48 protein-coding genes (1 of these 48 running past the window's edge) are annotated in these 57,671 nt (G+C 65.0%); 20 read left to right on the top strand and 28 right to left on the bottom strand.

Features of this window, described 5'->3' with window-relative positions:
• A protein-coding gene (locus A9975_RS05090; RefSeq protein WP_183031665.1) for a GNAT family N-acetyltransferase crosses the window boundary here: on the top strand, window positions 1-402 show its 3' portion. Its footprint begins 180 nt before the window's first position; 402 of the gene's 582 nt are visible here — the last part of the coding sequence; the start codon falls outside the window, past its left edge; the stop codon is at window positions 400-402.
• Between the two features lie 24 nt (window positions 403-426).
• Here the strand turns inward: A9975_RS05090 and ispF are convergent, their stop codons facing one another.
• Complete coding sequence (gene ispF, locus A9975_RS05085; protein WP_150987634.1) at window positions 427-936, bottom strand: 2-C-methyl-D-erythritol 2,4-cyclodiphosphate synthase; 510 nt, start codon at window positions 934-936, stop codon at window positions 427-429.
• A 79-nt stretch (window positions 937-1,015) separates the two neighbouring features.
• A complete protein-coding gene (gene ispD, locus A9975_RS05080) occupies window positions 1,016-1,816 on the bottom strand; it encodes a 2-C-methyl-D-erythritol 4-phosphate cytidylyltransferase (RefSeq protein ID WP_220810632.1) in 801 nt (266 codons plus the stop codon).
• A 265-nt stretch (window positions 1,817-2,081) separates the two neighbouring features.
• On the opposite strand from ispD, the gene mfd reads away from it, so the two are divergent.
• The 4 genes from mfd to A9975_RS05060 all read left to right on the top strand — a co-directional run bounded on the left by mfd (window position 2,082) and on the right by A9975_RS05060 (window position 9,736).
• Window positions 2,082-5,543, top strand: a complete 3,462-nt coding sequence (gene mfd / locus A9975_RS05075) for a transcription-repair coupling factor (RefSeq protein WP_183031664.1) — start codon at window positions 2,082-2,084, stop codon at window positions 5,541-5,543.
• Between the two features lie 145 nt (window positions 5,544-5,688).
• Entirely contained in the window at window positions 5,689-6,894 is a 1,206-nt protein-coding gene (gene argE, locus A9975_RS05070) for an acetylornithine deacetylase (protein WP_174424473.1), read from the top strand.
• Between the two features lie 99 nt (window positions 6,895-6,993).
• Window positions 6,994-8,298, top strand: coding sequence for an MFS transporter (locus tag A9975_RS05065; RefSeq protein WP_183031663.1), 1,305 nt, complete (start codon window positions 6,994-6,996; stop codon window positions 8,296-8,298).
• Window positions 8,299-8,359: 61 nt separating this feature from the next.
• A complete protein-coding gene (locus A9975_RS05060) occupies window positions 8,360-9,736 on the top strand; it encodes an amidohydrolase (protein WP_183031662.1) in 1,377 nt (458 codons plus the stop codon).
• A 22-nt stretch (window positions 9,737-9,758) separates the two neighbouring features.
• On the opposite strand, the gene A9975_RS05055 is transcribed toward A9975_RS05060, so the two are convergent.
• Window positions 9,759-10,667: a LysR family transcriptional regulator gene (locus A9975_RS05055; protein ID WP_183031759.1), complete on the bottom strand. Its 909-nt coding sequence runs from the start codon at window positions 10,665-10,667 to the stop codon at window positions 9,759-9,761.
• Window positions 10,668-10,806: 139 nt separating this feature from the next.
• On the opposite strand from A9975_RS05055, the gene A9975_RS05050 reads away from it, so the two are divergent.
• Both A9975_RS05050 and A9975_RS05045 read left to right on the top strand, forming a co-directional pair.
• Window positions 10,807-11,997: a M20 aminoacylase family protein gene (locus A9975_RS05050; protein WP_183031661.1), complete on the top strand. Its 1,191-nt coding sequence runs from the start codon at window positions 10,807-10,809 to the stop codon at window positions 11,995-11,997.
• 24 nt (window positions 11,998-12,021) lie between these two features.
• Entirely contained in the window at window positions 12,022-13,029 is a 1,008-nt protein-coding gene (locus A9975_RS05045) for a tripartite tricarboxylate transporter substrate binding protein (RefSeq protein WP_183031660.1), read from the top strand.
• A gap of 241 nt (window positions 13,030-13,270) precedes the next feature.
• On the opposite strand, the gene A9975_RS05040 is transcribed toward A9975_RS05045, so the two are convergent.
• From A9975_RS05040 to A9975_RS05010, 7 genes are all read right to left on the bottom strand, one after another.
• Entirely contained in the window at window positions 13,271-13,873 is a 603-nt protein-coding gene (locus A9975_RS05040; protein WP_220810630.1) for an antibiotic biosynthesis monooxygenase, read from the bottom strand.
• Window positions 13,870-14,496 carry a hydrolase gene (locus A9975_RS05035; protein WP_150987658.1) on the bottom strand — a complete coding sequence of 209 codons (627 nt, stop codon included), beginning with the start codon at window positions 14,494-14,496 and terminating at the stop codon, window positions 13,870-13,872. The genes A9975_RS05040 and A9975_RS05035 overlap by 4 nt, the downstream gene beginning before the upstream one ends.
• A gap of 46 nt (window positions 14,497-14,542) precedes the next feature.
• Complete coding sequence (locus tag A9975_RS05030) at window positions 14,543-14,845, bottom strand: UBP-type zinc finger domain-containing protein (RefSeq protein ID WP_183031659.1); 303 nt, start codon at window positions 14,843-14,845, stop codon at window positions 14,543-14,545.
• On the bottom strand, window positions 14,842-16,494 hold the full coding sequence (locus A9975_RS05025; RefSeq protein WP_183031658.1) for an FAD-dependent oxidoreductase: 1,653 nt from the start codon (window positions 16,492-16,494) through the stop codon (window positions 14,842-14,844). Before A9975_RS05025 ends, A9975_RS05030 begins: the two co-directional genes overlap by 4 nt.
• 79 nt (window positions 16,495-16,573) lie before the next feature.
• Entirely contained in the window at window positions 16,574-16,954 is a 381-nt protein-coding gene (locus tag A9975_RS05020; protein ID WP_183031657.1) for an OsmC family protein, read from the bottom strand.
• 871 nt (window positions 16,955-17,825) lie between these two features.
• Window positions 17,826-18,425 carry an NADPH-dependent F420 reductase gene (locus A9975_RS05015; protein ID WP_183031656.1) on the bottom strand — a complete coding sequence of 200 codons (600 nt, stop codon included), beginning with the start codon at window positions 18,423-18,425 and terminating at the stop codon, window positions 17,826-17,828.
• 70 nt (window positions 18,426-18,495) lie between these two features.
• On the bottom strand, window positions 18,496-19,230 hold the full coding sequence (locus A9975_RS05010; RefSeq protein ID WP_183031655.1) for an SDR family NAD(P)-dependent oxidoreductase: 735 nt from the start codon (window positions 19,228-19,230) through the stop codon (window positions 18,496-18,498).
• A 110-nt stretch (window positions 19,231-19,340) separates the two neighbouring features.
• Here A9975_RS05010 and A9975_RS05005 point away from each other — a divergent pair, with 110 nt between their 5' ends.
• A complete protein-coding gene (locus tag A9975_RS05005) occupies window positions 19,341-19,709 on the top strand; it encodes a helix-turn-helix domain-containing protein (protein ID WP_183031654.1) in 369 nt (122 codons plus the stop codon).
• A 699-nt stretch (window positions 19,710-20,408) separates the two neighbouring features.
• Here A9975_RS05005 and A9975_RS05000 read toward each other — a convergent pair.
• Window positions 20,409-20,978, bottom strand: a complete 570-nt coding sequence (locus tag A9975_RS05000) for a YdeI family protein (RefSeq protein WP_183031653.1) — start codon at window positions 20,976-20,978, stop codon at window positions 20,409-20,411.
• 222 nt (window positions 20,979-21,200) lie between these two features.
• On the opposite strand from A9975_RS05000, the gene A9975_RS04995 reads away from it, so the two are divergent.
• Entirely contained in the window at window positions 21,201-21,635 is a 435-nt protein-coding gene (locus A9975_RS04995) for an SgcJ/EcaC family oxidoreductase (protein ID WP_183031652.1), read from the top strand.
• 577 nt (window positions 21,636-22,212) lie between these two features.
• Window positions 22,213-23,067: a phosphoserine phosphatase SerB gene (gene serB, locus A9975_RS04990; protein WP_183031651.1), complete on the top strand. Its 855-nt coding sequence runs from the start codon at window positions 22,213-22,215 to the stop codon at window positions 23,065-23,067.
• Between the two features lie 90 nt (window positions 23,068-23,157).
• Here serB and A9975_RS04985 read toward each other — a convergent pair whose 3' ends face one another.
• The 5 genes from A9975_RS04985 to A9975_RS04965 form a co-directional block, all read right to left on the bottom strand.
• Entirely contained in the window at window positions 23,158-24,384 is a 1,227-nt protein-coding gene (locus A9975_RS04985) for a cystathionine beta-lyase (protein WP_183031650.1), read from the bottom strand.
• A gap of 106 nt (window positions 24,385-24,490) precedes the next feature.
• Window positions 24,491-25,138: a hypothetical protein gene (locus A9975_RS04980; protein WP_183031649.1), complete on the bottom strand. Its 648-nt coding sequence runs from the start codon at window positions 25,136-25,138 to the stop codon at window positions 24,491-24,493.
• 49 nt (window positions 25,139-25,187) lie between these two features.
• Window positions 25,188-26,372 carry a beta-ketothiolase BktB gene (bktB, locus tag A9975_RS04975; RefSeq protein ID WP_183031648.1) on the bottom strand — a complete coding sequence of 395 codons (1,185 nt, stop codon included), beginning with the start codon at window positions 26,370-26,372 and terminating at the stop codon, window positions 25,188-25,190.
• A 103-nt stretch (window positions 26,373-26,475) separates the two neighbouring features.
• Window positions 26,476-27,834, bottom strand: a complete 1,359-nt coding sequence (gene rimO, locus A9975_RS04970; protein WP_183031647.1) for a 30S ribosomal protein S12 methylthiotransferase RimO — start codon at window positions 27,832-27,834, stop codon at window positions 26,476-26,478.
• A 255-nt stretch (window positions 27,835-28,089) separates the two neighbouring features.
• Entirely contained in the window at window positions 28,090-28,764 is a 675-nt protein-coding gene (locus A9975_RS04965; RefSeq protein ID WP_255503062.1) for a TetR/AcrR family transcriptional regulator, read from the bottom strand.
• A gap of 242 nt (window positions 28,765-29,006) precedes the next feature.
• On the opposite strand from A9975_RS04965, the gene A9975_RS04960 reads away from it, so the two are divergent.
• From A9975_RS04960 to A9975_RS04930, 7 genes are all read left to right on the top strand, one after another.
• Window positions 29,007-30,812: an ABC transporter ATP-binding protein gene (locus tag A9975_RS04960; protein WP_183031646.1), complete on the top strand. Its 1,806-nt coding sequence runs from the start codon at window positions 29,007-29,009 to the stop codon at window positions 30,810-30,812.
• A complete protein-coding gene (locus tag A9975_RS04955; protein WP_183031645.1) occupies window positions 30,806-32,572 on the top strand; it encodes an ABC transporter ATP-binding protein in 1,767 nt (588 codons plus the stop codon). The genes A9975_RS04960 and A9975_RS04955 overlap by 7 nt, the downstream gene beginning before the upstream one ends.
• Window positions 32,572-33,513: an ABC transporter permease gene (locus A9975_RS04950; RefSeq protein WP_183031644.1), complete on the top strand. Its 942-nt coding sequence runs from the start codon at window positions 32,572-32,574 to the stop codon at window positions 33,511-33,513. The genes A9975_RS04955 and A9975_RS04950 overlap by 1 nt, the downstream gene beginning before the upstream one ends.
• Window positions 33,510-34,460 (top strand): iron chelate uptake ABC transporter family permease subunit, encoded by a 951-nt coding sequence (locus A9975_RS04945; protein WP_183031643.1) that lies wholly within the window; start codon window positions 33,510-33,512, stop codon window positions 34,458-34,460. The genes A9975_RS04950 and A9975_RS04945 overlap by 4 nt, the downstream gene beginning before the upstream one ends.
• On the top strand, window positions 34,457-35,233 hold the full coding sequence (locus tag A9975_RS04940) for an ABC transporter ATP-binding protein (RefSeq protein WP_183031642.1): 777 nt from the start codon (window positions 34,457-34,459) through the stop codon (window positions 35,231-35,233). Before A9975_RS04945 ends, A9975_RS04940 begins: the two co-directional genes overlap by 4 nt.
• A complete protein-coding gene (locus A9975_RS04935; RefSeq protein WP_183031641.1) occupies window positions 35,230-36,237 on the top strand; it encodes a siderophore ABC transporter substrate-binding protein in 1,008 nt (335 codons plus the stop codon). The genes A9975_RS04940 and A9975_RS04935 overlap by 4 nt, the downstream gene beginning before the upstream one ends.
• Window positions 36,238-36,357: 120 nt before the next feature.
• Window positions 36,358-38,688 carry a TonB-dependent siderophore receptor gene (locus A9975_RS04930; protein WP_183031640.1) on the top strand — a complete coding sequence of 777 codons (2,331 nt, stop codon included), beginning with the start codon at window positions 36,358-36,360 and terminating at the stop codon, window positions 38,686-38,688.
• A gap of 46 nt (window positions 38,689-38,734) precedes the next feature.
• Here A9975_RS04930 and A9975_RS04925 read toward each other — a convergent pair whose 3' ends face one another.
• From A9975_RS04925 to phaC, 5 genes are all read right to left on the bottom strand, one after another.
• On the bottom strand, window positions 38,735-39,715 hold the full coding sequence (locus A9975_RS04925) for a tRNA-dihydrouridine synthase (RefSeq protein ID WP_183031639.1): 981 nt from the start codon (window positions 39,713-39,715) through the stop codon (window positions 38,735-38,737).
• Between the two features lie 360 nt (window positions 39,716-40,075).
• Window positions 40,076-40,627, bottom strand: a complete 552-nt coding sequence (gene phaR / locus A9975_RS04920; protein ID WP_006155938.1) for a polyhydroxyalkanoate synthesis repressor PhaR — start codon at window positions 40,625-40,627, stop codon at window positions 40,076-40,078.
• Between the two features lie 396 nt (window positions 40,628-41,023).
• Window positions 41,024-41,764 (bottom strand): 3-ketoacyl-ACP reductase, encoded by a 741-nt coding sequence (locus tag A9975_RS04915; RefSeq protein ID WP_183031638.1) that lies wholly within the window; start codon window positions 41,762-41,764, stop codon window positions 41,024-41,026.
• A gap of 134 nt (window positions 41,765-41,898) precedes the next feature.
• Window positions 41,899-43,080, bottom strand: a complete 1,182-nt coding sequence (locus tag A9975_RS04910; protein WP_183031637.1) for an acetyl-CoA C-acetyltransferase — start codon at window positions 43,078-43,080, stop codon at window positions 41,899-41,901.
• 76 nt (window positions 43,081-43,156) lie between these two features.
• The gene (gene phaC, locus A9975_RS04905) at window positions 43,157-44,950 is read right to left on the bottom strand and encodes a class I poly(R)-hydroxyalkanoic acid synthase (protein ID WP_183031636.1); all 1,794 of its coding nucleotides are present in this window, start codon (window positions 44,948-44,950) and stop codon (window positions 43,157-43,159) included.
• 372 nt (window positions 44,951-45,322) lie between these two features.
• Here phaC and A9975_RS04900 point away from each other — a divergent pair, with 372 nt between their 5' ends.
• Window positions 45,323-45,583, top strand: a complete 261-nt coding sequence (locus A9975_RS04900; RefSeq protein WP_183031635.1) for a hypothetical protein — start codon at window positions 45,323-45,325, stop codon at window positions 45,581-45,583.
• Window positions 45,584-45,596: 13 nt separating this feature from the next.
• Here A9975_RS04900 and pgeF read toward each other — a convergent pair whose 3' ends face one another.
• Both pgeF and A9975_RS04890 read right to left on the bottom strand, forming a co-directional pair.
• The gene (gene pgeF, locus A9975_RS04895) at window positions 45,597-46,400 is read right to left on the bottom strand and encodes a peptidoglycan editing factor PgeF (protein WP_183031634.1); all 804 of its coding nucleotides are present in this window, start codon (window positions 46,398-46,400) and stop codon (window positions 45,597-45,599) included.
• A complete protein-coding gene (locus tag A9975_RS04890) occupies window positions 46,390-47,700 on the bottom strand; it encodes an RluA family pseudouridine synthase (protein WP_370563911.1) in 1,311 nt (436 codons plus the stop codon). Before A9975_RS04890 ends, pgeF begins: the two co-directional genes overlap by 11 nt.
• Between A9975_RS04890 and A9975_RS04885 the strand changes: the two genes are divergently transcribed.
• Complete coding sequence (locus tag A9975_RS04885) at window positions 47,624-48,454, top strand: outer membrane protein assembly factor BamD (protein WP_183031633.1); 831 nt, start codon at window positions 47,624-47,626, stop codon at window positions 48,452-48,454. The genes A9975_RS04890 and A9975_RS04885 overlap by 77 nt on opposite strands.
• Before the next feature lie 92 nt (window positions 48,455-48,546).
• Here A9975_RS04885 and A9975_RS04880 read toward each other — a convergent pair whose 3' ends face one another.
• The 3 genes from A9975_RS04880 to A9975_RS04870 form a co-directional block, all read right to left on the bottom strand.
• Window positions 48,547-50,742 carry an ATP-dependent DNA helicase gene (locus A9975_RS04880; protein ID WP_255503061.1) on the bottom strand — a complete coding sequence of 732 codons (2,196 nt, stop codon included), beginning with the start codon at window positions 50,740-50,742 and terminating at the stop codon, window positions 48,547-48,549.
• A gap of 58 nt (window positions 50,743-50,800) precedes the next feature.
• Complete coding sequence (locus tag A9975_RS04875) at window positions 50,801-51,004, bottom strand: DUF465 domain-containing protein (protein ID WP_150987726.1); 204 nt, start codon at window positions 51,002-51,004, stop codon at window positions 50,801-50,803.
• 145 nt (window positions 51,005-51,149) lie between these two features.
• Entirely contained in the window at window positions 51,150-51,962 is an 813-nt protein-coding gene (locus tag A9975_RS04870; RefSeq protein WP_183031632.1) for a hypothetical protein, read from the bottom strand.
• Between the two features lie 199 nt (window positions 51,963-52,161).
• Between A9975_RS04870 and A9975_RS04865 the strand changes: the two genes are divergently transcribed.
• The gene (locus A9975_RS04865) at window positions 52,162-54,531 is read left to right on the top strand and encodes a Tex family protein (protein WP_183031631.1); all 2,370 of its coding nucleotides are present in this window, start codon (window positions 52,162-52,164) and stop codon (window positions 54,529-54,531) included.
• Window positions 54,532-54,650: 119 nt separating this feature from the next.
• On the opposite strand, the gene A9975_RS04860 is transcribed toward A9975_RS04865, so the two are convergent.
• Together A9975_RS04860 and A9975_RS04855 are read right to left on the bottom strand one after the other, a co-directional pair.
• Window positions 54,651-56,549 carry a potassium transporter Kup gene (locus A9975_RS04860; RefSeq protein ID WP_183031630.1) on the bottom strand — a complete coding sequence of 633 codons (1,899 nt, stop codon included), beginning with the start codon at window positions 56,547-56,549 and terminating at the stop codon, window positions 54,651-54,653.
• 330 nt (window positions 56,550-56,879) lie between these two features.
• The gene (locus tag A9975_RS04855) at window positions 56,880-57,599 is read right to left on the bottom strand and encodes an ABC transporter ATP-binding protein (RefSeq protein WP_183031629.1); all 720 of its coding nucleotides are present in this window, start codon (window positions 57,597-57,599) and stop codon (window positions 56,880-56,882) included.
• Window positions 57,600-57,671 lie beyond the last annotated feature (72 nt).

Genomic DNA, 57,671 nt, shown 5'->3' with positions numbered 1-57,671 from the left:
TCGGAAATGGAGTGGTGGGTGGCGGAAACCGATCACGGCATCAGCGGCGCGGTGCTGTTCTGCCATCCCGGCGCCACGTTGCAGGCGCTGGACGGCAGCACCATCACGCTCGCCTTGCCGGAAGCCCGGCTGTTGGCGGTCAGTCCGCAGGCACGCGGGCTGGGGCTTGGCCGCACGCTGATGCAGGTCTGCATCCAGCGCGCGCGCGATATCGGCGCCAGCGCGCTGCTGGTGCGCACCATGCCGGAAATGAAATCCGCCAACCAGCTGTGCCAGCAGATGGGTTTTGTCAAACGCACCGAAGCCGGTGCGCGCTCGGGCCCGATGGCCCGGCTGATCGACTACCTCTACGCGCTCCCGCCCGAACACGCTGGCGCAACCGGAACGGCCGCCAGAATCTGAGCGCCTGCTGCGCTCAGCCCCGCATCAATCCTGCGGGGAGACGATCGTGCCGCGCCAGATCAGCACCACGGCTTGCGCAACGATACCTTCCTGACGCCCCTCGAAGCCCAGCTTCTCATTGGTCTTGGCCTTGACGTTGCAACTGGCGGCGGCCAAGCCCAGGTCCTCCGCCAGGTTCGCCACCATGGCGCCGATATGCGGCGCCAGCTTCGGCGCCTGCGCGATCACCGTCGCATCCACGTTACCGATTTCATAGCCTGCCTCGCGCACGCGCCGCGCGGCCTCGCGCAGCAGGACACGGCTGTCCGCGCCGGCAAAGCGCGGATCGGTGTCGGGAAAGTGACGGCCAATGTCGCCCAGGCCGGCCGCGCCGAACAGCGCATCGGTGATGGCGTGGAGCAGCGCGTCCGCATCGGAGTGGCCCAGCAGGCCGCGGTCGTGGGGAATGTCCACGCCGCCCAGGATGAGCTTGCGGCCCGGCACCAGCGCGTGCACGTCATAGCCTTGGCCGACGCGGATATCGAATGGGGTCATGGGAGCAGTTCTCCTTCAGGATCGGAACGGGGATGGATAGGAATGGGCGGGGATGGCCGGTCATGCACGAGGATGACGCTCAGGGCTTGCCAGCACCCTCGCCCAGCAGCAATTCGGCCAGCGCGAAATCCTCGGGGTAGGTCACTTTGAAATTGCGCAGCGAGCCATTGACCAGGCGCGGATGCAGGCCCAGCCGCTCGATCGCGCTGGCCTCGTCGGTCACCACGGCGCCCGCGGCGAGCGCTTCCTGCAGCGCCTGGCGCAAAACACCCAGGCGGAACATCTGCGGGGTCTGCGCCTGCCACAAGCCCTCGCGCGAGACCGTGGCACCGATGCGCACTACCGCCGCCGACTGCCCGCCGGGAGGCGCATCGGCGCGCTTGAGCGTATCGGGCACCGGCACCGCCAGGATGCCGCCGATGGCTGCGTCGGGACCGTCTTCGTCCGCGCCGTCGCCCTCCACCGCGCGCACCAGCGCGTGGATCATGGCGGGCGTCAGGCCCGGGCGGGCCGCATCATGCACCAGCACCCAGTCACGGTCCGTCGCGCCAAGTTGCGCCAGGTGATGCAGGCCAGCCAGCACCGAGGCATGGCGCGTATCGCCGCCCACGAAGGCAGTGTCAAAACGCAGGCCGGCGAATGCCGCCGCGCCGAAGCGGGACTCCAGCGGCATATCGTCGGGCGCCAGCACCAGCGCGGTGGCGCTGATGGCATCGCAGGCGGCAAAAGCGGCGAGCGCGTACCAGATCATCGGCCGGCCGGCCACGGTCTGGTATTGCTTGGGCAGGCTGCCGCCCGCGCGGCTGCCGGTACCGGCACAGGGAATCAGGGCAAATCGGCGAGCAGACACGGATAGCGTGAGGGACAAGGTGAGCACCATGCCAAGAGCACGGCGCAAGGCTTCGGGGCCCCAGCCATAGGCAGGGGAGCGGGAAGCGCGGCATTGAAAACGCGGATTCGGAGCGCATTCTATAATACGGCCTTCGCTCGCGGACATGCGGGCGTCGATCAGCGCGAGCGCCCACCGGGCGCCGCATGCTTCGCCCACTCCCCGCCCGCTATGCCGGCGGGGTGTCGCTGTTGCATCGCCGCGCTCTTTTTGCCCCGCAACGCCTGAAAGCCGTCAACAAGCCAGCCCGTACCCGATGCCTGAAGCCAATCGCCCCGCCCCCTTCGCCAACCTCCCCTTGGTCAAGGCCGGCCAGCGCTATACCGTGTCCGGCCTGCCCGGCTCCGCCGACGCCCTGGCGCTGGCCGCCTACGCCAGCCAGCACCGCGAGCGTGTACCGATGCTGGCAGTGGTGTGCGCCAACGCGGTCGACGCGCAGCGGCTGGCCGAGGAAATCCCCTGGTTCGCGCCGGGCCTGCGGGTGCGCCTGCTGCCCGACTGGGAGACCTTGCCCTACGACAGCTTCTCGCCGCACCAGGACCTGGTCTCGGAGCGGCTCGCCACGCTGCACGACATCCAGGGCGGCCAATGCGACATCATGCTGGTGCCGGCGCAGACCGCGCTCTACCGGCTGGCGCCGCCCGCCTTCCTGGCGGCCTACACCTTCTTCTTCAAGCAGGGCGAGAAGCTGGACGAAGCCGCGCTCAAGGCGCAGTTCACGCTGGCCGGCTATGAGCATGTCAGCGCCGTGATGCGGCCCGGCGAGTACAGCGTGCGTGGCGGCCTGATCGACCTGTTCCCGATGGGCTCGCCGCTGCCGTACCGGATCGACCTGTTCGGCAACGAGATCGAAACCATCCGCGCCTTCGATCCCGACACGCAGCGCAGCCTGTACCCCGTGAAGGAAGTGCGTTTGCTGCCGGGCCGCGAGTTTCCGCTCGACGATGCCGCGCGCACCGCGTTTCGCGGCCGCTGGCGCGAACTGTTCGAAGGCGATCCGAGCAAGTCGACGATCTACAAGGACATTGGCAATGGCGTGCCGTCGGCCGGCATCGAGTACTACCTGCCGTTGTTCTTTGAAAGCTCGGCCACCGTCTTCGACTACCTGCCCGCCAACAGCCAGCTCGCCTTTGCCGGCGATGTGCCTGACGCCATCCGCCGCTTCTGGGCCGACACCACGCAGCGCTACAACTTCATGCGCCATGACCGCGAGCGGCCGCTGCTGCCGCCCGCCGCGCTGTTCCTGTCGGAAGAGCAGTTCTTCACAGGCGCAAAGCCGCTGGCGCGGCTCGTGCTGCAAGGCACCGCTACCGGCGACACCGTGCCGCTGGCTGAGTCCCTGCCCGATGTCTCGGTCAACCGGCGCGCGGAAGATCCGCTAGTCAACCTGGAAGCGTTGCTGCTGAAAAAAGACCGGCGCGTGTTGATGTGCGCGGATTCCGCCGGGCGGCGCGAAACGCTGCTGCAACTGTTCGGCGAAAGCGGGCTGCGCCCGCAGCCAACCGATGACTACGCCGCCTTCCTGGCGGGAGATTCGCATTTCTCCATCGTGGTGGCGCCGCTGCAAAGCGGCTTTGCCGTGCCCGGCGCGCAAGGGATCGAGCCGCTGGCCTTTGTCACCGAGGCCGAGCTGTATGCCGGCACCGCGCGCCGCACGGGCCGGCGCAAGCAGGAACAGGCCAGCGCCGTGGACTCGATGGTGCGCGACCTGGCCGAGCTCAAGATCGGCGATCCCGTCGTGCACAGCGAGCACGGCATTGGCCGCTACCAAGGCCTGGTCTCGCTGGACCTGGGCCAGGGCGAGGAGGAATTCCTGCACCTGGACTACGAGAAAGGCAGCAAGCTGTATGTGCCGGTGCACCAGTTGCACGTGATCTCGCGCTACTCCGGCGCCGATCCGGACACCGCGCCGCTGCACTCGTTGGGCTCCGGCCAATGGGACCGCGCGAAACGCAAAGCTGCGCAGCAAATCCGCGATACGGCCGCCGAACTGCTCAACCTGTACGCGCGCCGCGCCTTGCGCCAGGGCCATGCTTTCGAGCTGACGCCCAAGGACTATGAGAAGTTTGCCGAGAGCTTCGGCTTCGAGGAAACGCCGGACCAGGCCGCGGCCATCGCCGCGGTGATCGCCGACATGACCTCGGGCAAGCCGATGGACCGGCTGGTGTGCGGCGACGTGGGCTTCGGCAAGACGGAAGTCGCGTTGCGCGCCGCCTTCGTCGCAGTCATGGGCGGCAAGCAGGTCGCCATCCTGGCGCCCACCACGCTGCTGGCCGAGCAGCATTTCCAGAACCTGTCCGACCGCTTCGCCGAATGGCCGGTGCGCATCGTGGAGCTGTCGCGCTTCAAGACCAAGAAGGAGATCGACGGCGCCATCAAGCAGATCAACGACGGCACCGCCGACATCGTGATCGGCACCCACAAGATGCTGTCGGACGACGTCAAGTTCCAGCGCCTGGGGCTGGTCGTCATCGATGAGGAACACCGCTTTGGCGTGCGCCAGAAGGAAATGCTCAAGACCCTGCGCGCCGAGGTCGACGTGCTCACGCTGACCGCCACGCCGATTCCCCGCACGCTGGGCATGGCGCTCGAAGGCCTGCGCGACTTCTCCGTGATTGCCACCGCGCCGCAAAAGCGCCTGGCCATCAAGACCTTCGTGCGCCGCGAGGAAGACGGCGTGGTGCGCGAGGCCATCCTGCGCGAGCTCAAGCGCGGCGGACAGGTCTACTTCCTGCACAACGAGGTCGACACCATCGAGAACAAACGCGCCAAGCTCGCCGAGCTGGTGCCGGAAGCGCGCATCGTGGTGGCGCACGGGCAGATGCACGAGCGAGAGCTGGAGCGCGTGATGCGTGACTTCGTGGCACGCCGCGACAACATCCTGCTGTGCACCACCATCATCGAGACCGGCATCGACGTGCCGACCGCCAACACCATCCTGATCCACCGCTCCGACAAATTCGGCCTGGCGCAGCTGCACCAGCTGCGCGGCCGCGTCGGGCGCTCGCACCACCAGGCCTATGCCTACATGCTGGTGCACGATGTCGAAGGCCTGAGCAAGCTGGCGCAGCGCCGGCTCGAAGCCATCCAGCAGATGGAGGAACTGGGCTCGGGCTTCTACCTGGCCATGCACGACCTGGAAATCCGCGGCGCGGGCGAAGTGCTGGGCGACAAGCAATCGGGCGAGATCCACGAGATCGGCTTCCAGCTCTACACCGACATGCTCAACGCCGCCGTCAAGTCGCTCAAGGCCGGCAAGGAACCGGACCTGATGGCGCCGCTGGCCGTGACCACCGAAATCAACCTGGGCACCCCGGCCCTGCTGCCCAGCGACTATTGCACCGACGTGCACGAGCGCCTCTCGCTGTACAAGCGCCTGGCCAATTGCGAGACGGCCGAGCGCGTGGACGATATCCAGGAAGAGCTGATCGACCGCTTCGGCCGCCTGCCGCCGCAGGCGCAAGCGCTGATCGAAACGCACCGCCTGCGCATTGCCGCGGTGCCGCTGGGCGTGCGCAAGATCGACGCCAGCGACGCAGCCATCAGCATGCAGTTCCTGCCCAACCCGCCGATCGACGCCATGAAGATCATCGAGCTGGTGCAGAAGAACCGCCATATCAAGCTGGCGGGACAGGACAAGCTGCGCATCGAGGCCAAGATGCCGGATGTGGCAGTGCGCGCGCAGACCATCAAGCACACCCTGCGCCAACTAGCCTGATTGGCCTGCCTGGCCTGATCATTGCTCCACAGTACCCGTTTGCGGCGCGCCGCCGCGGCGGGCCACGATGGTGCACCGTGCATGGACCGACGGGCCAGCACGGTGTAGCATCATTTGCTTAACACGTTACCCAAAGCCAACCGCCATGCAAGCCGATACCCTCAGCAAGCCTGCCGATGCCGCAACCCGCGGCAGCGCGCTCGACTGGACCCAGCGCCTTGTCAGCTACGACACCACCAGCCGCCACTCCAACCTCGGCCTGATCGAAGCCGTGCGCGATCATTTCCTGGCCAAGGGCCTGCGCCCCCACCTGAGCTACAACCCGCAGGGCGACAAGGCCAACCTGTTCGTCACCGTGCCCGCCGCCGATGGCAGCACCGATGGCGGCATCGTGCTGTCGGGCCATACCGACGTGGTGCCGGTGGACGGCCAGAACTGGACCACCGACCCGTTCAAGCCAGTGATCCGCGATGGCCGCCTGTACGGGCGCGGCACCTGCGACATGAAGGGCTTCATCGGCACCAGCCTGGCGCTGCTGCCCACGCTGCTTGAGGCCCGGCTGCGTGAGCCGGTGCACTATGCGCTGTCCTTCGACGAAGAGATCGGCTGCATGGGCGCCCCCTACCTGCTGGCGGAACTGCGCGAACGCGGCGTGACCCCGGGCGGGTGCATCGTCGGCGAGCCCACCAGCATGCGCGTGATCGTCGCGCACAAGGGCATCAACGCCTACCGCTGCTGCGTCAAGGGCCAGGCCGCGCATTCGTCGCTCACGCCCAAGGGCGTCAACGCCATCGAGTACGCCGCCCGCCTGATCTGCCATATCCGCGACATCGCCGACGAGTTCAAGGCCAACGGCCCTTACGACCGCGACTTCGACGTGCCCTTCACCACGGCCCAGACCGGCACCATCCACGGTGGCATCGCGCTCAACACCATTCCAGCGCTGTGCGAGTTCGTATTCGAATTCCGCAACCTGCCGGGCGTCGATCCGGAGGCCATCTTTGCCCGCATCCAGGGCTACGCCAACGACGTGCTGCTGCCGAAGATGCGCGCCGAGCATGCCGACGCGGGCCTGACCATCAACAAGATCGCCGCCGCGCCCTCGCTGGACGTGGCCGAGCAGGCCGCCATCACGCAACTGGTGCGCGCGCTGACCGCCGATCGCGACGTCAACAAGGTCGCCTATGGCACCGAAGCCGGCCTGTTCCAGCGCGCCGGCATCCCGGCCGTGGTGTGCGGCCCCGGCGATATCGAGCAGGCCCACAAGCCCGACGAGTTCGTCGCGCTGGACCAGCTCGCCGCCTGCGAGGCCTTCCTGCACAAGGTGGTCGACAGCCTGCGCGTGAACTAAGCCGTTTTTCTCGTTTTTCTCGTTTTCCGTTGTAGCCGGCCCGCTAAAGCTGCGGGCCGGTGGTTGCGTCGTGTCCAAAAAAAATAACCCGGAGACACCATGACAGCAGTATCGGCAAGCGGTAGCAGCGACAGCAGTGCGGCAGCATCGGCCGCGCCCGCCTCGCGCCATCCCTGGCGCGCGGTGATCTCAGCCTCGATCGGCAATGCGCTGGAGTGGTTCGACCTGGTCGTCTACGGCTTTTTTGCCGTCACCATCTCCGCGCTGTTCTTTCCCAACCACGATGAAAACACCTCGCTGCTGCTGACGCTCGGCACCTTCGGTGTGTCGTTCTTCATGCGGCCGCTGGGCGCGGTCGTGATCGGCGTCTATGCCGACCGCAAAGGCCGGCGCGCCGCACTGACGCTCTCCATCCTGCTGATGATGGTGGGCACGCTGATCATCGCGCTGCTGCCCACCTATGCCGCGATCGGCGTCATGGCACCCATCGGCATCGTGGCAGCGCGCATGATCCAGGGCTTCTCGGCTGGCGGCGAATTCGGCAGCGCCACCGCCTTCCTGGCCGAGCACGCGCCCAGCCGGCGCGGTTTCTACTCCAGCTTCCAGGTCGCCAGCCAGGGCCTCACCACCTTGCTTGCCGCGGGCTTTGGCGCGGTGCTCACCACCACGCTCACGCCCGACCAGATGCAATCCTGGGGCTGGCGCGTGCCCTTCCTCTTTGGCCTGCTGATCGGCCCGGTGGCGTACTACATCCGCCGCCACGTCGATGAAACCCCTGAATTCCTCCAGGCCGAGACCACCGAGACGCCGCTGCGCGACACGCTCAGCCACCAGAAGGAGCGCCTGCTGCTGGCCATGGGCGTGGTCATCGTCGCAACAGTATCGACCTACCTGGTGCTGTACATGCCCACCTATGCGGTCAAGCAGCTCGGCCTGCCGCCCTCGGCGGCGTTTGCCGCCACGCTGGCCACGGGCGTGGTGCAGATGCTGTTTGCCCCGCTGGTCGGGCACTGGTCGGATCGCTATGGCCGCATCCCGCCCATGCGCCTAGCCGCGCTGCTGTTGCTGCTGTCGATCTGGCCGCTGTTCTGGCTGCTCAGCCACTATCCCGGCTTCGGCGTGATGCTGGCGGTGCAGGTGGTGCTGGGTCTGATGATGACGTTGTACTTCGGCGCGCTGCCCGCGCTGGCGTCGGAGATCTTCCCGGTCAAGACGCGCACCACGGGACTCTCGCTCTCGTACAACATCGCGGTGACGCTGTTCGGCGGGTTCGCGCCCTTCATCCTGACCTGGCTGATCGGTGCCACCGGCAGCAAGCTGGCGCCGAGCTTCTACCTGATGGCCTGCGCGGCGATCAGTCTGGTGGCGCTGGCCCAGACGCGCACGCGCCTGGGCATCCGCTAGCCGCGTAAGCGTTCGTTCCTGCATCCTGTTCCATCACGAAGAAATAAAAAAAGGAGTCTTCATGGCAGCACGCCAAGCCCATTCCCCTGCCGCGCTGCGCGCCGGCGTTTCCGCCCTCGCACTCACCGCCGGCCTGCTGTGCCTGGCACCCGCCGCCGCGCAGGCGCAAGCCACCGGCAGCGAGAGCCTGCAGGCGCAGATCGAGACGCGCGCCAAGGCCGTCGAAGCCCAGCTGATCGCCTGGCGCCGCGACATCCACCAGCATCCCGAACTTGGCAACTATGAAGTCCGTACCTCCAGGCTGGTGGCGGACCATCTGCGCAAGCTCGGCATGGAAGTAACGACGGGGGTCGCCAAGACCGGCGTGGTGGGTGTGCTCAAGGGCGGCAAGCCGGGCCCCGTGGTGGCGCTGCGCGCGGACATGGATGCGCTGCCGGTGAAGGAGCGCGTGGACGTGCCCTTCGCCTCCAAGGCCAAGGGGCAGTACCTGGGCAAGGAAGTGGACGTGATGCATGCCTGCGGGCACGACACCCACGTCGCCATCCTGATGGCCACGGCCGAGGTGCTGGCCGGCATGAAGGACCAGTTGCCCGGCACGGTCAAGTTCATCTTCCAGCCGGCCGAGGAAAGCCCGGCGGATTTCGAGCCCAATGGCAGCAATATGTGGGGCGCCAAGCAGATGGTGGCTGAGGGCGTGCTGGACAATCCCAAGGTGGACGCCATCTTCGGCCTGCACGTGAGCAGTGGCATCGAGTCGGGCAAGCTGGCCTGGCGCAGCGGCCCGTCGATGGCCGCCGCCGACCAGTTCTGGATCGACGTCAAGGGCCGCCAGACCCATGGCGCGCGCCCCTGGGGCGGCATCGACCCGATCGTGGTGGCCTCGCAGATCGTCATGGGCCTGCAGACCATCCAGAGCCGCCAGGTCAATGCCATGCTGGAGCCTTCGGTGATCACGGTCGGCACCATCCACGGGGGCAACCGCATGAACATCGTGCCGGAGAAAGTCGAGATGATGGGCACGGTGCGCACCTATGACGAAGGCATGAAAAAGGACATCCATGCCCGCATGAAGCGCACCACCGAAGCCATCGCCAGCAGCGCCGGCGCCGAGGCCACCTTCAAGGTCGTGGAGCTTTACAACGCCACCGTCAACCAGCCCGCGCTGACCGACAAGATGGCGCCCACCCTCAAGCGCGTGGCCGGCGACGGCAACTGGATGATCGCGCCCAAGGCCACGGCGTCGGAGGATTTCTCCTTCTATCAGGAGAAGGTGCCGGGGTTGTTCTTCAACCTGGGCGTCACGCCCAAGGGCGTGGACGTGGCCAAGGCGGCATCCAACCACTCGCCGGAGTTCTATGTGGATGAGGCCGCATTGGTGAATGGGGTCAGGGCGCTAGCTGGCCTGACGGTCGACTATATGACGATGGCGCAGCGATAAGGGCGATTGCCGGACACGTTGTTCAGAGCTTCGGAAACGCCTTGACCACGTGCCGCAGCAGACTGTTGGCGACCGGGGAAAGCGGCCGTCCGGCTCGCGTGACGACGTGGATCCGGCTGTTGTTCAGGATGGGATTGGCAAGCGGCAGCGATACCAGGTCGGCGAACTGTGCGCCCTTTAGCGGAATCGAGCGCGGCGTCATGATGTAGCCGAGCCCCATCGCTGCAAATTCCCACAGCACCTTGAACGAGTTGGTGACGAGCATCGGCTTCAGGGTGATGTGCTCGTCCAGTTCCGCCGCCTGCACGTGCTTGCGCACGCCGAACGACTCGACCAGCGCCGCGCCCTGGTGCGGCGCCAGTTCCGCCAAGGTCAGCGCACTGCGGTGGTGCGCCAGGGGGTGGTCCTTGCTCACGTGAACGCGGATCGGGGCCAGCCGCGAATAGTGCGAGCGCAGGCGCGCGTCGTTGGGCGGCTGGAACACCAGGCCAATGTGCGCCATGTCTTCCACGATGCAGCGGACCGTTTCCTCGGTCCCGGCCACCCGGACGTTGTAGGTCACATCGGGATGCCCGACCAGGAAGTCGCGCAGCACCGGCTCGAGCACCATGTCGATGAAGCCCTCGCCGAATATCAGCTCGATGTGCCCGCGCTTGGCGTTCTTCAGGCTGTTGACCTCGGCGAGGAATGTGTCGTGCAGGTCCTGCTGGCGGCGGGCGAACAGGGCGAGCATGCGCCCGGCGTCGGTGACGACGACGCCCCGCCCGCGCCGCTCCAGCAGCGTCAGGCCCGTGTCCTGCTCCAGTTTGGCCACGGCGCGACTCACCATCGACGGGTCCACCGAGAGCACATCCGCCGCGCCACGCACCGACCCCGTCTCGATGATCTGGAGCAGGCACAGCGCCCGCTTCCGATCCAGCACGTCTCCCATCCGTTCTTCCATTGCGCCGACATCTCAAAGTGGTGGTTCGAATGTTGTCATTTATACAACAATTCGTCCCCTCAGCTGTCATGGATGCGACGGACACATCTGCAGATAATGGCGTGAATCATCTTGATCGACGACAACCATGACCGAATCCGCCCGCGCCCACCTGAGACGATCCATCGAGGCCATCGAGGCCATCGCGCCAGAGTTCGTCGCGATCCGCCGCCAGATCCACGCGCATCCCGAGCTGGCGTTCGAAGAGCGACGCACCAGTGACCTCGTCGCGGAACTGTTGGCAGCCTGGGGCTACGAGGTCCATCGCGGCCTGGGCACGACCGGCGTGGTCGGCAGGCTAAGCAAGGGCCAGGGAACGCGGACGTTGGGCATCCGCGCCGATATGGATGCGCTGCCTATCCAGGAGAAGACGGGGCTGGACTATGCCAGCACCCTGCCCGGAAAAATGCACGCCTGCGGGCACGACGGCCACACGGCCATCCTCCTGTGCGCCGCGCGGTATCTGGCCGAGTCCGTCGACTTCAACGGGACGCTGAACCTGATCTTCCAGCCTGCCGAGGAAAACGAAGGCGGCGCGCTGCGCATGCTGGAGGACGGTCTGTTCGAGCGCTTCCCCTGCGATGAGATCTACGCCCTGCACAATGCCCCCGGCCTGCCGGTCGGTCAGATCGGCCTCATCGCCGGTCCGGCCATGGCCTCGTTCGACCGTGCCACGGTGACGCTGACCGGCCGCTCTGCCCATGGTGCCATGCCACACCATGGCATCGACGTGATGCAGGGCGCGGCCAGCATGGTGCTCGGGCTGCAGTCCATCGTCAGCCGCGAGATCGACGCGCTGAAGTCGGCGGTCATCACCGTGGGCTCCATCCAGGCGGGCGCAACCTACAACGTGGTGCCCGAGAGCGCGACGATCAAGATCGGGGTGAGAGCGCTCGACCCCAAGGTGCGCACTCACCTCGAAACGCGCCTGCGGGACTTCGTGGCGGCTCAGGCGCAGAGCTTCCAGCTTCAGGCCGACGTTGTCTATGAGCGCAAGTATCCGGTGCTGGTCAATCACGACCGCCAGACGGAGCGCGCGCGGGAAGTGGCGGTCCGGCTGCTGGGCGAGGGCAACGTCGTGTCCCGCGGACCCGTGATGGGCAGCGAGGATTTCGCCTACATGCTGGAGCATCGCCCCGGCGCCTACATCCGGCTCGGCAATGGCCTCGGCCAGGACGGCGGATGCATGGTCCACAACCCCCTGTACGACTTCAACGACAGGGCCCTGCCGGTAGGCGCAGCGTTCTGGGCCAGCCTGACGCAAAGCTACCTCGCCTGACACATTCAATAACGGGAGACAACCATGACCACACAGACGCGCCGCCGCTTCCTACAATACGCTGGCCTGACCGCAGGCTCGACGGTACTCGCCGGCCTGCCCGCCTTTGCGGAGCAGACCTTCCCCAGCCGGCCGCTGTCGCTGGTGGTTCCCTACCCCGCTGGCGGTGCCAGCGATACGTCCGCGCGTATCTTCGGGGAATCCATCAGCAAGAGCGTGAAGCAGCAGGTAGTCGTCGAGAATTACGGAGGCGGCACCGGGCTGATCGGCGCCAATAAGGTGCTGGGCGCGCCGGCTGACGGGTACACCTTCTTTCACGGCTCGATCAATGAAGTGTTCCTTTCCCCGCTGCTGAATCCGGCGGCCCGCTACAAGCCTCAGGACTTCATGCTTGCCGCCCCGATTAGCGACGCCAGCATCGTGCTCCTCATCCGCAACGGCATCCCGGCCGACTCGCTGGACAAATTCCTGGACGTGGCAAGACAAAACAAGAGCAAGCCGCTGACCTACGCGACCGTCGGCATCGACTCGATCTATCACCTGATGGGCGACGCACTTGGCGCCCGCATCGGCGCGCCCTTCCTGCACGTGCCCTACAAGGGCGCGGCCCCAGCGCTGCAGGGCCTTGCTGGCGGGGAGGTGGATTTTGCCATCCTGCCCTACCAATCGAGCTTCGACAGCATGCAGGAACAGGGCCGGCTCAAGGTGCTGACAAGCTTCTCCAGGTCGCTGCCCGCGCCGCTCAAGCATATTCCGCTGATCTCGCAAAGCCGGCAGGTCCCCGACTTCGAGTACGCGATCAGCGGGGGCTACTTCGTCAAGCAGGGCACACCTGCCGACCGGGTCGCCGTACTGCGCAAAGCGATCGGCGAAGCGCTGGCGAAGCCTGAGATCCGGTCCAAGCTGGAAGCCGAGGGCCGCACCGTCGCGCAGCCCATCGACAATCAGGCGCAGGCGAACCAGCTCTTCGACCAGTACATGGGTCGTGTTTCGCAGCTCATCCGCAACGTGGGGCGCAAGACTGCCGCCTGACTTCCGCCCGAGTGGCACCGGCGCTCGTGCCGCACATGTGGCAGTCCATCGACGGCCTTACCAGCTGAGGGGAAAGCCCTGAGCGATGCGAAGGCCGGTGGTCGGTTGTGCACCAAACAACGAACAGATGCAGGCCGGCGATGCGGATGCAACCCGGCCATGTTCGGCGCACGCATGACCACACGCGCAGACGCGCGATGCGCGGCCTGAGCGCCGCTGCTGCGCGCCAAGTACGCACCGATCATTTGAACAGCCAGCGCGCAACGAGCCGTGTGTAGCGCGGCATCACCACGTAGACCATCAGGAACACCATTGCCGCCGTCACGGCTGCCTTGTCGATCAACGAGTCATGGGCGAAGCCGAGGCGCGCAAGCACCGGCACGACGCCCCACGGCACGACGATGCTGAGCGGCAGGATGGCGCTCCATGTGATGAGCCACTGCTTCCACGCGGTTGGGATCTTGACCCCTGCGTTCTTTGGCGTGAACCAGAAATCGAGACCAGTCCTGATCTCGTATCGGTCGCCTTGCCGCAGCGATGACCGCATTCTCTCAATATGCTGGCGGCGTACATCGGACTCCATCCAGGCGTTGAGGCTTTTGAAGTCGGCGAAGCGGACGATGGTCGCATACTCGCGGCTCGTGCCGACCGGACGTATCACATCGGTGCTTAGGTAGCCGGAAAACCTGGAGCAGGCGGCTCGGATGTCCGCGAGCCACGTTTCGTACTGCTCGGCGGCGCCAGGCTCGACCTCGTGGACAATGATGCTCGTCACGATTTCCTGCGGATTGAGGGTAGTCGGGTTTATCGCGCTCCCCGTGGCGCCTGCATCGAGGACATTCATGTCGGTTTGATCATGTCACGTGCATATGCGAGCCCCGTGCCATACCCGCCACCATGCTCGACCACGATCGAGCGAGCCTTCTCATAGGTGTCATGACGGGTCCAATCTCTCTGGAATTCGAGAAGGACCTGGAGCCAGGAAGTCATGACTGCGCCAGCGCAAGCCATCCGTCGCAACGCAAGATCATGGCTTGTTGGTGTCAGCCCGCCACAAGCATCGGCTGCGACGTAGACCTGATATCCCTCGGACAGCGCTGAAAGCACCGGGAAGCTCACGCAGGCCTCCGTCAGCATGCCCGCGATGATCAGCGTACGCTTTCCGGTAGCCGTAATCGCGCCGCGCACTGCATCGTCTTCCCAGAGGTTCATGTTGCGGCGTTCAATCGGCGTGACGTTTGGCAGCACGTCTCTAAACGCCGGCATCAATGGGCCGCTGTACACCTTCGAGGCTGAAGTGGAGACCACAACCGGCAAGTCAAAGGCGACCGCCGTCTTCGCGAGCGCAAGGCCATTGCTGCGCAGAATCTGGGGGTCTTGAGAACCCGCAGCAAACGCAAGGCCGGCCTGTTCATCAACAAGGATCAATGCGCAATCGGCGGGGTCGAGCAACGGTAGTTTGGACATGGGAGTTTTCCTTTTCATTCAAGAGCCCGATTGGATTGGCACTCCGTCAGACGAACCGTGGGATGGGTCCTCGCTGCGGCGTCTGGTCCGGGAGCGCAACCTCTTCACGATCGATGTAGCACCACCCCCATCCCTCAGGGGGGTCATATCCTTCAATGATGGGATGCCCGGTCTTCTCGAAATGCGCGCGGGCATGCTTGAGCGGAGAGTCATCACAGCAGCCAACATGACCGCAGGTCCGGCACAGCCGAAGATGCACCCACGGGCTGCCCACCTTGAGGCACTCTTCGCAACCCAGAGCGCTTGGGACGACATCACGGATCGTGTCCGTATGGTCACAGGTCTTCATGCCACTTCCTTTGACAGTCTGCTGAGGTAACTGTGGATTTGAGAGATGGCAGCGGCGCCATCGCCGACTGCAGCGGCAACTCGCTTGGTCGAGCCCGCGCGGACATCGCCGATTGCAAAGACGCCAGGCATGCTGGTCTCGAGCGATGAGTCCGATGCGCCAGTGAGAATGAAACCCTTGTCATCCGTCGCGACCGAACCATTGAGCCAGCGGGTATGCGGCGTCGCGCCGATGAACAGGAACAGGTGGCAGATCTCATAGCGTGTCGACGTGCCGCTGGCGCGATCGCGAACGGTAGCGCTGGCGAGCCTGTCGCCACTGGGGGCAAGTTCGGTCAGATCCGTACCGACATGAATCTCCACGTTGGACAGTGCCGAGATGCGGTCGATGAGGTAGCGGGACATGGTCGCCGACAGGTCTCGCCGGACGAACACGTGAAGTCGCCTCACGTGGGGCGCGAGAAACACGATTGCCTGGCCCGCCGAGTTACCGCCGCCGACAAGAGCGATTTCCTTGCCGGCACACAGGCGGGCTTCGATTGGCGACGCCCAGTAGGAAACGCCGGAGCCCTCGAAATGCGCGAGACCGCCAATGTCGGGATGCCGGTAGGCGGCGCCTGAGGCAATCACGACAGTACGCGCTGCCACTGCCGAGTCGTCGGAGAGCTTGAGCGTCAGCCGATCCTCGTTGCGATCGAGCCGCACCACGCTCACTGGGATGGCCACCTCGGCGCCGAATTTGAGGGCCTGGGTGAATGCCCGGCCAGCGAGCGCCTGCCCTGAGATGCCGGTAGGAAAGCCAAGATAGTTTTCGATTCGCGCCGACGCGCCTGCCTGGCCGCCCATGGCGCGCTCGTCCAGAACGACCACCGAGAGGCCTTCCGATGCACCATAGACCGCTGCGGCCAGCCCGGCCGGTCCCGCGCCGACAATGGCGACGTCGTAGGTCTTCTGCTGCTCGATCTTGGGCATGATGCCGAGACAGGCTGCCAGCTCCCGCTCATCGGGCCGCTTCAGCACGCTGCCGCCGGGGCAGACCACCAGCGGCAGGTCGCTGGGGAGAAGCGCCATCCGCTCAATAAAGCTGCGGCCCCCACCATCGACCTTGGGATCCATGACGTGGTTGGGATAGCCGCTGCGGGTCAGGAAGCCCTGGAGGCGCAGAAGATGCGCATCGTCCGGCGCACCAATCAGGATCGTGCCCGAGCCGCCGTGTTCGATCAGCCTGACACGACGCAAGATCAGCGCGCGCATGATGATCTCACCGACCTCCGCCGATCCGATCATCAGCGCTCGCAAATACGGCGGATCGAACGGAAGCAGGGTAGCGCCGTCACGCCCGGCTCGCGCCGAGGCGAGCGACGCACGGCCGTCAATCTGGCTGACTTCCCCGGTGAACTGCCCTGCGCGATGGGTGGTGATTGGCGCTTCCTCGTCAAGGCCATCCCGGCGCAGAACGTCGATCGAGCCATCCAGCACGAGCCAGACGGGCACATTCCTGTCCGCCGTGGCGAAGACCATCTCACCCGCCGCAAAATACCGCGGCGGACCGCTTGCGAACCGGCGTGCCGCCTCAACCTGGCTCGGCGTCAGGACGGGGAATATCTGGTGCCTGCGCTCTCCGACACCGTCTGCGTGCTGCTCGATCATACGAGCGTTCTCCTCTCCAGAGCGGCGTCCGGTGGATTCATTGCCAAGCGCCGTCGTCTTCGTGTGAACCGGATCAGCGTCACGCTAGGCGAGTTTCGATCGGCAACCCGGGGCTCAACGTTTTCGTTACGGGCGTGCGCTCGGCAATTTCCGCCAGACGCGCTTTCTGGCTATCCTCCAGGCCCTTGATCACAAGCGTCCGCTCGATGCGCCACTCGTCCGTCCCGACTAGCCGCAGCGAGACATCGAGCGACTCAAGGGCCCAGCCTTTGCGTTCGGCATACATTTTGAGCGTGATGGCGGTGCACGCTCCCAGGCTAGCAAGCAATAAATCGTAAGGGGCCGGTCCAGCCCCTTTCCCGCCGCGAGCGCGGGGTTCATCGGCCGTGAATACGTGGCCGGATACGACGATGCTCGTGCGATAGGGCGTCGAGCCAATCCGGGCGGTGCCGTGTGTCATGGTTCCTGCCTCCACTGCACGATGTGGGATGTTGGATGAGCTGGCTTTGCTGGAGTATCTTCGCAAAGCGTCTGATATACCAATCATCCTTTGGTATGGTCGATCGGCTCGGCGGCACGCCGTCCACATGGCCGAAAACGGATGCCGACGTGATCTGGCTCGATAGGCGAGGTTCGTTCGGCATGACCCGAGCGACTTTTGCGCACGACCGAATTCTCTTCTGCAGCCGATCCACTTTTTACCCGGGAAGGCGCGCCGTACAGTGACTCCGCTGTCTCATCACCACAGATCGGAGATCGGAGTTCAAATGAAAGCGGTACAAATCCAGAAGCATGGCCCTGCAGAATCTCTTGCCATCGTCGATGTCGACATGCCGCCCCGGGGCCGCATGACCTCATCATTCGGGTCCACGCGGTCGGCCTCAATCGCCTCCAAGCCGAAGTCGGCAAGGTGAAGGCCGAGGCCGCACCGCAGGCGTGGGGGCAAGCTTGTTGCCGCCGTTCAAGACGGAGGAGCCCGGTAGCGATTGGAACGATTTCGCGGCCAGCAGGGACAGCGAGACTTTCGTGCGTGACCTGTGCAGCGGCTTCGCCATCGCACAGCGCCAGGCACTCACAAAGAGGCCAAGCCCGAACGCCTCGCCCCGCAGCGCACCCAAGCATCCGCGTCGTAGACCGCCGGGGGCAGCTTGGAAACTCTCTCGCTGCATAGAGCTAGTTCTCCATGGGTCGGGCCCTGGAGCTCGCGTCGATTTCCGAGGCCCGCGCCAGTGCTTGCGTGTCGATATACTCCCTGATCATTCTCTTCGATGTTCATCGAATCTCTCCGTTTTCGTTACATCGGATCGTGTGATGTCTGCAATCACGATTCATCAGTCAAATTTAACCAAGTCCTTAAAGATCAGCTGACCCCAGCTATTGCCGCGCGCCTGCACAAGCAGTCCACCTTCGGAAAGGCCGCCAAGTTTGATCGGCGAGAAACCGAGATTTTCCGCAAGCGCACCAATCTCCTCTGCTGCGCCGTCATCGTCGCTCGCTAGAAACACGACTCTCCTGCCACCATGTACGGCCGGATCCTGGTCAAGGACGGCAGCGCCCAAATGATTGAAGCCCCTGACCAGTCTTGCCCCAGCGAAGGCCTGCGCGACGACCTTGGAAGAAGGCTGTCCTCCCAGTTCCTCAGGAGGCACGCCGTAGGCATTGGTTACATCGATGATGGTCTTGCCCTGCCAGGTGGGCAGCGCCTTCGCGACATCCGGGTGCGACTCGAAACGGACAGCCAAAAAGATGATGTCCGCCTTGACGGCTTCCGCCAGTTTTTTGGGAATGATCGTGGGTCCGATCGCGGCCGCAGCAGATGCAAAGCTCTCCGGGTCGCGGGTGGTTGCAACGGATACTTCGATGCCGTTTCGGGCAAACGCCTTGGCCAGGGCCTGGCCGATCTTGCCGAAGCCGATAATTGCGTAGCTCATATATTTTCCTTCAGTTTGCCGAGCCTTACGGCGCTCCGAATAATCGAATGGAGCGCCATAGGGCGTAGCGTCAGAGTTGCGCCAGGCCGCCGTCGACGGCGACCTCGCTGGCGGTCATGAAGCTGCTGTCCGACGACGCGAGAAAGGCGGCCACGGCCCCGATCTCCGCCGGATCGGCCATGCGCTGGAGCGGAGTCATAGCGGCGTAGACCTTCTGGCCCTCCTCGCCGAGCGCTGCCTTCGCGAGTTCGGTCGCCGTCGCCCCGGGCGACAACACGTTCACCCGGATGCCGGTGCCCTTCAGATCCTCCGCCCAGGTCCGTGCGAGGTTGCGCACTGCCGCCTTGCTCGCGCCATAGGCACTCATTCCCGGGGCGCCCGTGGTGCCGGCGCTCGATCCGGTCAGGATGATCGAACCGCCTTTGCCCATCAGCGGCAGCGCCTTCTGGACCGTGAAGATCGTACCCTTCACATTGGTGTCGAAGGTTTCGTCAATGTGCCCGGCGGTGATCTTGCCGAGCGCAAGCGGGCTTCCCGCCCCCGCATTGGCGAAGACGATGTCGAGGGTTCCGCGTTCGGCCTTCACCGCTGCGTAGAGTCGGTCGAGGTCGGCCTCATCCGCGACCGAGCCCTTCACCGCGCGAGCATTGGGCCCGAGCTCAGCCACAGCGGCGTCGAGCGCTTCCTGCCTGCGGCCGAAGATGAAGACGAAGGCGCCCTCTTCGATGAAGCGCTTTGCCGCGGCGCGGCCTATGCCGGTAGCGCCACCGGTGATCACAGCGGTCTTTCCATTCAGTCTGGTCATGTCGTGCATCCTTCCTTGGAGTTGTACAGAAGCAGGAAACTGCTTACTTGAGACAAGCATGCACCTCTGATAACCTAAAGAAAAGTATGCACCTTTAGGTAACTACCGAAATGACTGACTGCTCTCAAAATTGCGGTGGCCGCTACTCCTACGGGCTCGCCGCCACGCTCAGCATCATCTCGGGCAAGTGGAAGCCGCTGATCCTGTACTTCCTGCTCGACGGCCCGAAGCGCTACGGCGAGCTCAAGCGCAACGTCCATGGCGTCAGCGCCAAGGTGCTGATTCAGCAACTGAAAGAACTGGAGGCCGATCGCGTGCTGGTGAGGACCGACTACAAAGAGGTGCCGCCGCGCGTGGACTACGCGCTGACCCCGCTTGGCCGCAGTCTGGCCGACAAGATTGTCCCGCTGTGCACTTGGGGAACAGAGAACATGGCAGAAATGGTGAGCATTCTCGCCAAGCGCGACACTTTGCCCTAGCAGGATGCGGAAGAACCGCTGAGTCGGACGATCCTCCGTATTCGTGGCAGGGCGGCGGGTCGAATTCTTCCGATCAGACTGTCAGGATGCGCGGTCTGGACGCTCTGGCCCATGTTTTGTGTTAGCGATCTCTCGCCGCCGAATCTATCGTGACGGCGGACACCGCGGCCGCGCCGGGTGGCACGCCACCGGCATCGAACGGCAGGCACGCGTGTCTTGGAGCTGGCCGACAGTTGCTCGCAATAGCGAGCAACTCACTTCCCCAGAAGCCGTCTGAACACCAGCGAGCATTGCAGGAACGTCCCGAACGACTCCGTGCAGCGCTTCACGATGGCTACGGATAGATCGATCCCGTCGCCTTGCAAGCAGGGGCTGATTGCATGCTATCCATTATGCGCACTTGGATAGCAGGTCTCCCACGCCATAACGTGCGCCTTCGGTAAAAACGTCCGGTCGCCGGATGGCGCCATCGGCGAAGACGTCCCGGGTGCCGATTCTGGCGCCATCTCTTGCCTCATCTCTTGCCTCAGCTCGTGCGCCATCGAGGAATGGGTCACTCCTTTTGTCAGTCGCAGCAAGCGCTGGGGGCGTGACGGTGGAAAAGTCCGCGCCTTTATCGACTTTCTTCTGGAAGCACTGTGATTAGGGGTTTATATGCCATACCCCCGTTTGGCAAATTCTCCGTCAGAAGCGCAAGATCTATGGATAGAAGGTTTCGCCACGGTTCAGCATGTTGACGAATTCCTCGATTTTACGCGCCCTTGTTTCCGGTTTTTTGGCATTCTGTACCCGAAACAGGATGGCATAGCGGTTACGGCTGTTCAGTGTTGCAAAAAACTTCTTGGCCTTCGGATTTGCGTCCAAAGCCACCTGCAGGTCGTCCGGCACGATCGAGTGACTGGCCGACGTATAGGCAGCCTTCCAGCGGCCGTCCTTCCTAGCTTTCTCGATTTCGCACAGGCCGGGCGGGCGCATTCTGCCTGCGGCGATCAGCGCCTCAGCCCTGTCTTTGTTAAGTTTGGACCAGATGCTTTTTGCGGAGCGTGGGGTGAAGCGTTGTAACCAGTATTTCTCGCTCTCAGCCTGCTTTTGACCATCAATCCAGCCATAGCAGAGGGCGCTTTCCAACGCCTGTTCGTAGGTTACGGTTCGCTGCTCGGTGCCTTTTTTCGCTAGACGCAGCCATGCTCCCGTCGAAGTGCCGCCGTTTTGCCCTAACCAACTTTCCCACTCGGCCTGACTGGTAAATGTTAGAGCGCATTCGGTCATGTCACTAGCCTGAATGGTTGTGTGCATGTGCGGAGAAGGTGTCCGCGCAAGACGCTGAACTTCGATACACCGGCTGAACGATTCCATCAAACCGTTGCATCGACCAGTTGAATCCGCAGCCATGAGCGGACATTCCGCGGTAATGGCAGAATTTGCTTTGACCGCTCGACAAGTCCGATGCGAACGTCGGGCGTCGCAACGTAGACACTTGCGAGAATCCACATGATTCAAATGAGTCAACCCGAAGACGTGCTCCACGCGTTTCAGACCGCTTGGAACAGCCATGACATGCAGTCCCTCGGCGCATTGTTCCATGAGAATGCGACATTTGTGAATCGGTTCGGGCACTACGTACGGGGCGTCGAGGCGATCATCAAGCTGCATGCGCCCATCCACGCAACCATCTACAGCGATTCCACGCTGGATAACGAGCTGATCGACGTGATCCCCATCGGCAGCGATGCGGCGGTCATTCACTTCTGGAGCCGCCTCACGGTCGGTGCTGCTCATCCGGCGGGCCCGCACGCTGTCGACACGCTAATCCTTGCCGTGCTGACGCGACAGGTTGGCGAGTGGCGAATCAAGGCGCTCGAGAATGTCACGCTGACGAATCCCCGCACGGGAGAAGCTGTCTTGAGAGACGACCGGAGTCCTTGATCGAGCAGCAAGATGACTTCCACGACATACGGGGTTGTCTGCTTGCTGGCGGATCGCGCGTCCGCCGTGGGTTGGAAGCGGCATATCAAGCAGCGATGACGTTCAGCCGCTTCTTGACTCATTGGCTCACGCGGCTTGGCGCGAATGAACTACCGACCTATCTGAGAGCAGTTACCGAGCGCCCCTACACAAAGTTCCACTCGACCATCTCCCGCTATACCCTCAGTCTTCGGCGACCTGAACCCGGAGATTCAGAACCGGGTGCTGTCGCTGGCCGCCGGGCTGGCGCATGAGACGCTGGTGTTGAGCGAACTGGCTGTGCAGTGCGAGGCTAACGCGCAAGTAGCGTAGTGCGATGTGGTGCGATGAGGGCTGGTCTGCGGGCCGGCCCCATACCTCGACGAGCACGATAGAACACAACCGCCCACACGAATTCCGCCATGCATCAGCTAGCGCTATCGGGCGGCGGCTGCGCCGCATGCGCGCGGGCATATACAATAGCGGTCTTCGCCGCCGCTGCGGCTCGCATCCCGCATTTACCGCCATCGGCCGCCCGGCCAGGCCCTGCATTCGCGCCATGTCCCTGATTCTGCAAAGTCCCGCCCCGCTGTCCGCCAACGATATCGACGCCATCCGCGCCATCGCCCAGGCTCCCACGCTCGCGCAGCGCGCCGAGACCGTGGCAGCCGCCGATGCCAGCGCCGCGCTGACGCCCGCCCTGCGCGAGGCGCTGGATGCCTACTGCGGCCCGCGCAGCATCGACTGGGCCATCGTGCCTGCCGGCCGCAAGCTGTCGGATTTCAAGCTGGTGGCGATGGATATGGACTCCACGCTGATCACCATCGAGTGCATCGACGAGATCGCCGATTTCTGCGGCCTCAAGGCGGAGGTCTCGGCGATTACCGAGGCCGCCATGCGTGGCGAAATCACCGACTTCAATGAGAGCCTGCGCCGCCGTGTGGCCCTGCTCAAGGGGCTGGATGCCAGTGTGCTGGACCGCGTGTATGAAGAGCGCCTGCGCCTGTCGCCCGGCGCGGAGAACATGCTGCAGACCGTGCAGGCCCTGGGCATGCGCACCCTGCTGGTCTCAGGCGGTTTTGTGCATTTCACCGATAAACTCAAGCCCCGCCTGAAGCTCGACGTGACCCGCGCCAATACGCTGGAGATCGTCGATGGCAAGCTCACCGGCCAGGTCGTTGGCGAGATCGTCAATGCCGACGTCAAGGCCCGCACGGTGCAGGAAGTGTGTGCGCAGGTCGGCGCGGACCCGTCCCAGGCCATCGTCATGGGCGATGGCTCCAACGACCTGAAGATGATGGCCGTGGCCGGCCTGTCGGTGGCGTTCCGGGCCAAGCCGGTGGTGCGTGCGCAGGCCAGCGTGGCGTTCAACCACGTCGGGTTGGACGGTTTGCTGCAGTTGTTCCCGCATTAAGCGCCTGGCGGCCGGAAGCCGCGCGAGCGGAGCGCCGCATGGTGCCCCAACGGGCCGCGCCGGATCCTGTCCGGCGCGGCCCGTTTCATTTCAAGCGGTCAGTTTTGCTTCCATCGCGCCGCGCAGGTCGGCGATCAGGTCGCGGGTGTCTTCCAGCCCGATATAGAGGCGCACCAGCTCGCCAGCGTTCTCCCAGCCAACGGGCGGCCAGCTGCCTTGGGGCCGCATGGTCTGGACGTGGTACGGCAACGCCAGGCTATGCGCGCCACCCCAGGACCAGCCGATCGCGAACAGGCGCAGGGCCTCGACAAAGGCATCGACCTGGGCGCGCGTGTAGCGTGCATGCAGCACGATCGAGAACAGGCCGGTGGCGCCGCTGAAATCACGCCGCCAGAAGTCGTGGCCGGGGCAGTCCGGCAGCGCCGGGTGCAAGACCTTGACCACTTCCGGGCGCTGGGTCAGCCATTCGGCCACCTCGCGCGCGGCGCGGTCGTGCGCCGCCAGCCTGACCGGCATGCTGGGCAGCGAACGCAGCACCAGGTAGCAATCGTCGGCCGACACGCCCCAGCCCATCAGCATGCGGGCGCGCTTGATGCGGTCATGGAGTTTGTCGTCGGTGGTCAGCACGGCGCCCATCAGTACGTCGCTGCCGCCCGACTGGTATTTGGTGAGCGCCTGCACCGAGATGTCGATGCCCTTGTCGAACGGCCGGAAATACACGCCGGCCGACCACGTATTGTCGATCGCCGTGAGCACGCCGCGCGCTTTGGCCGCGGCCACTATGGCCATGGCGTCGGGCACTTCCATGGTCACCGAGCCCGGCGACTCCATCCAGATCAGGCGGGTATTGGGTCGGATCAGCCCGGCAATGCCCGCGCCGATCATGGGGTCGTAATAACGGACGGAGACGCCGAAATCCCGTGCCAGCCATTCGCCGTGCTCGCGGTTGGGGCCGTAGACGTTATCCGGGACGAGCACGTCGTCGCCCGACTTGACCAAGGCGAAGTAGACCTGCGAGATCGCGGCCAGCCCTGACGGCAGCAGCAGCGTATGGCGCGCGCCTTCGATCAGCGCGAGGTGCTGGCACAGCGCCTCGCTGGTCGGCGTGGCATGCAGGCCATAGCGCCAGTAGGTAGTGGCACCGTCGCCATGCGCGCGCAGCTCCGCCAGGTTGCGGAACACCACGGTGGAGCCACGATGGGTAGCTTGGGAAAACGAGGCGAAGCCCGGCGCGATATCCAGCTCTGGCTGGACGGCCACGGTCGCCAGGTAGGCGGGTTGGGAAGCGGGCTGCTCGGGTGGCTGGCGGTCGGACACGGCGATTCCTTGTCTGGCGATAACTCGATGAACGTTCGAGCTTACCAGCATTCGGGTGCGCGTTGGCCTACCTGGCGGGCCTGCCCCCGTCCACCCCGGCTTGACGCTACCGGCCGGAAATCGAGGACTTCGGCGCGGGCGGGGCGTAGGTAATGCCGCTGCTGGGGGTCATGTCGAAGGGCGGGATCACCAGCACGCCCAGTGGCCGGATCATGAAGGGGAGCACGATGGCCGGGTTGACCGGGTCGGTCCAGTTGCCGTGCACGATGCCAGCACCGTCGATGGTGCCTTCCCAGTTGCCCGTGACATGCGTGCCGTCATTGGACTCCTCCATCAGGAAAGCGCCATTCTCGAATTCACCGGCCAGCAACCGCACGCCGCCAGCACGGCCAACACTGTACTCACCGTGCACGCTGTCGCGCTCGTCGGGCTTGGGGCCCAGGCGCAGGCGCACCGGCTGGTCGCCGAGCGTGCCCACGTAGACCGGCAGCGAAGCGTACTCCGGCCGCGGCGCGAGCGCCTTGGGCGCGGGCCCGGTTGAAAGCTGCGCACCGCGCCGCGCCTCGCCCTCGCGGATGGCCTGGTTGATCCCGAAACCTTGTACCTGGCCCTGGCTGGCATCGCTGGCGGCATTGGCGGTGCCGGGCGTGCCCGTGGACAGCTCGGTGGCGCCGGCGGCCAGCGCGGCGCCGGCCAGCATTGCCGCGGCCAGCCCGGCTGCCAGAGACAGGGAGACGGGAAGTGACAAGGACATGGACAAAGGCAAAGACAGAGTCGCTACGCGCCGCAAGGCAGCCTCAGGTTCAGAGTCGTTCGAAAATCGCCGCGATGCCCTGGCCACCGCCAATGCACATGGTCACCAGTGCATAGCGGCCTTGCACGCGTTGCAGCTCGTACAGGGCCTTGACGGTGATCAGCGCACCGGTGGCGCCGATCGGGTGGCCCAGGGAGATGCCCGAGCCGTTCGGGTTGACCTTGGCCGGATCAAGACCAAGCGCCTTGGTGACCGCGCAGGCTTGCGCGGCAAAGGCTTCATTGGCTTCGATCACGTCGAGGTCGGCCACGGTCAGGCCAGCGCGTTCCAGCGCCTTCTTGGTGGCCGGCACGGGGCCGATGCCCATGGTCTTGGGATCGACGCCGGCATGCGCATAGGAGACCAGGCGCGCCATCGGCTTGAGGCCGCGCTTCTCAGCCTCGGCACGCTCCATCAGCACCACTGCGGCGGCGGCATCGTTCAGGCCCGAGGCGTTGCCCGCGGTTACCGTGCCGTTTTCCTTGACGAAAACCGGCTTGAGCTTGGTCATGTCTTCCATGACCGCGTCGTGGCGCACGTGCTCGTCGGTGTCGAAGGTCATGTCGCCCTTGCGGCCCTTCAGCGTGACCGGCAGGATCTGGTCCTTGAAGTGGCCGGCGCGGATCGCCGCCGATGCGCGACGGTGCGACTCCAGCGCGGCTTCGTCCTGCTGGACGCGCGAGATGTCGTATTCCTTGGCCACATTCTCGGCGGTGACGCCCATGTGGATGCCGTGGAACGGGTCGTGCAGCGCACCCAGCATCATGTCGATCATCTTGGCGTCGCCCATGCGTGCGCCCCAGCGGGCCGACTGCGCCAGGTACGGTGCGCGGCTCATGCTCTCCGCGCCGCCGCCGATGGCCACGTCGGCATCGCCCAGCAGGATGCTTTGCGCGGCGCTGACGATGGCCTGCAGGCCCGAGCCGCACAGGCGGTTGACGGTCAGGGCCGGCGCGTCGATGGTAACGCCGCCCTCCACTGCCGCCACCCGGCCAAGGTACATGTCCCGGGGCTCAGTCTGGATGACGTTGCCGAACACCACATGGCCAACGTCGTCGCCGCTGACCTGCGCGCGGGCCAGCGCTTCGCGCACGACCATGGCGCCCATCTGGGTCGGGGAAAGATCCTTCAGGCTGCCGCCAAAGGTACCGATCGCGGTCCGAACGCCGCTCACCACCACCACTTCACGTGTCATTTTGTGTCTCCTGAGCTGATGTTGCAGCGCACAGTATAGCGGCGCGCACGCCAAAACGAACGATCGTACTTTTACCTATCCGGACCTATGGCGGCTACCAGCCTCAGACTTCGCCCCACAAATCGTGGCCATCCGCGCCGGTGATCTTCACCGAGACGAATTCGCCGACCTTGTAGCGCGGCGCGCCCTGCGCCGGCGGGTCGATATAGACCAGGCCGTCGATCTCCGGCGCATCGGCCGACGAGCGGCCAATGCCGCCGTCCTGGTTGATCTCGTCGACCAGCACGCGCAGGGTCTGGCCGACCTTGCGCTGCAGGCGCCGGGCGGATACTTCTTCGGCCACTTCCATGAAGCGGGCGCGGCGCTCTTCGCGGACTTCGTCGGGCAACGCGCCCGGCAGGTCGTTGGCCGTGGCACCGTCCACCGGCGAATAGGCGAAGCAGCCCACGCGGTCCAGTTCCGCTTCGGCGATGAAGTCCAGCAGGGTCTGGAACTCTTCCTCGGTCTCGCCGGGGAAGCCCGCGATAAAGGTGCTGCGGATGGTCAGCTCGGGGCAGATCTTGCGCCAGGCCCGGATGCGGTCCATGGTCTTCTCGGCGTTGGCCGGGCGCTTCATGCGCTTGAGCACGTCCGGGTGGGCATGCTGCAGCGGCACGTCCAGGTAAGGCAGCACGTGCCCTTGCGACATCAGCGGAATGATCTCGTCGACGTGCGGGTACGGGTACACGTAGTGCAGGCGCACCCACGCGCCGTACTTGGCAGCCAGCTCACCCAGCGCGCCGACCAGCTCGGTCATGCGCGTCTTGAGCGGGCGGCCGTCCCAGAAACCGGTGCGGTACTTCACGTCCACGCCGTAGGCGCTGGTGTCTTGCGAGATCACCAGCAGTTCCTTGACGCCCGACTTGAACAGGTTCTCGGCCTCCAGCATGACTTCCGCCACCGGGCGCGAGACCAGGTCGCCGCGCATCGAGGGGATGATGCAGAACGAGCAGCGATGGTTGCAGCCCTCGGAGATCTTCAGGTAGGCGTAGTGCTTGGGCGTGAGCTTGATGCCGGCGGCCGGCACCAGGTCCATGAACGGGTCATGCGGCTTGGGCAGGTGCGTGTGCACGGCCTGCATCACCTCGCCCAGCGCGTGCGGGCCGGTCACGGCCAGCACCTTCGGATGCACCGACGTGATGATGTCCTCACCCGCGGCGTTCTTCTTGGCGCCCAGGCAGCCGGTGACGATCACCTTGCCGTTCTCGGCCAGTGCCTCGCCGATCGCATCCAGGCTTTCCTGCACAGCTTCGTCGATAAAACCGCAGGTATTGACGACCACCAGGTCGGCGCCGTCATAGGTGCCGCTGATGGCATAGCCCTCGGCGCGCAACTGGGTAATGATCTGCTCGGAATCCACAAGTGCCTTTGGACACCCAAGGCTTACAAATCCCACATTTGGAATATGGTCTTTCTTGATCATTGATTCTGAAGGGTTTTTCACGGTTACTTCCAAATGTGGGGCGAGCGAGGCGGGACATGGCCGCCCGGCGGTTCAAAGCCAATCGCGCATTTTAACTGCTCGCGGGAGTTTGCCGGGGCCTCATGGCAGACATGGAACATGGCAGGCCATTTGCGGCTGCAGGCTATCGCGCGGGCCAATGCCGCCTACGACGCCCGGTCAAGACCCAACGCTTCGCCGGCATTCGAGCGGTGTGGGCTTGGCGTTTCGTAACGCCTATGACTTGATCTGCAATGCCGGACTGCCACGGTGGGCGTCTTCCTCCAGCATGGCAAGCGCGCCGACGATGAGCGCGTGCATGCCCTGAACCAGCTCCGCCTCCATCTCGGCTTCTTCCGCCGCGCGGTCCGCCTCCACAAGGGGTTCTCGGCCTGCTACCGAATACACCGTGTCGGCCACGGCAATGCAGTGGAATGCGACCGTCGCAAGCAGCCAGCGTGCCTGTTCCTTCGAGATGCCGAAGGCACGCGCGATATGGCTCTGGTGCCCGTCGATTTTGGCGAGCATGGGCTGTGTCGCAGCCAACCTGCGGATCACGTACGGCGTCAGCCCAGGGTGTGCCTTGACGAACTCCCGTACCGATGTGGTGAACGCGATCAGGTAATCCTTCAATCCGCCACGTCCCGTGCCGCAAGCCTGCGGAATCTGCCAGCGGCTGAAGATCTCCTCCGCGACCAGGCGCTTGAGTTCCTCAAGACTCGGCACGTGCTTGTAGAGCGCCATATGGCTGACCCCGAGTGCGGCGGCGACGCCGACGAAGGTGATGTTCGGCAAGCCGATCTCGATGCCCGCGTCGGCGATCCGTTCGCGCGTGATGGTACGAGGGCGCCCGCGCGCCGAAGGTTGTTGTGGCGATTTCATCTTTGTTCCTTGATCGCTGGTGACAGCCATGTAGCCGCCTTGCCAGCCTTTCGTCAATTAGTTTATAGTCATGCAACTAATTCTCATTTCGATTCCCTGGAGTCCTCCTTGACCGACCCATCGAGCGCCTTGGAAGGCCGCAACCCCTTGGCCGCCATTCTGCGCGAGGTCGATGCCACCGAGCAGCCTGCGTGGATGGCGTCTCGCCTTCTCGTTCGCAAGACAGGGGGAGAGCCATCCCACCTTTCTGAATCTCTGGACGTTTCTCTTTCATGAACACTCGTGACGCGGCTGCGGCCAAACCCAAGGGACCCGGCCCGATCGGCCGGGTATTGAACCCCATCCGTGGGCAACTGATCGTCGCCACAGTACTGGCCGGCGTGGGCGCCATGCTCACGCTGGTGCCGCTGGCAGGCATCGCGCATATCGCGAAAATTGTCCTCGGCGGCACCGACATCGCGGCGGCACGGGCGCAAGCGCAGAGCGAAGTCTGGTGGACCGTCATTGCCAGCGTGGTGAGCCTGTTGGTCGGCATGGCGCTGGTGTCCGCTGGGGAACTGACCGCCCACCTGGCGGACAACCGCATCACCCATCACCTGCGCCTGGCGGCCACGCAGCGGCTGGCCCGCGTGCCGCTGGGCTGGTTCACCAGCCGCGCATCGGGCGAGGTCAAGCAGGCCATGCAGGACGACATTGGCACGCTTCACAGCCTGACCGCGCACTTCTATACGACGATGGGTCGCACCGTGGGTGCCATCCTGATCTCGGTCATCTACCTGTGCGCGATGGACTGGCGCATGGCCATCGTCTCGATCCTGCCGTTCCCCGGCTTCTTCCTGTTCTTTGGCAGGGCCATGAAAGCCAGCGAGGCGAACATGAAGGCGTTCGTCGGCGGGCTGGGACGCATCAACAACGCGGTGGTCGAATTCGTCAACGGCATTCCCGTGGTCAAGTCCTTCGGCGCCAGCGGCAAGGCGCACGGCGGCTACCGCGAGGCAGTCGATGCCTTCGCCCAAGCCTTCGTCGGTTTCACCCGCCCCCTCGTGGGCGCGATGGCCAACGCCAACGCGATGATCGCGCCGGTGGCGGTGCTAGGCGTGGTGCTGGTCTTCGGCACGCTGTTCGTGAGCCTGGGCTGGATGACCCCGGTGGACGTGCTGCCGTTCGCTCTGGTGGCACCGGGCCTCTGCGCGCCGTTGCTGCTGCTGCACTACATCACCCATGACCTGAACCATGCCACCGGTGCCGCCCAGCGCGTGCAGGCGCTGCTGGGGACGCCAGTGCTGGAGCAGCCGGCGCCCGCCAGGCGGCAGTTGCCCACGGGCACCGAAATCCGCGTTGAGCACGTCGGCTACGCCTACGACGCGCAGAACAAGGTGCTGTCGGACGTCAGCTTTACCCTCAAGCCCGGCACGGTGACCGCCATCGTCGGCGCGTCCGGTGCTGGCAAATCTACCCTGGCCCGGCTGCTGCTGCGCTTCTTCGACCCGACCGATGGGCGCATCACGCTCGGCGGCGTGGATTTGAGGCATATCGAGAGCTCGGATCTGTACCAGCGCATCGGTTTCGTGCTGCAGGAGGTGCGCCTCATCCACGCCAGCATCCGCGAGAACATCGCGCTGGGCCGGCCCTCGGCCAGCCAGCAGGAGGTCGAGGACGCCGCGCGCGCCGCGAACATCCATGAGCGCATCCTGGGCCTGCCGCGCGGCTACGACTCGATGATAGGCGAGGATGCGCTGCTCTCCGGTGGCGAGCAGCAGCGCGTGAGCATCGCCCGTGCCGTGCTGCTCGATCCGTCCGTGCTCGTGCTCGACGAAGCCACCGCGGCCGCCGATGCCGAGAACGAGGTGGCGATCCAGGACGCGCTGTCGCGCTTCGCGCAAGGCCGCACGCTGCTGATCATTGCACACCGGCTCGACACGGTGATGCACGCCGACCACATCATCGTGATCGAGAAAGGCACGATCCACGAGCAAGGCCGCCACGCCGAGCTGATTGCGCGCAAAGGCCGCTATGCACGGCTATGGACGCTGGGCGGCTATGAAGAACCCCAGGAGCTGGCGGTGCCGTCATGCTGAAAACCTTCATTCAACTGCTGGGCGACGATGCGCCCGTCTTCCGCCGCTACGTCTCGATGGCCGTGTTCTATGGCCTGCTCAGCGGGCTGACCATCACCACGCTGGCGCCCATTCTCAGCCGCCTTCTGGCCGGCGATACGCGCGGCGCGGCGCTGTGGCTCATCGTGCTGCTGGCCGGCATGACGGCCTGCTGGGGCTGGCGGCGCAAGGTGGAGAAGGCCGGCGTGCGCGTGGGTGTTGCCGTCCTGCAGGGCGCGCGCCAGCGGATCGGCGACCACGTTGCGCGCCTGCCCGTCGGCTGGTTCACGCCGGAGAACAGCGCCCGGCTTGGCCATGTCATCACGAACGGCATGATGGCAGTGGCCCAGCTTCCCGCACACGTGCTCACGCCGGTGATCAGCGGCGCCGTGACACCGGTGGTGATCGTGGCCGCGCTGTTCGCGCGGCACTGGCCGATGGGCCTGATCGCGCTGGCGGCGCTGCCGATCCTGATCGGCGCGTTCCTGATCGCCGCTCGCCTAGGCCAGCGCGCCGATCACACCTTCCATTGCCACTTCGCCCACACCAGCCAGCGCATGGTCGAGTTCGCCCAGGCCCAGTCGGTGCTGCGCGCGTTCAACGGTGGAGGCGGCAGCACGCGTTTGCTTGAACAGGCCATCGACCAGCAGCGCCACTCCGGCACGCGGTTGATCTGTCTGTCGGCGGCGTCCACGGCGCTCAACGCCTGGGTTGTGCAGGCCGTCTTTGCCGCGTTGCTGATCGCCGCCGCGTTGTGGCTCAACGCCTGCCTGGCCGGCGCGCTGGAAGCCGACTCGGCCGTCGCCGTCATCGTGGCGCTGCTGCTGGCCAACCGCTACATCGATCCGCTGCTGGACGTGGCCGGCTATGGCGAGGTCCTGCGCGGCGCGCGCGGCCAGCTCGACGCGGTGCGCGAGATCCTTGCGGTCAAGCCCTTGCCGGAACCGGACCAGCCGCAGGCACCGCGTGATGCGTCGATCGAGCTGCGCGAGGTGAGCTTGCGCTACACACCGGATCAACCCGATGTGCTCAAGGGCGTGAACCTGCGCATCGCGCCGGGCAGCATGACCGCGCTGATTGGCGCCTCCGGGTCGGGCAAGACCACACTGGTGCGGCTGATCGCACGCTTCTTCGATGTGAGCCAGGGCAGCGTACTCGTCGGTGGCGTGGACGTGCGGCAGATGTCCAATGCGCAGTTGGCCGGCCAGATCAGCCAGATCTTCCAGGACAACTACCTGTTTGCGGGCAGCATTGCCGACAACATCCGCATCGGCAAACCCAATGCCAACGATGTCGAGATCATGGAAGCTGCGCGGCAAGCCGGCGTGGCCGAGATCATCGAGCGCCTGCCGCAGGGCATCGACACCCCGGTCGGCGAAGGCGGCGCACGCCTGTCGGGCGGCGAGCGCCAGCGCATCGCCATCGCCCGCGCGCTGATCAAGGACGCGCCCATCTTGCTGGTGGACGAAGCCACCGCCGCGCTGGACGCGGAGAACCAGGCTGCCATCGCCGAGACGCTGGCGCGTCTGCGCGGCAAGCGCACGCTGATCGTCATCGCGCACCAACTCTCGACGGTGGCAATGGCCGACCAGATCGTGGTGCTCGATGGCGGCAAGGTCGTCGAGCAGGGTTCGCCCGCGCCATTGCGCGCAAGCCAGGGGCGCTACGCACACTTCCTGGCCCAGCGCCGGGCCGCCAGAGGCTGGCGCATCGCGGCGGCGTCGAACGGAGACCGCTGCTGATGCGCGCACCTTGGCTTGGGTTGTTCGCCATCCTCTGCGGCGCCTCGGTGCTGGTCGGCGCCCGGCAGATGGCATGGTCGCAGGTGTTCTCGCTGTCGGGCGATGCCTGGCTGACGGTGACGGCCAGCCGCCTGCCCCGCTTGGCGGCGCTTGTTCTGACCGGCGTGGGCCTGTCCGTCTGCGGCGTGATCCTTCAGCAGATCGTCCGCAACAAGTTCGTCGAGCCGGCCACCTCGGGCGGACTGGATGCGGCCAAGCTCGGCATCCTGGTGTCGATGACGCTGGCGCCCGCCGGCGGCCCGATCGGCCGGATGCTGTTCGCGCTGGCCTTCTGCTTCGCCGCGAGCCTGGTCTATGTGGCGATCGTCCGCCGCATCAAATTCAAGAACACCGTCCTCGTGCCAGTCATCGGCCTCATGTACGGCAGCGTGCTCAGTGCCGTGGCCGAGTTCTACGCCTACCGCTACAACATCCTGCAAAGCATGCAGGGCTGGCTGCTCGGCGATTTCTCAAAGGTCGTCCAGGGCAACTACGAGATCATCTACCTGATCCTGCCGATCGTCGCGCTCACCTACCTGTATGCGCACCGCTTCACCGTGCTCGGCATGGGCGAAGGCATGGCCACCAGCCTGGGGCTGAGCTATTCGGCAACGGCGGCGCTGGGCCTGATGCTGGTGGCGGTCACGGTGTCCGCCACGGTCATCACCGTCGGCGCGATCCCCTTCGTCGGGCTGGTCATCCCCAACCTGGTCGCAATGCGTCACGGCGACAACCTGGGCCGGACGCTGCCCATCGTCGCTCTGGGCGGCGCATCGCTGCTGCTGGCCTGCGACATTCTCGGCCGCCTGCTCATCTACCCGTTCGAGGTGCCCATCGGCCTGACCGCAGGCAGCGTGGGCGGCGTGCTGTTCCTCGTGCTCATCATCTGGAAGAAGAAATGAGGCGCTCGCCCTCCCGATATGCCATCTGGATGGTGGTCATCGCCTTGGCTGCGGCTTTCGTCCTCGTGCGATCCGGATTCGACCTCGACTACGTCATTCCCAAACGGCTCGCCCGGCTGGCCGCCATCGTCATCGGCGGAATCTGCGTCGCCGTCTCCTCGATCACGTTCCAGACCATCGCGGGCAACCGGATTCTGACGCCAGCGATCATGGGGTACGAGGCGGTCTATCTGCTGTTGCAGTCGCTGCTGATCCTGGCCATGGGCACGCATGGCCAGGTGGTACTCGGCCAGAGCGGCAACTTCTTCCTTTCCATCCTGTTGATGCTCGCCTATTCGTGGGCCATCCATCGGTGGCTTTTGCGCAACGGCAGGCACAACGTGTATTTCCTCCTCCTGCTGGGACTGGTGCTGACCATGGTGATCGGCACTGTCACACAGTTCGTCCAGCTCAGGATCAGCCCGGGCGAGTTCGCCGTTCTCCAGGGCTTCAGCTACACATCCTTCAACAGGGCACAACCCGAGCAGTTGCTCTATTCGGCCCTTCTGGTCGCGGCCGTGTGCCTGCCAGGGCTGAAGACCCTGCCGATCCTCGACGTGCTCTCGCTGGGTCGCGACCAGGCCATTTCCCTAGGGGTTGATTACCCGCGGTACGTGAGGCTCTACTTCGCGCTGATCGCGGCTCTCGTGGCGGTCTCGACCAGCCTGCTCGGGCCCACGGCCTTCATGGGGATGTTCGTTGCGAACATCGCCTATGCGATGGCCCGGACTTCCAGGCATCGGGTCACGCTGCCAATAGCCTGCGCGATCGCCATCGGCATCTTTATCGTGGCCCAGCTTCTGGTCGAACACGTCTTCAACTACAAGACCACCGTCAGCATTCTCGTCAACCTGGTGTGTGGCGCGTATTTCCTCGCGCTGATGGTTCGCACCCGAGGCATCGCATGATCACCGTTCACAACATTCACAAGGCCTACGGCGCCAAGACCGTCCTCTCAGGCGTCAGCGCGCAATTCCCGGCGCAGCGCGTGACTTCTCTCATCGGCCCCAACGGCGCAGGCAAGACGACGCTGCTGATGCTGATCGCGCGCCTGCTGGAGCCGACCCAGGGCGACATCCTGATCGGGGATCGCAGGGTTTCAAGCATCCGCATCAGCGAATACGCCAAGCACGTCGCCACCTTGCGCCAGTCGCCCGACTTCAACCTGCGCCTGACGGTCGAGGAACTCGTCGCTTTCGGGCGCTTCCCCTACAGCCGCGGCGCGCTCACCCCCGAGGACCACCGCGCGATCGACGAGGCCATCGCGTTCCTGTCGCTGGAAGCGCTGCGCGGGGCCTACATCGACGAACTCAGCGGAGGGCAGCGCCAGATGGCCTTCCTGGCGATGACCATTGCCCAGCAGACGAATGTTCTGTTGCTGGACGAGCCACTCAACAACCTCGACATGAAGCATGCCGTCCAGATCATGCGCGCGCTTCGCCGCTTGTGTGACGAGCAGGGGCGCACCGTGATCCTGGTGATCCATGACATCAATTTCGCGGCCAACTACTCCGATCACATCGTCGCATTGAAGGGCGGCATGGTTCGCTTCTGCGGCCCCGTCGTGGAGGCCGTGACCGAGACACGGCTGCAGGAACTGTATGGACTGGACTTCGAAATCATGCGCGGTGATCGAGGATGCGTGTGCAACTACTTCAATCCATCAGGAGAACTGAAATGACCCGGAATCACGGAAACAGGCGTTGGGCGTTAGCCCTGCTGATGGCCGCAACCGTCGCAATGCAGGGGTGCGACCGGAAACCAGCCGAACCGCCAAAGGCAACCGCACAGCCCGCTTCTGCCAACCAGCCTGCGCAGGAAGCGTTCGCGCCCGTCACGGTTCAGCACAAGCTGGGAACGACCGTCGTCGCGCACCTTCCGCAACGCGCGGCCGCCCTAGACATGAATGAAGTCGATTTCCTCGACCAACTGGGTGTCCCTGTCGTTGGCATGCCGAAGGATTTCGTCCCGCACTTCCTCGCCAGGTACAAGGACGCCCCGGAGGTTCAGGATCTGGGCTCGATCGTTCAGCCCAATCTGGAGCGGGTTCATGCGGCCAGGCCTGAACTGATCCTGATCACCCCGCTCCAGGCGAACCACTACAAGGAACTGAGCGAGATCGCTCCGACGATTCATTTCGATGTGGACTACCGGGATAGCCAGGTCAAGCACATCGAGGTCATCAAGGACCACCTCATGACGCTGGGGCGAATCTTTGGCAAGGAAGGCCTCGCCCGGCAGAAAGCGGCTGAACTGGACGCCAAGGTCGAGGAGGCCAGGCGCATGACCCAGGACCGTCTCGAGAAGGCGCTTGTCGTTCTGCACAACAACGGCGCCTTCAGTTCCTTTGGCGTGCATTCCCGCTACGGGTTCGTCTTCAATGCCCTGGGCGTGAAACCGGCCAGCCCGACCGTGGAGAGCGGCCTGCATGGCCAGCCAATTTCCAGCGAATTCATCCAACAGGCCAACCCCGACATCATCTTCGTGGTGGACCGGACGGCCGTGATGGAGCGCCGTCCGGTCATGGATGCCGGGAGCATGGGCAACCCGCTGCTGCGCCAGACCAACGCCTGGAAGAACGGCCGTGTGGTCTTCGTTGATGCCGAAGCGTGGTACGTCACCGCCGCCAGCCCGACCTCCTTGAAGCTCGTGATCGACGACGTCATCAAGGCCTATCAGCACTGATCTGTTCCGGGGCCAGTCCCTAGCCCTAAGCCAAGAAAGTAATGATTCGTATTCGCCATAGCATTCTCACTCGCAAGACGTGCTGAGAACCAACCCGATCTCAACGGAAAAGAGCTTGTAATGACCAAACGTCACCATCGCACCGCGCGACCTGCGCAGCAGGCGGTGCGCCCCCATCCCGCCTTTGCCCTGAACCGCGCCACAGCCGCCGTGCCGACGGTGCTGCTGCTGGGGATGACCGTGGGTGCCCTGGCCTTGGCCGCCCCGCCGGCACTCGCACAAAGCACCGGCCAGGCGGTGGATGCCTGGAGCCGCTTCAACGTGCCGACCGGCCCGCTGGGCGAGGCCGACGGCCGCTACACGCTGAGCCGGACAGCCCAACAGACGCAAAGCCAAGCCGCGGAAAGTGGGGCTACGCTACCAGCGGTGACGGTACAGGCGAGCTCAGCGATCGACGCCTACGCCGGCGGGCAGGTGGCGTCCGGCAGCCGCGTGGGGCTGCTGGGCGACAAGGATTTCATGGACACGCCGTTTTCCACCATCAGCTATACGGACAAGTTCATCGAAGACCGGCAGGCCAAGGACATCACCGACGTGATCGCCGCCACCGATCCCACGGTGTTCAGCAATGGCGTCACCGGCGCCTGGAGCGAGAACTATTCCATCCGCGGCTTCGCCTCCAACACCAGCGATATCACCATCGGCGGCCTGTTCGGCATGGCGCCGTACTACCGCACCACCCCCGAAATGTTCGAGCGTATCGAAGTATTGAAAGGCCCATCGGCCCTGCTCAACGGCATGCCTCCGGGCGGCTCGGTGGGCGGCACCGTCAATCTGGTGCCCAAGCGCGCGGGCGATGAGCCGCTGACGCGACTGACGGCGACCTACATGTCCAATGCGCAGTTCGGCGGACATGTGGACCTTGGGCGGCGCTTTGGTGAGAACAAACAGTTCGGCATCCGCTTCAACGGGGTCTATCGGGATGGAGAGGGAGCGGTCAACCTGCAGGAAAAGAAGACCCGGTTCGCGTCCCTCGGGCTGGACTGGCGGGGCGAGCGCGCTCGCGTCTCTGCCGACCTCTACAGCAGCGATGACCGCGTGGACGGCGTGACCCGAGGCATCAATCTGGCCCCCGGCGTGGCAGTGCCCAAGCCACCCAGGCCCGAAACCCTGCTGAACCCGGATTGGTCCTTCGTCAACACCAGGGACAAGGGTGCGATTGTCCGCGGCGAATTCGACGTGAGCGAACAACTGACGGCCTATGCAGCCTTCGGCACCAGCAGGACCGACTACAAGTACAACGGTACGATGTCGGCCCAGGTGCTCAACGCGGCGGGCGATGTTCGGCACAGCATGGGCCAACTGGCCTTCGATATTGAAAAGACATCGGGGGAAGCTGGATTGAAGGGCAAGTTCCAAACCGGCAGCGTCAAGCACCAATGGGCTTTGAACGTCACGTACTACTCGGACACCGAAAGAGACTATGGCCGCAGATCGGTCCCGGGCGCGGACTGGACCACCAACATCTACAACCCGGTCTGGGGCCCAGCCGCCGGAATGCGTTGGCCGCCGACCCTCCACACGGAAACGCGCCTGACCAGCTACGGCGTCGCGGATACCCTGTCTTTTGCGCAGGACAGGGTGCAACTGACGCTGGGCGTGCGTCACCAGGAAGTGCTCACCGATACCTTCAGCCTCACGACCGGGGCGCGCAGTGCCCGCTATGACGCAAGCGCCATGACGCCTGCGGCCGCGCTGCTGGTCAAGGCCACGAACCATATTTCCGTGTACGGCAACTATATCGAAGGGTTGAGCAAGGGTCAGACCGCGCCGGCAACTGCCGCCAATGCGGGAGAGCTGTTTCCGCCGGCCAAGACCAAGCAGAAGGAAATCGGCCTCAAGCTCGATCTCGGCGAATTCGCCCACACGGTCAGCTTGTATGAAATCGAGCGGCCAAGCAGCTACACCGACATTTCCACCAACGTCTTTTCCTTTGGTGGAGAGCAGCGCAACCGGGGGGTCGAGTGGGGCTTCTTCGGCTCGCCGCTGCGCGGCGTGCGCTTGATGGGTGGCATCGCCTATGTGGACCCCAAGCTCACCAAGACTGCCGGGGGCATCAACCAGGGCAAGCAGGCAACCGGTGTACCGAAGCTGCAAGGCAAGCTGGGCGTGGAGTGGGACACCTCCGCCGTGCCGGGCTTGACGCTGACCGCCAATGCGACCGCCGTATCCAAGCAATACATCAGTGCCGACAACTCGCTATCGGTGCCGGGCCACACGGTGTATGACCTGGGCACACGCTATGCCACCAAGGTCTCCAGCCATCCGCTGACCGTGCGGGCCAGCGTCAACAACGTGACCAACAAGGCCTATTGGGGAATGCCGCTGTTGTCCGGTTTGGCCCTGGGCGCCCCGCGCACCTTCATGCTGTCGGCCACGATGGACTTCTGAACGATGCGTGCGCATACGCCTCTGATGGCCACGTCTGCTCGCGAGCCTATTGTAACGAGGGTGATGTCCCCAGCGTGCCCTCCAGAGCGCTCTCGATCACCGCCTGAACCTCCCGCGCCCCTTGCAGGCGCCGGATGGCCGTATGCAGCTCGGCAGCCTGCGGCCAGGTCCGTTTCAGGTAGCTGAGCCACAGCTTGACGCGTCCGTGCTCGTGAGCGCAATCGTCATTGGCCTGCAGCTTCTTCAGGTAGCCGGCGATATGGCGGAGCACCGACGGCCATTCCTCGGCGCAGGGCGTTCTGTCCATCAGTCCGCGTATGCGCAAGGCCAGGAATGGATCCGACACGGCGCCCCGCCCGATCATCACGTCGGCACAGCCGCTGACCGCCCGGCAGCGCTCCCAGTCGGCCACCGTCCAGACTTCGCCGTTGGCAGTGACCGGCACGCCCACCGCAGCATCGATACGTGCGATCCATTCCCAGTGGGCCGGCGGCCGGTAGCCATGATCCCGGGTCCTGGCATGCACGACCAAGGACGCCGCGCCCCCTTCGGCCAGGGCCGTGGCGCAATCGATCGCCAGCGCCGTATCGGACACACCAAGCCGCATCTTTGCGGTCACGGCAATGCTGGCAGGCACCGCGGCGCGAACGGACGCAACGATCCGGTTCAGCAGTTCGGGATCCGCCAGCAGCATGGCCCCGCCGCCGTGCCGGTTGACGACTTTGGCCGGGCAACCGAAATTCAGGTCCACGCCATGCGGCGATAGCCGGGCTGCCTGGGCGGCATTCACCGCCAGCCATTCAGGATCGCTCCCCAACAACTGGATCACCATCGGCGTGCCGCTGGGGGTATGGCCTCCGTCGAGGATCTCGGGCGTGTCTCGCTCGTAGACGCGCTCGGGCAGCAGGGAGCCCGTCACCCTCACGAACTCGGACACGCACCCGTCGTACGCGCCCGTGGCGGTCAGCACGTCGCGCAACACGTAGTCGGCAAGCCCCTCCATGGGGGCAAGAAACAGGCGGCTCATACGAAGGCTGGCATCGATGCCGGGAAACGAGGAAACGCCAAACCCACCGTCGGCGCGGGCGTGGCCTCGGCGGCAAGCGCCTGGCGAATGTCTTGGATTGCGGAGGGCATTGGGATTCGCGCTGTGCAGGCGAGTCCGCAGTATGAATCGCCACATTTGACAGGGGTAGCAGCCGCGGTGATTCCGCGCGTTACCCGAATCTGCGTGATTTTAACCGATCGTCCCGATCAGCGAAGGAAGGTCATGCATGCGCTGGGGACTCGCCCCACGCCAGCCCGGCCAGATCGCCGGCGCCGCGAGGGTTCCATGTGTTCCCGGGGGATTGGGAACGCGCAACAGGCCGGCGCGGCGTGCGCCGGCTTACTTCTTGTCCGGCTGATTGAAAGGGAACGTGCCAAACATGTTCTTGGCCTGGCTTTGCATCTGCTCCTGCATCTGCACGAACAGGTTCTTGCTCTGCTCGATGTAGTTGCTCATCATCCCTTGCATCATCGGGCCCTGCATGTTCATGAACTGGGACCACATATCGGGGCTGAATGGCTCGCCCGAGTACAGGCCCTTGGAGTTCTCGGCCAGCTTGCTCTGGATGTCGATGAAGGCCTGGATGTTCTTTTCCAGGTAGGTGCCCATCATGCCCTGCATCGCATGGCCGTAGTAGCGGATGATCTGCGACAGCATGGAGCTTGAGAACATCGGCACGCCGCCCGTTTCTTCTTCGAGAATGATCTGCAGGAGGATGCTGCGCGTGAGCTCGTCGCCGGACTTGGCGTCGATCACCTTGAAGTCTTCGGTATCCATCACGAGCTGCTTGACGTCGGCTAGCGTGATGTAGGTGCTGGTCTGCGTGTCGTAGAGCCGGCGGTTTGGATACTTCTTGATCAGTCGCTCTGCGCCTTTCTTGGTGGTAGCCATCGTGCTCTATCCTTTTATCGTCGCTGTTGCATGCTGCTGCACCGCATGCTGTGCGGTGCGCAAATCGGGACCGCCAGCGGGGGATACAACGTGTTGACCTGCAACGCATGATCTATTTTGGTGCGGGCTAGCCGCTGCCCTGATTCTATGCCCAACAAGGCACTATTGAAAGCCGGACCCGTTAAGGAAAACCCGCACGGGGCAAAGGATTGCGGGTGTTTGGGGCCCGCAATGCCGCGCCACGCCCGCGCGTTGGTGCGGTGCGGGGTGTGCGATGCAATATTGCTGCGGGGTGAGAGGCCTCGCAAGCGGCCGCGGAAATGAAAAAGGTCCTCCGCGGAGGACCTTCCCAAGACAAGAAACCATCCAGGAAAACCAGGGATGGCTTGCCGTTCGTTACCCCATGTGCAGGCCGCCGTTCAGCGAGAAGTCCGCGCCAGTCGAGAAACCCGACTCTTCCGACGCCAGCCACGCGCAGATCGAGGCAATTTCTTCCGGCGCGCCCAGGCGCTTGACCGGAATCGTGCCGACGATCTTGTCCAGGACGTCCTGGCGGATCGACTTGACCATATCGGTAGCAATATAGCCCGGCGAGACCGTGTTCACGGTCACGCCCTTGGTCGCCACTTCCTGCGCCAACGCCATGGTAAAGCCGTGCAGGCCAGCCTTGGCGGTGGAGTAGTTGGTCTGGCCGAACTGGCCCTTCTGGCCGTTGACCGACGAGATATTGACGATGCGGCCAAAGCCACGATCCGCCATGCCGTCGATGACCTGCTTGGTCACGTTGAACAGCGAAGTCAGGTTGGTGTCGATCACGGCATCCCAGTCGGCGCGCGTCATCTTGCGGAACACCACGTCGCGCGTGATGCCGGCGTTGTTGATCAGGATGTCGACCTCGCCCACTTCGGACTTGACCTTGTCGAACGCGGCTTTGGTCGAATCCCAGTCGGCAACATTGCCTTCCGAGGCGACAAAATCGAAGCCCAGGGCCTTCTGCTGCTCGAGCCATTTTTCGCGGCGCGGCGAGTTGGGGCCGCAACCGGCCACGACCTTGTAGCCATCCTTGGCCAGACGCTGGCAGATGGCCGTTCCAATGCCACCCATGCCACCGGTCACGTATGCAATGCGCTGAGTCATATCTACTCCTTGATGGCTAGTTTTTATTGACACCGGCGGCAGGAAGCCCTCCCCCCGCCGGCACACCCCTCAGACCGGCCTGCGCGCCTGTTCGTTGCGTTCGTTGCATTCGTTGCGGCAAGCCCGGCAAATCGTCACTTGCGTTCCACAGCCAGCGCCACACCCATGCCGCCGCCGATGCACAGCGAGGCCAGGCCCTTGTGGGCGTCGCGGCGCTTCATTTCGTGCAGCAGCGTGACCAGGATGCGGCAGCCCGACGCGCCGATCGGGTGGCCAATCGCAATGGCGCCGCCGTTGACGTTGACCTTGGACGTATCCCAGCCCATCTGCTTGTGCACGGCCAGGGCCTGCGCGGCGAAGGCTTCGTTGATTTCCATCAGGTCGAGCTCTTCCACGCTCCAGCCGGCGCGCGACAGGCAGCGCTTGGACGCGGGCACCGGGCCCATGCCCATCACCTTGGGATCGACACCGGCGGTGCCGTAGGCGCGGATCGTGGCCAGCGGGGTCAGGCCGAGTTCCTTGGCCTTGGCTGCCGACATGACCACCACCGCGGCGGCGCCGTCGTTCAGGCCCGAGGCGTTGGCGGCGGTCACGGAACCGGCCTTGTCGAAGGCCGGCTTGAGGCCAGCCAGCGCTTCCTGCGTGACGCCGTGGCGCACGAACTCATCGGTGGCGAACAGCACCGGGTCGCCCTTGCGCTGGGGAATCGGCACCGGCACGATTTCCTCGTCGAACTTGCCGGCCTTCTGCGCGGCTTCCGCCTTGTTCTGCGAGCCGGCCGCGAACGCGTCCTGGGCTTCGCGCGTGATGCCGTATTCCTTGGCGACGTTCTCGGCGGTGACGCCCATGTGGTACTGGTTGTAGACGTCCCACAGGCCGTCCACGATCATGCTGTCGATCAGCTTGGCGTCGCCCATGCGGAAGCCATCGCGCGAGCCCGGCAGCACGTGCGGTGCGGCGCTCATGTTTTCCTGGCCACCGGCCACCACGATCTCTGCATCGCCCGCGGCAATCGCGTTGGCGGCCAGCATCACGGCTTTCAGGCCGGAGCCGCAGACCTTGTTGATGGTCATGGCAGGCACCATTACGGGCAGGCCAGCCTTCAGCGCTGCCTGGCGCGCCGGGTTCTGGCCGGAGCCGGCCGTCAGCACCTGGCCCATGATCACTTCGCTCACCTGCTCGGGCTTGATGCCGGCACGCTCAAGCGCAGCCTTGATGACGATGGCGCCCAGCTCGGGCGCGGGAATCTTGGCGAGCGAGCCGCCGAACTTGCCCACCGCGGTACGGGCAGCGGATACGATGACAATGTCAGTCATTGGGAGGTCCTCTCGAGTTGGATGCAAATAAGGGGGGAAAGAGGCCGGCCCCGCAGGGCGCCGGCCCGGACAAATCCTATGCCTTCGCCTTGACGTAGCGGCCCGGTGCCGGCTCGATCGCGCGGTAGTCCTTGTTGCCGTAGTCGGTGGGGGCCGCCTTGCGCGCGCCGGCGTGCTTGGCCAGCCAGGCCGCCCAGTCCGGCCACCAGCTGCCGGCATGCTCAGCGGCGCCGTCGAACCACTCCTGCGCCGAAGCAGGGAGCTTGTCGTTGGTCCAGTGGCTGCGCTTCTTCTTGGCCGGCGGGTTGATCACGCCGGCGATATGGCCCGACGCGCCCAGCACGAAACGCAGCTTGTTCTTGAGCAACGCGGTAGAGGCGTAGGCCGACATCCAGGGCACGATGTGGTCTTCACGCGAGCCGTAGACGTAAGTTGGCACGTCGATGCTGCCCAGGTCCACCGGCGCGTTGCACACGGTCAGCTTGCCCGGCACCTTGAGCTCGTTCTGCAGGTAGGTATGGCGCAGATACCAGCAATACCAGGGGCCCGGCAGGTTGGTGGCGTCGCCGTTCCAGAACAGCAGGTCGAACGGGACCGGCGTATTGCCCTTCAGGTAGTTGTCGACGACATAGTTCCAGACCAGGTCATTGGGACGCAGGAACGAGAACGTGTTGGCCAGTTCCACGCCACGCAGCAGCGCGCAGGGCGTGCCCGCCGCACCACCCAGGGTGTTTTCGCGCAGCTTGACGTGGGCTTCGTCGACGAACACATCGAGCACGCCGGTATCGGCAAAATCGAGCAGCGTGGTCAGCAGCGTCAGGCTGGCGGCGGGACGCTCGCCGCGCTTGGCCAGCACCGCCAGCGCGGTGGAGACGATGGTGCCGCCCACGCAGAAGCCCAGCACGTTGATCTGGTCCTGGCCGCTGATCTCGCGCGTGACTTCGATGGCGCGGATGGCGGCATGTTCGATGTAGTCATCCCAGCTGAGCTCGGCCATCGAGGCATCCGGATTGCGCCAGGAAACCATGTAGACGGTATGGCCCTGCTCCACCATGTAGTTCACCAGCGAGGTCTGCGGCTGCAGGTCGAGGATGTAGTACTTGTTGATGCAAGGCGGCACCAGCAGCAGCGGGCGCGCGAACACCTTGTCGGTGACGGGCTTGTACTGCAGCAACTGGAAGTAGGCGTTCTCGTAGACCACCGCGCCTTCGGTCACGGCCACGTTGCGGCCCACTTCGAAGGCGGATTCGTCGGTCTGCGAGATCTTGCCGCGGCCAAGGTCGTCGAGCATGTTGCGCACGCCGGCCCGCAGCGATTCGCCGCCGGAGTCGATCAGCTTTTTCTGTGCCTCCGGATTGGTGGCGAGGAAATTGGCCGGCGACATGGCGTCGACCCATTGCGAGATCGCAAAACGGATGCGCTGGCGGGTCTTGGCATCGGCTTCGACCGCGCCCGCCAGCTCATTCATGGCGCGCGCATTGATCAGGTAGAAAGCGGCGGCGTAGTGAAACGCCGCGCTGCTGCGCCAGGCGTCGCCGGAAAAGCGGCGATCGGCCAGGGCCGTGGCGGGATTGGCGCCGCCCTCGGCCATGCTTTGCCAGAGCGCGGTGAAGTCCTTCATGTAGCGTTGCTGGATGTCGGCCAGTTGATCGGGCGCGATTTTCACGCCCGCCATGGCGGAACCCTTCAATGCCTCGAAACCGGGGATAAATGGCATGCCAGGCATGCCCTGCTGGGTCGTCGCACCGTTAGCCTGTGCCTGACGGGACCATTCCAGCCATGTCGCTGGATCAAATGGCCCCGAAGCAAATGAAAACGGTTGGGACTTGTCTTCCTTGGTGGAAGCTGCCGCACCTTTGCCGGTTGCCATGATGTTTCGTCTCTCTGCCGTCACTTATTTGAAAGCTGGCTGGGCGGCGTACTACCACCGCGGGGCTCTCCCCCGCCGCCAGCCTCGGAACCGGCCCGCGCTGACGCCCTCGGCTGGTGACGTCATGCGGTATGCTTGCCGGACACGCCGCGCCGCGGATCTGAACGTCCCGGCGGAGCCTGCGAATGCCTGCTAGCACACAGCCTTGCAGCGCATTCGAGGCCATTGTTGCCTTGCAATGTTATGCCTGTCAATGCGGAAAAATGCGCGGAGCGGCGCTAACGGCAAAATGCGCTCAGCGCGAACCTGCGAGCCTCCCTTTGGCGACACTCCGGCCACGGGGCTAGCTTGCCCGAGAAGGATGACTTTCTGATGTATATCGTTGCAATCGGTTGGCTGTATGTGGTCCTGATGATGGCCATTACCGAGCATACCGTGGTCGCGGGACTGGCCACGTTCGTCTTTTACGGCCTGTTCCCGGTGGCGATCCTGGTGTACATCATGGGCACCCCGGGGCGCCTGCGCCGGCGCAAGGCAGAGGAAGCGAGGCAGGCGAAGAGCGCGCAAGCGCCCGCCGGCCCCGTGGCACCTGCAGAATCCGCAGGGCCGGAACAGCCGCCTGCCCGGGATTGACGCTGGGAAAGTTTCAGGCGGCCAGCCAGACCAGGCTGGCCATGCGCCCCGTGACGCCGTCGCGCCGGTAGGAGTAGAAGCGCTGCGCATCGCCAACGGTGCAGGCGTCGCCGCCGTACACCGCGGTGCAGCCGGCGCGGGCCAGGCGGATGCGGGCCAGCGCGTAGATATCGGCGAAGTACTTGCCGCCCGCGCCGGCGCGGAAGGCAAGATCCACCTGCGCCGTCTCGTCAGGCCGCGCCTGGGCCAGGAAAGCCTGCCGGACTTCGGCGCCAACTTCGAAGGCATCCGGGCCGATGGCCGGCCCGAGCCAGGCCAGCCATTGCGCCTGCGCGCCAGCCGGCTCGCCAACCTGCTTGCCCATGCGAGCCAGGGTTGCCTCGATTACGCCGCCACACAGCCCGCGCCAGCCGGCGTGCGCGGCGCCAACCACCGTGCCGGCACGGTCGCACAGCAGCACGGGCAGGCAATCGGCGGTCATCACGGCGCAGACCCGGCCAGCGGTCGTGGCAATGCTGGCGTCCGCCTGCGGAACCACGCCATCGGCGGCAAACTGGTCCTCGGTGGCAATCGCGCAGCCATGCACCTGCTCCAGCCAGCCCGGTGCGGCCGGCAGCCGCGCCGCCAGGCGTGCGCGGTTGGCCGCGACCGCGGCGGCATCGTCGCCCACATGGGTGCCAAGGTTCAGCCCGCCCGGGCTGCCGTCAGCCAAGCCGTAGGGGGCCTCGCTGACGCCACCCTGGCGGGTGGTGGACAACGCGCGCACCCGCGCCGGCGCCGGCCAGTCGGGGACCAGCCAGGGCACCTCAGTCGTCATCGCCGTATTCCCATGCGCCGTCCTCGCCTTCCGTCCAGCCGTCGTCCTCGTCTTCGTCGCCGGCACGGTCAAAGTCGAGCGCTTCGATCAGCGCCTGCAAGTCATCGGGCGGCTGCGCTTCCCAAGATACGAGCTTGCCGGTGGCCGGGTGCACCAGCCCAAGCCGGAAGGCGTGGAGCGCCTGGCGCGCCAGCGGCACCGGCAGCGGTGCCTTGATGGCCGGACGTTGGCCGCGCTGGGTGGCGGCGCGGTGATAGACCGGATCGCCCACCATGGGATGGCCGATTGACTCGAAGTGGACGCGAATCTGGTGGGTGCGGCCGGTTTCGAGCTGGCACATCACCATGGACACGTGGCCGCGCCCGAGCGGCACCGTGCCAAGGGTACGGAAATGGGTGCGCGAGGGCTTGCCGCTGTTGGTGAGCACGATCGCCATGCGGATGCGCTCGCGCGGATCACGGCCGATCGGCGCATCGATGGTGCCGGACTCGGGCGTCACGCCCCACACCAGCGCCAGGTAGCTGCGCTTGACGGTACGCGCCTGCAGCTGGCGCACCAGGTCGGTCTGGGCGGTCAGCGTGCGGGCCACCACCATCAGCCCCGATGTTTCCTTGTCGAGCCGGTGGACGATGCCCGCGCGCGGCAGGCTTGCGGCCTCCGGGTAGCGGTGCAGCAGGCCGTTTAGCACCGTGCCGCCCCAGTTGCCGGCGGCAGGATGCACCACCAGGCCGGCGGGCTTGTCGATGACCAGCAGCGTGGCGTCCTCGTACACGACGTTGAGCGGCACGTCTTCGGCCACGAAGGCGCGCGATTCTGCCGCCGCCTGCGGACGGACCACGACCCGCTCGCCCATCTGCACGGAGGACTTGGAGCGGCGCACCTCGCCGTCGACCAGCACCGCCCCGTTCTCGATCCATTGCTGCAGGCGGCTGCGCGAGAAGCCGCTGAGGTGGCGTGCCAGCAACTTGTCGAGGCGTTCGCCGTGTGACGCACCATCGACTTCAATCTCTACCGGCTGCATTTCCAATTCGATTGGCGATGCCTCCGCTCCTGCCTCCAGGCCGCCTAGCGCGGCCACATCGGTCAGGTCTTCCAGGTCCTCCACCTCGTTCAAGATGTCGGTTGAATCGGCAGCTTGCTGCTCGATGCCCTTGGCGGCGGTTTCCGACAAGGGGCTTGGGCTATAATGCTTGACGCTATTTTTCATCCGGGATACGTTGCCCATGCAATTGATGAGCATGAAGCGCGCCAGCTGGCGCGCAAGAATTGGAGCGATTCTGCTCGCAGGCGGCTGCGTCATGCTATCGGCGTGCGGCCTGCTGTCGGATCAACCAGACGAAACTGCCGGCTGGTCGGCTAACAAATTATATTCGGAAGCCAAGGACGCACTAGATTCCGGCGACTTTACCCGAGCTGTGAAGCTGTACGAGAAGCTTGAGGGACGTTATCCCTTCGGCCGTTTCGCCCAGCAGGCACAGATCGATACCGCCTACGCCAACTACAAGGACGGCGAAACCGCCGCCGCGCTTGCCTCGGTCGACCGCTTCATCCAGTTGCATCCGAATCACCCGAACGTGGATTATGCCTATTACCTGAAGGGCCTGATCAACTTCAATGACAATTTGGGCTGGCTTGGCCGTTTTTCCGGCCAGGACCTGAGCGAGCGTGACCCCAAGGCCGCGCGCGCTGCTTATGACGCCTTCAACACGCTGGTCACGCGCTTCCCGGACAGCAAGTACACGACGGATGCTGCCGCGCGCATGCAGTACATCGTGAACTCGCTGGCCCAGCACGAGGTCCATGCGGCACGCTACTACTACCGCCGTGGCGCCTACCTGGCCGCCGCAAACCGGGCTCAGCAGGCGCTCAAGGACTACGACGGCGCGCCGGCCAACGAGGAAGCGCTGTACATCATGATCCGCTCGTACGATTCGCTGGGCATGAAGGACTTGCGCGACGATACCGCCCGCGTGATGGAAAAGAACTTCCCCAACAGCGATTACATCAAGTACGGGGAACGCCGCAAGGACAAGTCCTGGTGGGAAGTGTTCTGAACGTCAGGCACGGCGCTTGAGCGCGCTGACAACAAAAAACCCGATCGGAAGATCGGGTTTTTTGTTTGTTGGCCGCCGCCCGCGCCAGGTGGTCAATCGGGCGCGGCTTGCCCTGCGGCGTCATCAGCCGCCGGTGCGCCTTCGCCATTGCGCAGCGACTCCAGGAAGTGGACCACCGTCTCGGCCTCGCGCGTGCGCTTGAAGGGCGGCAGGCTCTGCCAGATCTGGCGGCCGTAGGGCTTCTCCACCAGCCTGGTATCGCAGATCACCAGCACGCCACGGTCGGATTCCGAGCGGATCAGCCGCCCCGCGCCCTGCTTGAGCGTGATCACGGCATGCGGCAACTGATGCACGGCGAACGGGCTCAGGCCCTTCTTTTGCAGCACTTCCATGCGCGCCGCCAGCACGGGATCGTCGGGCGGGGCGAACGGCAGCTTGTCGATGATGACCAGCGAGAGCGCCTCGCCGCGCACGTCGACGCCTTCCCAGAAGCTCTGGCTGCCCACCAGCACCGCATTGCCAAGCTCGCGGAAGCGGTCCAGCAATTCGGTTCGGCTGGCCTGGCCCTGCACCAGCAAAGGCAGCTCCAGGCCGCGTTCGGCAAAGGCCTCGTAAAGCAGGTCGGAGGCACGCTGCACTGCCCGCAGCGTGGTGCACAGCAGGAAAGCGCGGCCGCCGGCGGCCTCGATCAGCGGCAGCGCGGTCTGCACCACGGCGTCGGTGAACTGCGGCGACTGCGGCGCCGGCAGGTCGCGTGGCACGTAGAGCAGCCCCTGGGTGGCGTAGTCGAACGGGCTGGGCAACGTCAGCGACTTGTCCTTGTCCAGGCCAAGCTGGGCCGCATAGTGCGTGAAATTGCCCTTCACGGATAGCGTAGCCGAGGTGAAGATCCAGGCGCGCGGGTGCCCTTCGCGCTGGCGCGTGAAGATCGGCGCGATCGACAAGGGCGTGCGGTGCAACTGCACGGTCTGGGAGAACACCTCGACCCAGCGCACGGTTTCCGGCCCGAAGGCCGCGCTGGCCGGGGCTTTTTCATCGCCCCCTGCAGCGGCGGGCGGTGACACCGCCTTGGCATCGTTGCGCCAGGCGGCCAGGCGCTGGTCGAGCTCCACCGCGCGGCGATGGCACTGCTCCAGTGACTCGGCACGTTCGGCCTGGCTCTCAAGCAGGGTCACGAATTCCGACAGCGCGCTTTCGAGCGCGTCCAGCGTCTCGAAGAATGGCTTGCCGATGCGGGGGTCCGCCTCGATCTGGCTCACCGCCAGGCGGGAATTGTCCCGGGTGAAGGCCAGGCGCAGGTCCCGCGCGGCGCGCTCCAGGGGGGCCGCGATCCGCACCCAGTCGGCGGCGTCCCGCGCGTGCGAGAGACCCTCGGCCACGGTGTCCCGCGCCAGCTCCAGCAGCTGGCTGGTAGACAGGCTCTCGCCGAAGAACAGCGTCGCCGTATCGGGCAACTGGTGCGCTTCGTCGAAGATCACCGTATTGGCAGCCGGCAGCAGCTCGGCCATGCCCGTGTCACGCAGCACCACGTCGGCAAAGAACAGGTGGTGGTTGACCACCACGATGTCCGCCTGCTGTGCTTCCTTGCGAGCGCGCATCACAAAGCACTCTTTGTAGCTCGGGCACTCCGTGCCCATGCAGTTGTCGCGGGTCGAGGTGACCAGTTGCCAGACCGGCGCGTTTTCCGGCACCGAGGCCAGCTCGCCCTTGTCGCCCGACGACGTGACTTTGGCAAAGCGGGCGATCTCGCGCAGCCAGGCGGCATCCTGGCGCGAAGCCAGGCGGCCCTGGATCTCGGCCCGCTCCAGGTGGTAATGGCAGAGGTAGTTGGCCCGCCCCTTGAGCAGCGCCACCGACACCGGCACATTGAGCGCTTTGCGCACCGTGGGGATATCGCGAAGGAAAAGCTGGTCCTGCAGGTTCTTGGTGCCGGTGGAGAGGATCACCTTGCCGCCCCACAGCATGGCCGGAACCAGGTAGGCAAAGGTCTTGCCCGTGCCCGTGCCGGCCTCGACGATGACCGTGTCTGCCCGCTCGATCGCCCCGGCCACGGCGGCGGCCATCTGCTCTTGCGCCGCGCGCGGGCGATAGCCTTCGATGCCGGTGGCCAGGGTCCCGGTCTCGGCAAAGATGGTGGCCAGTTGGGCGGCGTGCGAAACCGCCGTACCGGCCGGCCCGGCAGCGCTGGCCGCCGTTGCTTCGGGCGAGTCAGATGTGTCGGGCGTAGCGGCGCGATCAGACGGATCTGACGTTACGGTGGCGGCGGGCAGGTCTTCGGAATCGGGCAAGGCGAGGCTTTTTGGCGAGCCGCTTCAAGAGCGGCCCGGGGCAAGGGGAATCGGGGAATCAGGCGGGCACGTCCGGCTCGAGCTGAAGCTGCAGCAAGGTAATCGCATCCTTGAGCTTGAGGCGGCGCTTTTTGAGTCGGCGCAGTTGCAGCTCATCGTGCGCGGCATCAGCCGCCATGCGGTCGATCAGGTAATCGAGATCGCGATGCTCGATCTGCAATTCCATGATCTGTCGCGATAAGGTATTCAGGTTGCGGTCCATGGGCTCCCCCGCTCAAAGCCGGCGCTGGGCGCCGGCGGGCCGGTACGGCAAATGACGTGGGCGCGGCCAGGTGCGTCGCGCCCACGTCCGGCACCGGCTATTGTCGCCGGTATTGCCCCCGGCTGTGGGCGCGGCGCTTAGCCGCTCAGAAACCGAAGGGACGTGGCGCGGACGCCTGACCCTGCTGCTCCTTGGCCTTGGCACGGCGCTCGTCGACGTCTTTCTGCCGTTGCTCGGCGTCACGCTGCTTTTGCTCGTAAGCCTTTACATTTTCCTGCCGCTGCTTGGCTTGCTGCGCGCCCTGCTCCTGAGCGGCCTTGACGCGGGCATCGAAGTCGGCCTGCTTCTTGTCGTAGGCCTGGGCATTGGCGGCGCGCTGCGGCGCATCGGCCTCGTGCTGCGCATCGCGCAGTTTCTGCTCTTGCTGCTTGCGCTCGTAGCTTTCGCGGCTGGCACGCTCGTTGGCGTCGCGGCTGGGCTGCTCCGCTTCGTACTGGGCACGCTGGATCGCCTGTTGCCGGTCACGCTCGGCCGCCTTGAATGCGCGCTCCGCGTCACCGACCTCGAGCTCGCGCTTGCGCAACACCTGCAACTCGGCGCGCTGCGCGTCCTTGGCTTTGTCGATGCAATGCGTGACAAAGAACTTGTTGTAGCAATCGTGCTCGGCCGTGCCATACCGATAGGTGGTCCAGGCGCGCGAGTCGCTGATGGCCTTGCGCTCCGCGGCGAAATCCCGGGGCGGCGTTTGCGGCGCGCCAGCAGCGGCAGGAGGCTGTGAGGCACCAGGTGCCGCCTGCGCCTGGCCGAGCGTTGGCAGGAACAACGCCGCCAGGCCAGTGGCAAGCACGGCGAGCCGCAGCTGCGCGGGCAGCAAGCGGGCCGCGCGGAGCACAGCCGGCGTGGCGAGGCGGTCGGGGAACGCGGCCGCAAGGGCGGTCGGATGTGGCTTGACGATCATGCTTGGATTCTAACATCCGCCTGCCGGTTGCCGCGCTTGTTGCCACGCTTGTTGACATACGGGCAGGCCGCCATCCCGGCGCGGCGCCACCGCCCCTGCGGGCACCCCGGGTCACGCGGGCAGTACCCTCCCCGAGCGCCTCGCCGCGTGGCGGCAAGCTTGTGGCAAAATGCCCCGCTTTCGACCGACTGTTTTCCTGATGTCCACTCTGCCAGCTTCCGTCATGCAAAAGATCGTGTCGCTCATCGCGGCCGAACTGTCCGTCCAACCCCGCCAGGTGGCGGCGGCCGTAGAACTGCTCGACGAAGGCGCGACCGTCCCGTTCATTGCGCGCTACCGTAAGGAAGTGACCGGCAACCTGGACGACACGCACCTGCGTAATCTGGAAGAACGCCTGCTCTATCTGCGCGAGATGGAAGAGCGCCGCGCCACCATCCTCGCCTCGATCGAGGAACAGGGCAAGCTGACGCCCGAGCTGCGCGCAGCCGTCGAAGGCGCGGAAACCAAGCAGGTCCTGGAAGACCTTTACCTGCACTACAAGCCCAAACGCCGCACCCGCGCCCAGATCGCGCGCGAATGCGGGCTGGAACCGCTGGCGCTGGCGCTGCTGGCCGATCCCACGCTGGACCCGCAGGTGGAGGCCGCCAAGTACGTCAACGGCAACCCCACCGCCGACGGCGGCGTGCCGGACGTCAAGGCCGCGCTGGATGGCGCGCGCGACATCCTGTCGGAACAATTTGGCGAAACCGCCGAGCTGCTTGGCAAAGTGCGCGAGCACCTGTGGAGCAACGGCGTGGTCACCTCCTCGGTGATGGAAGGCAAGGAAGGCGCGGAAGAAGAGAAATTCCGCGATTACTACGAATACAGCGAAACCATCCGCACCATTCCGTCCCACCGCGCGCTGGCGCTGTTCCGCGGCCGCAATGCGGGCGTGCTGATGGTCAAGCTCGGCCTGGGCGAGGAACAGGACGCGATGGTGCCGCACCCGTGCGAAGGCATGATCGCGCGCCATGTCGGCATCCAGAACCAGAACCGCCCGGCCGACAAATGGCTGGCCGACGTCTGCCGCTGGTGCTGGCGCGTCAAGGTGCAGCCGCACCTGGAAACCGAGCTGCTGACCCAGCTGCGTGAAACCGCGGAAAGTGAAGCCATCAAGGTGTTCGGCCGCAACCTGCACGAACTGCTGTTGGCCGCGCCGGCGGGTCCGAAGTCCGTGATGGGCATCGACCCGGGCATCCGCACCGGCTGCAAGGTGGCCGTGGTCGACGCCACCGGCAAGCTGATCGACACCGCCACCATCTACCCGCACGAGCCGCGCCGCGACTGGAACGGCTCGCTCGCCACGCTGGCGCGCATGGCCAAGCAGCACAATGTCATGCTGGTCTCGATCGGCAACGGCACCGCCAGCCGCGAAACCGACAAGCTGGTGCTGGACCTGATGAAGGCATTGCCTGAAGCCAAGCTGACCAAGATCGTGGTCAGCGAAGCCGGCGCATCGGTGTACTCGGCATCGGAACTGGCCGCCAAGGAATTCCCGGACCTCGACGTGTCGATCCGCGGCGCGGTCTCGATCGCGCGGCGCCTGCAGGACCCGTTGGCGGAACTCGTCAAGATCGATCCCAAGTCGATCGGCGTGGGCCAGTACCAGCATGACGTGAACCAGCGCGAGCTGGCCCGCGCGCTGGACGCCGTGGTGGAGGATTGCGTGAACGCCGTGGGCGTGGACGTGAATACCGCCTCGGCCCCGCTGCTGGCCCGTGTGTCCGGCCTGAACACGGTGCTGGCGCGCAATATCGTCGAGTACCGCGATGCCAACGGGGCCTTCCCCAATCGCGCCGCGCTGAAGAAGGTGCCGCGACTGGGTGACAAGACGTTCGAGCAGGCCGCTGGCTTCCTGCGCGTCAACGATGGCGACAATCCGCTGGATCGCTCCTCGGTCCACCCGGAAGCCTACCCGGTGGTCAAGCGGATCCTCGACCAGATCAAGAAGGGCCTGCCGGAAGTGATGGGCAATCGCGAAGCGCTGCGTGGCCTGTCGCCGACATCCTTCACGGATGAGACCTTCGGCCTGCCGACCGTGCGCGACATCCTGTCCGAACTGGAAAAGCCCGGCCGCGACCCGCGCCCCGAGTTCAAGACCGCAACCTTCCAGGACGGCGTGGAAGACATCAAGCACCTGCAGCCGGGCATGGTGCTCGAAGGCGTGGTCACCAACGTTGCCGCCTTTGGCGCGTTCGTCGATATCGGCGTGCATCAGGACGGACTGGTCCACATCTCCGCCCTGTCCACCAAGTTCATCAAGGATGCGCACGAGGCGGTCAAGGCTGGCCAGATCGTCAAGGTCAAGGTGATGGAGGTGGACGTCAAGCGCAACCGCATTGGCCTGACCATGCGCCTGGACGACGAGCCTGGCCAGGGCCCGGTCCGCGCGGGCCAGACCGACCGCGGCAACGCGCCGCGCCAGGGTCAGGGCCAGCGGGCCGGCCAGGGCAAGGGGTTCGGCGGTAATCAGCGCCGCGATGAACCGTCAGGCGCCATGGCGGCAGCCTTCGCCAAGCTCAAGCGCTGAGCCTGGCGGTACTGAAGTAAAAAAAGCCCCTGTGCCATGTGCACAGGGGCTTTTTTCTTTCGCGGGCCAGTGAGGCTGGCCCGGCCGCTACCGCGGCATGCGAACGGCGGGGGCTGCCGTCAGATCTCCACCTTGGTGCCCAGCTCAACCACACGGTTGGCCGGAATCTGGAAGAAGTCCGAGGGCTTGGCACCGTTCTGATGCATCCACGCGAACAGGCTTTCGCGCCACATCGACATGCCCGGCAGCTTCGACGGAATCACCGATTCGCGGGCGATGAAGAACGAGGTTTCCATCAGCTCGAAGTGCATGTTGAGCTTGCGCTGGGCCAGATCCAGCACCCGCTGCACATCCGGCGTTTCCTTGAAGCCGTATTCGGACTTGAGGATGAACACGCCGCCGCCCAGATCCTTGCAGGTCAGGCGATGGTCATCGTCCACATAGGGCACGTCGCGCGTGACAAAGCTCAGGAACACCACGCGCTCATGCAGCACGCGGTTGTGCTTGAGGTTGTGAAGCAGCGAAACCGGTACCGACTCGGTGTTGCCGGTCAGGAACACAGCCGTGCCTTCGACCCGATGCGGCGGGTGCGCCAGCAGGCCACCGATAAACGGCTCGAGCGGAATGCCATCTTCCAGGCTGCGCGCGCGCAGCAGCTTGCGCCCGCTGTGCCAGGTCATCAGCAGGAAGAAGGCGGTGCCGCCCATCAGCAGCGGGAACCAGCCGCCCTCGGCGATCTTGAGCAGGTTGGCCGAGAAGAACGCCAGGTCGACCAACAGGAAGGTCAGGCCGATCAGGGTCACCAGGATCGGGTTCCACTTCCACACGTTGCGCATGACCACGGCGGCCAGGAACGTGGTGATCACCATGGTGGTGGTGACCGCGATACCGTAGGCGGCCGCCAGGTTGTCGGATTTCTTGAAGGCCACCACCACGATCACCACCAGCACCAGCAGGAGCCAGTTGATGACCGGCAGGTAGATCTGGCCGATTTCAGCGTCCGACGTATAGCGGATGCGCATGCGCGGCACGAAGCCCAGCTGGATGGCCTGGCTGGTCAGCGAGAATGCGCCCGAGATGACGGCCTGCGAGGCGATCACCGTGGCGCACGTGGCCAGCAGCACCATGGGGATCAGCAGGGGCTGCGGCACCATCAGGTAGAACGGATTGCTGATGGCTTCGGGGTTCTGCAGCAGCATCGCGCCCTGGCCGAAGTAGTTCAGCATCAGGCAAGGCATCACCACCGCGAACCAGCCCATGCGGATCGGCCGGATGCCAAAGTGGCCCATATCGGCGTACAGCGCTTCCGCACCGGTCAGCACCAGGAACACCGAGCCAAGCACCACAAAGGCCTGCAGCGAATGCTCCATCAGGAAGGTGACCGCGTAGTACGGGTTGACCGCCATCAGGATCGAGGGCACGTGCATCATGTGATACACACCCAGGGCGCCTAGCGCGGCGAACCACACCATCATGATGGGCCCGAACAGCTTGCCCACCGCGGCGGTGCCGCTGCGCTGGATCATGAACAAGGCCGCCAGGATCACCAGCGTGATCGGTATGACGAAGTGCGACAGCCCGGGCGCGGCGATCTCCAGGCCCTCCACCGCGGACAGGACCGAGATCGCCGGGGTGATCACCGCGTCGCCATAGAACATGCAGGCGCCGAAGATGCCGAACATCATCAGCAGCTTTGCCATGCGCGAGCGCGGTGCCGCGGTGCGCAGCGCCAGCGCCATCAGGGCCAGGATGCCGCCCTCGCCGTCGTTGTCGGCGCGCATGACGAACATCACGTACTTGAGCGAAACCACGATGATCATCGCCCAGAACAACATGGAGATGATCCCCATGACGGCGGCGTCGCTAAATGGGATGCCGTGCTCGGTGCTGAAGCACTCCTTCAGGGCGTACAACGGGCTGGTACCGATATCGCCGAAGACGACGCCGATCGCCCCGATCACCAGCGCACGCTTGCTGGGACTTTCGACGAAATAATGACTGGTTGCGGGCTGGGTCATGGATAAGGGTAAGGTTGAAAGGCTCGCGCAACGGCATCGGCACACGGAGATGTGCGCCCGAGATGGCGCAACGGCACCGTGCCGCTATTGCATTGCACAAACGCGCGCCATTCTAGATGAAGTGCCGGGTGACGACCACTAGGGAGCATCCCGCCTTGAGGAACCTGCCTCGTGCTGGTGACGTGGCAAGCATGCGAGGGAAGTCCCGCCCGGTCAAGCGCTTGCGCGGGGTGGACCACCAGATCGCCCACGAATAGGGGGATACGCACGTTGCTGCATCGCCACAAATTGCGCACAATTAGTCACAATTGAACATGAGGCGTGTGCGGATCAAACGCCAAGATAGCGATCCAGCAAGCCGGGTTCCACCGCCAGTTCGGCCGCAGGCCCGTTCATGACGACCATGCCCTTCTCCAGCACCACCACGCGATCCGCATTGGCCAGCACCGTGCGGTAGTTGCGATCCACCACCACAGACGCAATGCCGGTGGCGCGCACGGTGGCAATGACCTGCCAGATCTCGGCGACAATGCGTGGCGCCAGGCCTTCGGTCGCCTCATCGAGGATCAGGCAGTCCGGGTTGGTCATCAGGGCCCGTCCGATCGACAGCATCTGCTGCTCGCCGCCGGACAGTTGCTGGCCTCCGTGGCCAAGGCGCTCCTTGAGGCGCGGGAACAGGTCCAGCACCCTTGCCTCGTCCCAGTCCATCCGGCCGGACGGCCCTTTGCGCGCCGCCATCAAGAGGTTCTCGCGCACTGAGAGATTGGGGAAGATGCCCCGCCCTTCGGGCACATAGGCCACGCCCAGGCGTGCCACTTCATATGGCTGCGCACGGGAGACGTCGCGCCCGCCGGCGAGGATGGTGCCCTCGCGCTGCCGCACATGGCCCAGCAGAGTACGCAGCAGCGTGCTTTTGCCCATGCCGTTGCGCCCCAGCAAGCCCACGGTCTCGCCCGTGCCGACGCTGAAATCGATCCCGCGCAGGACGTGGCTGCTGCCATACCAGGCATGCACGCCGCGTGCGGCAATCATCTCGCTTTGCGCGCTCATGCTGCCTGCTCCCTATGCGAGGCCGCCTGGCGGGAGTCCGCCCCCTGCTGGCCCCCCTCGCCCGCCGTGCCC

It is taken from the genome of Cupriavidus sp. UME77 (assembly GCF_014170355.1).
GTDB lineage: Bacteria > Pseudomonadota > Gammaproteobacteria > Burkholderiales > Burkholderiaceae > Cupriavidus > Cupriavidus basilensis.
This window is presented reverse-complemented; position numbering and strand designations above follow the sequence as displayed.

Coding starts and splice junctions, on each gene's coding strand:
- A9975_RS05035 (WP_150987658.1), bottom strand. CDS start 14,496: ATGTCCAAACTACCGTTGCTCGACCCCGCCGATTGCGCATTGATCCTT.
- A9975_RS04995 (WP_183031652.1), top strand. CDS start 21,201: ATGATTCAAATGAGTCAACCCGAAGACGTGCTCCACGCGTTTCAGACC.
- A9975_RS05000 (WP_183031653.1), bottom strand. CDS start 20,978: ATGACCGAATGCGCTCTAACATTTACCAGTCAGGCCGAGTGGGAAAGT.
- A9975_RS04950 (WP_183031644.1), top strand. CDS start 32,572: ATGCGCGCACCTTGGCTTGGGTTGTTCGCCATCCTCTGCGGCGCCTCG.
- A9975_RS04925 (WP_183031639.1), bottom strand. CDS start 39,715: ATGAGCCGCCTGTTTCTTGCCCCCATGGAGGGGCTTGCCGACTACGTG.
- A9975_RS04885 (WP_183031633.1), top strand. CDS start 47,624: ATGCAATTGATGAGCATGAAGCGCGCCAGCTGGCGCGCAAGAATTGGA.
- A9975_RS04955 (WP_183031645.1), top strand. CDS start 30,806: ATGCTGAAAACCTTCATTCAACTGCTGGGCGACGATGCGCCCGTCTTC.
- argE (WP_174424473.1), top strand. CDS start 5,689: ATGCAAGCCGATACCCTCAGCAAGCCTGCCGATGCCGCAACCCGCGGC.
- A9975_RS04940 (WP_183031642.1), top strand. CDS start 34,457: ATGATCACCGTTCACAACATTCACAAGGCCTACGGCGCCAAGACCGTC.
- A9975_RS04875 (WP_150987726.1), bottom strand. CDS start 51,004: ATGGACCGCAACCTGAATACCTTATCGCGACAGATCATGGAATTGCAG.
- A9975_RS05060 (WP_183031662.1), top strand. CDS start 8,360: ATGGCAGCACGCCAAGCCCATTCCCCTGCCGCGCTGCGCGCCGGCGTT.
- ispF (WP_150987634.1), bottom strand. CDS start 936: ATGACCCCATTCGATATCCGCGTCGGCCAAGGCTATGACGTGCACGCG.
- A9975_RS05030 (WP_183031659.1), bottom strand. CDS start 14,845: ATGAAGACCTGTGACCATACGGACACGATCCGTGATGTCGTCCCAAGC.
- bktB (WP_183031648.1), bottom strand. CDS start 26,372: ATGACACGTGAAGTGGTGGTGGTGAGCGGCGTTCGGACCGCGATCGGT.
- A9975_RS04930 (WP_183031640.1), top strand. CDS start 36,358: ATGACCAAACGTCACCATCGCACCGCGCGACCTGCGCAGCAGGCGGTG.
- phaR (WP_006155938.1), bottom strand. CDS start 40,627: ATGGCTACCACCAAGAAAGGCGCAGAGCGACTGATCAAGAAGTATCCA.
- serB (WP_183031651.1), top strand. CDS start 22,213: ATGTCCCTGATTCTGCAAAGTCCCGCCCCGCTGTCCGCCAACGATATC.
- A9975_RS05055 (WP_183031759.1), bottom strand. CDS start 10,667: ATGGGAGACGTGCTGGATCGGAAGCGGGCGCTGTGCCTGCTCCAGATC.
- A9975_RS05020 (WP_183031657.1), bottom strand. CDS start 16,954: ATGACACACGGCACCGCCCGGATTGGCTCGACGCCCTATCGCACGAGC.
- A9975_RS05010 (WP_183031655.1), bottom strand. CDS start 19,230: ATGACCAGACTGAATGGAAAGACCGCTGTGATCACCGGTGGCGCTACC.
- A9975_RS05025 (WP_183031658.1), bottom strand. CDS start 16,494: ATGATCGAGCAGCACGCAGACGGTGTCGGAGAGCGCAGGCACCAGATA.
- A9975_RS04910 (WP_183031637.1), bottom strand. CDS start 43,080: ATGACTGACATTGTCATCGTATCCGCTGCCCGTACCGCGGTGGGCAAG.
- A9975_RS05050 (WP_183031661.1), top strand. CDS start 10,807: ATGACCGAATCCGCCCGCGCCCACCTGAGACGATCCATCGAGGCCATC.
- A9975_RS04860 (WP_183031630.1), bottom strand. CDS start 56,549: ATGACCCAGCCCGCAACCAGTCATTATTTCGTCGAAAGTCCCAGCAAG.
- A9975_RS04960 (WP_183031646.1), top strand. CDS start 29,007: ATGAACACTCGTGACGCGGCTGCGGCCAAACCCAAGGGACCCGGCCCG.
- A9975_RS04945 (WP_183031643.1), top strand. CDS start 33,510: ATGAGGCGCTCGCCCTCCCGATATGCCATCTGGATGGTGGTCATCGCC.
- A9975_RS04855 (WP_183031629.1), bottom strand. CDS start 57,599: ATGAGCGCGCAAAGCGAGATGATTGCCGCACGCGGCGTGCATGCCTGG.
- A9975_RS04900 (WP_183031635.1), top strand. CDS start 45,323: ATGTATATCGTTGCAATCGGTTGGCTGTATGTGGTCCTGATGATGGCC.
- A9975_RS04870 (WP_183031632.1), bottom strand. CDS start 51,962: ATGATCGTCAAGCCACATCCGACCGCCCTTGCGGCCGCGTTCCCCGAC.
- pgeF (WP_183031634.1), bottom strand. CDS start 46,400: ATGACGACTGAGGTGCCCTGGCTGGTCCCCGACTGGCCGGCGCCGGCG.
- rimO (WP_183031647.1), bottom strand. CDS start 27,834: ATGATCAAGAAAGACCATATTCCAAATGTGGGATTTGTAAGCCTTGGG.
- mfd (WP_183031664.1), top strand. CDS start 2,082: ATGCCTGAAGCCAATCGCCCCGCCCCCTTCGCCAACCTCCCCTTGGTC.
- A9975_RS05005 (WP_183031654.1), top strand. CDS start 19,341: ATGACTGACTGCTCTCAAAATTGCGGTGGCCGCTACTCCTACGGGCTC.
- A9975_RS05065 (WP_183031663.1), top strand. CDS start 6,994: ATGACAGCAGTATCGGCAAGCGGTAGCAGCGACAGCAGTGCGGCAGCA.
- A9975_RS04980 (WP_183031649.1), bottom strand. CDS start 25,138: ATGTCCTTGTCACTTCCCGTCTCCCTGTCTCTGGCAGCCGGGCTGGCC.
- A9975_RS04865 (WP_183031631.1), top strand. CDS start 52,162: ATGTCCACTCTGCCAGCTTCCGTCATGCAAAAGATCGTGTCGCTCATC.
- A9975_RS04890 (WP_370563911.1), bottom strand. CDS start 47,700: ATGACGCAGCCGCCTGCGAGCAGAATCGCTCCAATTCTTGCGCGCCAG.
- A9975_RS04935 (WP_183031641.1), top strand. CDS start 35,230: ATGACCCGGAATCACGGAAACAGGCGTTGGGCGTTAGCCCTGCTGATG.
- A9975_RS05015 (WP_183031656.1), bottom strand. CDS start 18,425: ATGAGCTACGCAATTATCGGCTTCGGCAAGATCGGCCAGGCCCTGGCC.
- ispD (WP_220810632.1), bottom strand. CDS start 1,816: ATGGTGCTCACCTTGTCCCTCACGCTATCCGTGTCTGCTCGCCGATTT.
- A9975_RS05040 (WP_220810630.1), bottom strand. CDS start 13,873: ATGAATGTCCTCGATGCAGGCGCCACGGGGAGCGCGATAAACCCGACT.
- A9975_RS05045 (WP_183031660.1), top strand. CDS start 12,022: ATGACCACACAGACGCGCCGCCGCTTCCTACAATACGCTGGCCTGACC.
- phaC (WP_183031636.1), bottom strand. CDS start 44,950: ATGGCAACCGGCAAAGGTGCGGCAGCTTCCACCAAGGAAGACAAGTCC.
- A9975_RS04965 (WP_255503062.1), bottom strand. CDS start 28,764: ATGGCTGTCACCAGCGATCAAGGAACAAAGATGAAATCGCCACAACAA.
- A9975_RS04915 (WP_183031638.1), bottom strand. CDS start 41,764: ATGACTCAGCGCATTGCATACGTGACCGGTGGCATGGGTGGCATTGGA.